57 protein-coding genes and 2 riboswitches (1 of these 59 only partly in view) are annotated in these 56244 nt (G+C 66.7%); of the genes, 11 read left to right on the forward strand and 46 right to left on the reverse strand.

Annotated elements, in window-relative coordinates; all coding sequences use genetic code 11:
• Positions 1-40: 40 nt before the first annotated feature.
• The 4 genes from gcvH to AB4089_RS19130 form a co-directional block, all read right to left on the reverse strand.
• Complete coding sequence (gcvH, locus tag AB4089_RS19115; RefSeq protein WP_441410852.1) at positions 41-424, reverse strand: glycine cleavage system protein GcvH; 384 nt, start codon at positions 422-424, stop codon at positions 41-43.
• 622 nt (positions 425-1046) lie between these two features.
• On the reverse strand, positions 1047-2180 hold the full coding sequence (gene gcvT / locus AB4089_RS19120) for a glycine cleavage system aminomethyltransferase GcvT (protein WP_441410853.1): 1134 nt from the start codon (positions 2178-2180) through the stop codon (positions 1047-1049).
• A gap of 12 nt (positions 2181-2192) precedes the next feature.
• Positions 2193-5105 carry an aminomethyl-transferring glycine dehydrogenase gene (gcvP, locus tag AB4089_RS19125; protein WP_441410854.1) on the reverse strand — a complete coding sequence of 971 codons (2913 nt, stop codon included), beginning with the start codon at positions 5103-5105 and terminating at the stop codon, positions 2193-2195.
• A 39-nt stretch (positions 5106-5144) separates the two neighbouring features.
• Positions 5145-5258: riboswitch (glycine riboswitch) on the reverse strand.
• Position 5259: 1 nt separating this feature from the next.
• Positions 5260-5358: riboswitch (glycine riboswitch) on the reverse strand.
• A gap of 200 nt (positions 5359-5558) precedes the next feature.
• A complete protein-coding gene (locus tag AB4089_RS19130) occupies positions 5559-6098 on the reverse strand; it encodes a TetR/AcrR family transcriptional regulator (RefSeq protein ID WP_441410855.1) in 540 nt (179 codons plus the stop codon).
• 68 nt (positions 6099-6166) lie between these two features.
• On the opposite strand from AB4089_RS19130, the gene AB4089_RS19135 reads away from it, so the two are divergent.
• Entirely contained in the window at positions 6167-7753 is a 1587-nt protein-coding gene (locus AB4089_RS19135) for an MFS transporter (protein ID WP_441410856.1), read from the forward strand.
• Between the two features lie 171 nt (positions 7754-7924).
• Here the strand turns inward: AB4089_RS19135 and AB4089_RS19140 are convergent, their stop codons facing one another.
• Positions 7925-8404 carry a Dps family protein gene (locus AB4089_RS19140; protein WP_441410857.1) on the reverse strand — a complete coding sequence of 160 codons (480 nt, stop codon included), beginning with the start codon at positions 8402-8404 and terminating at the stop codon, positions 7925-7927.
• 166 nt (positions 8405-8570) lie between these two features.
• A complete protein-coding gene (locus tag AB4089_RS19145) occupies positions 8571-9389 on the reverse strand; it encodes a sigma-70 family RNA polymerase sigma factor (RefSeq protein ID WP_390205781.1) in 819 nt (272 codons plus the stop codon).
• A 241-nt stretch (positions 9390-9630) separates the two neighbouring features.
• Here AB4089_RS19145 and AB4089_RS19150 point away from each other — a divergent pair, with 241 nt between their 5' ends.
• Positions 9631-10146: a flagellar protein FlgN gene (locus AB4089_RS19150; RefSeq protein ID WP_441410858.1), complete on the forward strand. Its 516-nt coding sequence runs from the start codon at positions 9631-9633 to the stop codon at positions 10144-10146.
• Between the two features lie 14 nt (positions 10147-10160).
• Here AB4089_RS19150 and AB4089_RS19155 read toward each other — a convergent pair whose 3' ends face one another.
• From AB4089_RS19155 to AB4089_RS19215, 13 genes are all read right to left on the reverse strand, one after another.
• Positions 10161-10406: a carbon storage regulator gene (locus AB4089_RS19155; protein ID WP_441410859.1), complete on the reverse strand. Its 246-nt coding sequence runs from the start codon at positions 10404-10406 to the stop codon at positions 10161-10163.
• A 9-nt stretch (positions 10407-10415) separates the two neighbouring features.
• On the reverse strand, positions 10416-11654 hold the full coding sequence (locus tag AB4089_RS19160; RefSeq protein WP_441410860.1) for a hypothetical protein: 1239 nt from the start codon (positions 11652-11654) through the stop codon (positions 10416-10418).
• Positions 11632-13680 carry a flagellar biosynthesis protein FlhA gene (locus AB4089_RS19165; protein WP_441410861.1) on the reverse strand — a complete coding sequence of 683 codons (2049 nt, stop codon included), beginning with the start codon at positions 13678-13680 and terminating at the stop codon, positions 11632-11634. Before AB4089_RS19165 ends, AB4089_RS19160 begins: the two co-directional genes overlap by 23 nt.
• Positions 13681-13741: 61 nt before the next feature.
• On the reverse strand, positions 13742-14830 hold the full coding sequence (locus AB4089_RS19170) for an EscU/YscU/HrcU family type III secretion system export apparatus switch protein (RefSeq protein WP_441410862.1): 1089 nt from the start codon (positions 14828-14830) through the stop codon (positions 13742-13744).
• Positions 14830-15588 carry a flagellar biosynthetic protein FliR gene (locus AB4089_RS19175; protein WP_441410863.1) on the reverse strand — a complete coding sequence of 253 codons (759 nt, stop codon included), beginning with the start codon at positions 15586-15588 and terminating at the stop codon, positions 14830-14832. The genes AB4089_RS19170 and AB4089_RS19175 overlap by 1 nt, the downstream gene beginning before the upstream one ends.
• Before the next feature lies 1 nt (position 15589).
• Positions 15590-15865 (reverse strand): flagellar biosynthesis protein FliQ, encoded by a 276-nt coding sequence (gene fliQ, locus AB4089_RS19180; RefSeq protein WP_390205792.1) that lies wholly within the window; start codon positions 15863-15865, stop codon positions 15590-15592.
• Entirely contained in the window at positions 15862-16728 is an 867-nt protein-coding gene (gene fliP / locus AB4089_RS19185; protein ID WP_441410864.1) for a flagellar type III secretion system pore protein FliP, read from the reverse strand. Before fliP ends, fliQ begins: the two co-directional genes overlap by 4 nt.
• Positions 16725-17330: a flagellar biosynthetic protein FliO gene (fliO, locus tag AB4089_RS19190; protein ID WP_441410865.1), complete on the reverse strand. Its 606-nt coding sequence runs from the start codon at positions 17328-17330 to the stop codon at positions 16725-16727. The genes fliP and fliO overlap by 4 nt, the downstream gene beginning before the upstream one ends.
• Entirely contained in the window at positions 17331-18053 is a 723-nt protein-coding gene (gene fliN, locus AB4089_RS19195) for a flagellar motor switch protein FliN (protein ID WP_441410866.1), read from the reverse strand.
• Entirely contained in the window at positions 18050-18946 is an 897-nt protein-coding gene (locus AB4089_RS19200) for a flagellar motor switch protein FliM (protein ID WP_441410867.1), read from the reverse strand. The genes fliN and AB4089_RS19200 overlap by 4 nt, the downstream gene beginning before the upstream one ends.
• A gap of 75 nt (positions 18947-19021) precedes the next feature.
• Positions 19022-19846, reverse strand: a complete 825-nt coding sequence (locus AB4089_RS19205) for an OmpA/MotB family protein (RefSeq protein WP_441410868.1) — start codon at positions 19844-19846, stop codon at positions 19022-19024.
• Positions 19843-20655 (reverse strand): motility protein A, encoded by an 813-nt coding sequence (locus AB4089_RS19210; protein WP_441410869.1) that lies wholly within the window; start codon positions 20653-20655, stop codon positions 19843-19845. The genes AB4089_RS19205 and AB4089_RS19210 overlap by 4 nt, the downstream gene beginning before the upstream one ends.
• A 2-nt stretch (positions 20656-20657) precedes the next feature.
• Positions 20658-20975, reverse strand: a complete 318-nt coding sequence (locus AB4089_RS19215; RefSeq protein WP_441410870.1) for a flagellar FlbD family protein — start codon at positions 20973-20975, stop codon at positions 20658-20660.
• A gap of 538 nt (positions 20976-21513) precedes the next feature.
• Between AB4089_RS19215 and AB4089_RS19220 the strand changes: the two genes are divergently transcribed.
• Complete coding sequence (locus tag AB4089_RS19220; RefSeq protein WP_441410871.1) at positions 21514-22347, forward strand: cytochrome P450; 834 nt, start codon at positions 21514-21516, stop codon at positions 22345-22347.
• 105 nt (positions 22348-22452) lie between these two features.
• Here AB4089_RS19220 and AB4089_RS19225 read toward each other — a convergent pair whose 3' ends face one another.
• The 16 genes from AB4089_RS19225 to AB4089_RS19300 form a co-directional block, all read right to left on the reverse strand.
• Positions 22453-23625, reverse strand: a complete 1173-nt coding sequence (locus tag AB4089_RS19225; protein WP_441410872.1) for a flagellar hook protein FlgE — start codon at positions 23623-23625, stop codon at positions 22453-22455.
• A 31-nt stretch (positions 23626-23656) separates the two neighbouring features.
• Complete coding sequence (locus tag AB4089_RS19230) at positions 23657-24091, reverse strand: flagellar hook assembly protein FlgD (protein ID WP_441410873.1); 435 nt, start codon at positions 24089-24091, stop codon at positions 23657-23659.
• Between the two features lie 18 nt (positions 24092-24109).
• Positions 24110-26176, reverse strand: coding sequence for a flagellar hook-length control protein FliK (locus AB4089_RS19235; protein ID WP_441410874.1), 2067 nt, complete (start codon positions 26174-26176; stop codon positions 24110-24112).
• A complete protein-coding gene (locus AB4089_RS19240; RefSeq protein ID WP_441410875.1) occupies positions 26173-26868 on the reverse strand; it encodes a C40 family peptidase in 696 nt (231 codons plus the stop codon). Before AB4089_RS19240 ends, AB4089_RS19235 begins: the two co-directional genes overlap by 4 nt.
• Positions 26865-27299 carry a flagellar FliJ family protein gene (locus tag AB4089_RS19245; RefSeq protein WP_441410876.1) on the reverse strand — a complete coding sequence of 145 codons (435 nt, stop codon included), beginning with the start codon at positions 27297-27299 and terminating at the stop codon, positions 26865-26867. The genes AB4089_RS19240 and AB4089_RS19245 overlap by 4 nt, the downstream gene beginning before the upstream one ends.
• On the reverse strand, positions 27296-28624 hold the full coding sequence (locus AB4089_RS19250; protein WP_441410877.1) for a FliI/YscN family ATPase: 1329 nt from the start codon (positions 28622-28624) through the stop codon (positions 27296-27298). The genes AB4089_RS19245 and AB4089_RS19250 overlap by 4 nt, the downstream gene beginning before the upstream one ends.
• Complete coding sequence (locus AB4089_RS19255) at positions 28621-29298, reverse strand: FliH/SctL family protein (protein ID WP_441410878.1); 678 nt, start codon at positions 29296-29298, stop codon at positions 28621-28623. Before AB4089_RS19255 ends, AB4089_RS19250 begins: the two co-directional genes overlap by 4 nt.
• The gene (fliG, locus tag AB4089_RS19260; protein WP_441410879.1) at positions 29288-30304 is read right to left on the reverse strand and encodes a flagellar motor switch protein FliG; all 1017 of its coding nucleotides are present in this window, start codon (positions 30302-30304) and stop codon (positions 29288-29290) included. The genes AB4089_RS19255 and fliG overlap by 11 nt, the downstream gene beginning before the upstream one ends.
• The gene (fliF, locus tag AB4089_RS19265) at positions 30301-31911 is read right to left on the reverse strand and encodes a flagellar basal-body MS-ring/collar protein FliF (protein ID WP_441410880.1); all 1611 of its coding nucleotides are present in this window, start codon (positions 31909-31911) and stop codon (positions 30301-30303) included. Before fliF ends, fliG begins: the two co-directional genes overlap by 4 nt.
• Entirely contained in the window at positions 31911-32216 is a 306-nt protein-coding gene (gene fliE / locus AB4089_RS19270) for a flagellar hook-basal body complex protein FliE (protein WP_441410881.1), read from the reverse strand. The genes fliF and fliE overlap by 1 nt, the downstream gene beginning before the upstream one ends.
• Positions 32216-32608, reverse strand: coding sequence for a flagellar basal body rod protein FlgC (locus tag AB4089_RS19275; protein WP_441410882.1), 393 nt, complete (start codon positions 32606-32608; stop codon positions 32216-32218). Before AB4089_RS19275 ends, fliE begins: the two co-directional genes overlap by 1 nt.
• Positions 32608-32949, reverse strand: coding sequence for a flagellar basal body rod protein FlgB (locus AB4089_RS19280; RefSeq protein WP_441410883.1), 342 nt, complete (start codon positions 32947-32949; stop codon positions 32608-32610). Before AB4089_RS19280 ends, AB4089_RS19275 begins: the two co-directional genes overlap by 1 nt.
• Positions 32950-33094: 145 nt before the next feature.
• Positions 33095-33502 (reverse strand): hypothetical protein, encoded by a 408-nt coding sequence (locus AB4089_RS19285; RefSeq protein ID WP_441410884.1) that lies wholly within the window; start codon positions 33500-33502, stop codon positions 33095-33097.
• 10 nt (positions 33503-33512) lie between these two features.
• Complete coding sequence (gene fliS / locus AB4089_RS19290) at positions 33513-34028, reverse strand: flagellar export chaperone FliS (RefSeq protein ID WP_441410885.1); 516 nt, start codon at positions 34026-34028, stop codon at positions 33513-33515.
• 8 nt (positions 34029-34036) lie between these two features.
• Positions 34037-35365 carry a flagellar filament capping protein FliD gene (gene fliD / locus AB4089_RS19295; RefSeq protein ID WP_441410886.1) on the reverse strand — a complete coding sequence of 443 codons (1329 nt, stop codon included), beginning with the start codon at positions 35363-35365 and terminating at the stop codon, positions 34037-34039.
• A gap of 150 nt (positions 35366-35515) precedes the next feature.
• Positions 35516-36676 (reverse strand): flagellin N-terminal helical domain-containing protein, encoded by a 1161-nt coding sequence (locus AB4089_RS19300; protein ID WP_441410887.1) that lies wholly within the window; start codon positions 36674-36676, stop codon positions 35516-35518.
• Positions 36677-36955: 279 nt separating this feature from the next.
• Between AB4089_RS19300 and AB4089_RS19305 the strand changes: the two genes are divergently transcribed.
• Genes AB4089_RS19305 through fliW form a run of 4 tightly spaced genes read left to right on the forward strand, consistent with a single transcriptional unit; the run spans position 36956 to position 40176 of the window.
• Positions 36956-37438: a flagellar protein FlgN gene (locus AB4089_RS19305; RefSeq protein ID WP_441410888.1), complete on the forward strand. Its 483-nt coding sequence runs from the start codon at positions 36956-36958 to the stop codon at positions 37436-37438.
• 10 nt (positions 37439-37448) lie between these two features.
• Positions 37449-38867, forward strand: coding sequence for a flagellar hook-associated protein FlgK (gene flgK, locus AB4089_RS19310; RefSeq protein WP_441410889.1), 1419 nt, complete (start codon positions 37449-37451; stop codon positions 38865-38867).
• Between the two features lie 2 nt (positions 38868-38869).
• Positions 38870-39775, forward strand: coding sequence for a flagellar hook-associated protein FlgL (gene flgL, locus AB4089_RS19315; RefSeq protein WP_441410890.1), 906 nt, complete (start codon positions 38870-38872; stop codon positions 39773-39775).
• Positions 39772-40176, forward strand: a complete 405-nt coding sequence (gene fliW / locus AB4089_RS19320; protein WP_441410891.1) for a flagellar assembly protein FliW — start codon at positions 39772-39774, stop codon at positions 40174-40176. Before flgL ends, fliW begins: the two co-directional genes overlap by 4 nt.
• A gap of 27 nt (positions 40177-40203) precedes the next feature.
• On the opposite strand, the gene AB4089_RS19325 is transcribed toward fliW, so the two are convergent.
• The 3 genes from AB4089_RS19325 to AB4089_RS19335 form a co-directional block, all read right to left on the reverse strand.
• A complete protein-coding gene (locus AB4089_RS19325; RefSeq protein ID WP_441410915.1) occupies positions 40204-40713 on the reverse strand; it encodes an AMIN-like domain-containing (lipo)protein in 510 nt (169 codons plus the stop codon).
• 407 nt (positions 40714-41120) lie between these two features.
• Entirely contained in the window at positions 41121-41423 is a 303-nt protein-coding gene (locus AB4089_RS19330; RefSeq protein WP_390205829.1) for a DUF4193 domain-containing protein, read from the reverse strand.
• Positions 41424-41628: 205 nt separating this feature from the next.
• Complete coding sequence (locus tag AB4089_RS19335; RefSeq protein WP_441410892.1) at positions 41629-42123, reverse strand: GyrI-like domain-containing protein; 495 nt, start codon at positions 42121-42123, stop codon at positions 41629-41631.
• A 164-nt stretch (positions 42124-42287) separates the two neighbouring features.
• Between AB4089_RS19335 and AB4089_RS19340 the strand changes: the two genes are divergently transcribed.
• Genes AB4089_RS19340 through AB4089_RS19350 form a run of 3 tightly spaced genes read left to right on the forward strand, consistent with a single transcriptional unit; the run spans position 42288 to position 45942 of the window.
• Complete coding sequence (locus tag AB4089_RS19340) at positions 42288-43328, forward strand: nitrilase-related carbon-nitrogen hydrolase (protein WP_441410893.1); 1041 nt, start codon at positions 42288-42290, stop codon at positions 43326-43328.
• Entirely contained in the window at positions 43325-44365 is a 1041-nt protein-coding gene (locus tag AB4089_RS19345; protein WP_441410894.1) for an agmatine deiminase family protein, read from the forward strand. The genes AB4089_RS19340 and AB4089_RS19345 overlap by 4 nt, the downstream gene beginning before the upstream one ends.
• A gap of 8 nt (positions 44366-44373) precedes the next feature.
• Positions 44374-45942: an APC family permease gene (locus tag AB4089_RS19350; protein ID WP_441410895.1), complete on the forward strand. Its 1569-nt coding sequence runs from the start codon at positions 44374-44376 to the stop codon at positions 45940-45942.
• A 136-nt stretch (positions 45943-46078) separates the two neighbouring features.
• Here the strand turns inward: AB4089_RS19350 and AB4089_RS19355 are convergent, their stop codons facing one another.
• The 8 genes from AB4089_RS19355 to speB all read right to left on the reverse strand — a co-directional run bounded on the left by AB4089_RS19355 (position 46079) and on the right by speB (position 55985).
• Positions 46079-47584 carry an APC family permease gene (locus AB4089_RS19355; protein ID WP_441410896.1) on the reverse strand — a complete coding sequence of 502 codons (1506 nt, stop codon included), beginning with the start codon at positions 47582-47584 and terminating at the stop codon, positions 46079-46081.
• A 186-nt stretch (positions 47585-47770) separates the two neighbouring features.
• Positions 47771-48655 (reverse strand): polysaccharide deacetylase family protein, encoded by an 885-nt coding sequence (locus tag AB4089_RS19360; protein ID WP_441410897.1) that lies wholly within the window; start codon positions 48653-48655, stop codon positions 47771-47773.
• Positions 48645-49568, reverse strand: a complete 924-nt coding sequence (locus AB4089_RS19365; RefSeq protein WP_441410898.1) for an NAD-dependent epimerase/dehydratase family protein — start codon at positions 49566-49568, stop codon at positions 48645-48647. The genes AB4089_RS19360 and AB4089_RS19365 overlap by 11 nt, the downstream gene beginning before the upstream one ends.
• A gap of 38 nt (positions 49569-49606) precedes the next feature.
• Positions 49607-50365: an SDR family NAD(P)-dependent oxidoreductase gene (locus tag AB4089_RS19370; protein ID WP_441410899.1), complete on the reverse strand. Its 759-nt coding sequence runs from the start codon at positions 50363-50365 to the stop codon at positions 49607-49609.
• A gap of 29 nt (positions 50366-50394) precedes the next feature.
• Positions 50395-51690, reverse strand: a complete 1296-nt coding sequence (locus AB4089_RS19375) for a D-arabinono-1,4-lactone oxidase (RefSeq protein ID WP_441410900.1) — start codon at positions 51688-51690, stop codon at positions 50395-50397.
• Between the two features lie 28 nt (positions 51691-51718).
• Complete coding sequence (locus AB4089_RS19380; RefSeq protein WP_441410901.1) at positions 51719-53233, reverse strand: aldehyde dehydrogenase family protein; 1515 nt, start codon at positions 53231-53233, stop codon at positions 51719-51721.
• Positions 53234-53328: 95 nt separating this feature from the next.
• A complete protein-coding gene (locus tag AB4089_RS19385) occupies positions 53329-54801 on the reverse strand; it encodes a purine-cytosine permease family protein (RefSeq protein WP_441410902.1) in 1473 nt (490 codons plus the stop codon).
• Between the two features lie 179 nt (positions 54802-54980).
• Entirely contained in the window at positions 54981-55985 is a 1005-nt protein-coding gene (gene speB / locus AB4089_RS19390) for an agmatinase (protein ID WP_441410903.1), read from the reverse strand.
• Positions 55986-56196: 211 nt separating this feature from the next.
• On the opposite strand from speB, the gene AB4089_RS19395 reads away from it, so the two are divergent.
• On the forward strand, positions 56197-56244 hold the 5' portion of the coding sequence (locus AB4089_RS19395; protein WP_441410904.1) for a PucR family transcriptional regulator. The gene runs 1497 nt beyond the window's last position; the window shows 48 of its 1545 coding nt (coding positions 1-48); its start codon is at positions 56197-56199; its stop codon lies beyond the right edge, outside the window.

A 56244-nucleotide genomic window follows, 5' to 3' on the forward strand; every position in this document is an offset into this window, starting at 1 on the left:
CTGCTCAACTGCTCAAAAGTTGTGCTGGACATCGCGGCGCTCACAGTTCGCCACCGTTCTTGGACGCGTACTCCTGCGCCGACAGCAGCGGACCCTCCCCGGTCACGGCGACCTTGAACAGCCAGCCGGCCCCGTAGGGATCGCTGTTGATCAGCGCGGGGTCATCGACGACGGCGGGGTTGATTTCGGTGACCTCGCCGGTGACCGGGGCATACAGGTCCGAAACGGACTTGGTCGACTCCACCTCGCCGCAGGTCTCCCCCGCCGTCACCGTCGAACCGACCTCGGGCAGGTCCACGTACACAATGTCACCGAGGGCATCCGTGGCCACAGCGGAGATGCCGATGGACACAACGTTCCCGGCTTCCCGCGCAACCCACTCGTGCTCGTCGGAGTACTGCAGTTCAGGGGCAACTTTTGCCATGTGTTTTCCTAAGTCTCGGTTGGTCGTGGTGCTAAATCTATTGTGGCTGGGTTAGCCGGAGGCTGTTGCCGGGTTGGGCGGCGGATGAGGCAATTCCTCCGCGTGCTCGGTCGCGAAAGCGCCCGCTGGGCGGACGCGACGCTCCCTTAGACGCACGTCTCCGGAATCCCCTCACCCGCCAACCGCAAGTTTCAGTTTTCGGGGCCAACAGTTTTCAGGACTACGGTTCCCGGGAAGAAACCTTGGCCCTGCGATCTTCGAGGGCCGGGCTACTACTTGGCTTTAAGGGTGTCGTCAAGCTCAACCCCCAATGATCGAGCTTGAGACAAACCAGAGCCGCGGCAGGCGGTTAATCCCCAGCACCTTTGGCTTTCGAAGGCGCCAGTTCCCATTGGTCCCGGCGTGGCGTCGTCTCAAAGGTGACATGTCCTCGAGGGGCTGGCTGGCCGCGGTTTTCGAAAGCGTGCGTCTAAGCGAGTGACCGCCGTCGGGGTTCCCTGGCCGAGCTTGCGAGGCTAGGGGGACGGCGGGTCAAACGAGCGAGCACGCGTGAAAACTGGGGCAAGCCAGCCCCGGAACCGGGAACCGCTGAAGCGGCTGGTCCGTTGAGGTACTTGTCGGGCTACTTGACGCGCTTGTAGAAAGGCAGTGCCACTACTTCGAAGGGCTCCGCCTTGCCGCGCAGGTCGATGTCCAGGGCCGTGCCGGGCTCGGTGAACTCGACGTCGACGTAGGCCATGGCGACCGGGTAGCCGAGGCTGGGCGAGGGCTGGCCCGAGGTGACTTCGCCGACGACGTTGCCGTCCTTGAGGACCGGGTAGTGGCCGCGGCCGGCCCGGCGTCCGAGGCCCTTGAGCCCGACGAGCTTGCGGCCCGTCGTGGCCCCGGCGCCGGCTTCCTTCTTGGCGGCCAGTGCGGCCTTGCCGATGAAGTCGCCTTCCTTGGACAGCGCGACGACGGGGCCCAGGCCGGCGGCGAACGGATCCCCTTCGAGGGAGAGCTCGTTGCCGTAGAGCGGCATGCCCGCCTCGAGGCGGAGCGAATCGCGGGATGCCAGCCCGGCGGGGGTCAGCTCGCCGTCTTCGGCGATGGCGACGAGCGCCTGCCAGAGGGCGGCGGCGTCGTCGTTCGCCACGAAGATCTCGAAGCCGTCTTCACCGGTGTAGCCGGTGCGGGCCAGCAGGAGGTCCTGGCTGGCGCCGCCGAACATGAAGGGGACGTCGACAGCGGCGTAGTACTTCAGGCCGGTGACGAGTTCGTGCTGCGCGGCGGGAACCAGGCGTAGCAGGATCTCCTGGGCTTTGGGACCCTGGACTGCGATCAGCGAGGTCTCGGCGGAGGCGTCTTGGACCGTGACGTCAAAGCCTGCAGCGCGCTCAGCCAGGGCAGCGGCAACGACCTTGGCGTTGCCCGCGTTGGGGACCACGAGGAACTTCTGCTCGCCGCGGCGGTAGGTGATGAGGTCGTCGATGATGCCGCCGTCCTCGTTGCAGATCAGCGAGTACTTGGCTTTGCCAATGGCCATCGCGGAGATCTTGCCCACCAGTGCGTAGTCCAGGAAGGCTGCGGCGTCCGGACCGGTGACCCAGACTTCGCCCATGTGGGAGAGGTCGAACAGGCCCGCGGACATGCGGACGGCGTGGTGCTCGGCGAGTTCGGAGCTGTACTTCAGCGGCATCTGCCAGCCGCCGAAGTCGGTGAAGGAGGCGCCGAGCTTCTTGTGTTCTTCGTAAAGTGCCGTGTAATTCTCAGTCATCGTTGGCTGTCCTTACTTGTTTGAGCCGGAGTTGGCGGAGTCGTCGGAGTGGCCTGCTGTGTCTTCTTCGAAGGCTTCGAGGGGAGGGCAGGAGCAGATCAGGTTGCGGTCACCGGCCGCGCCGTCGATCCGGCCGACCGGCGGGAAGTACTTGTCCTGCTTGAGCGTGTGGACCGGGAAGACGGCCTGCTCGCGCGGGTACTCGCGGGTCCAGTCGGTGCTGATGACGGCGGCGGCGGTGTGCGGTGCGTTGCGCAGCGGGCTGTGCTCCACGGTGAAGTCGCCGTGGGCCACCTGGTCGATTTCGGCGCGGATGGCGACCATGGCCGTGATGAAGCGGTCGATCTCGCCGAGGTCCTCGGATTCGGTCGGCTCCACCATGAGGGTGCCTGCCACCGGGAACGCGAGCGTGGGGGCGTGGAAGCCGTAGTCGATCAGGCGCTTGGCCACGTCCTCGGCGGTCACTCCGGTCTTGGCCGTGAGTTCGCGCAGGTCCAGGATGCACTCGTGCGCCACGAGGCCGCCCTCGCCGGTGTACAGAACCGGGAAGGAGTCGTTCAGGCGGGCCGCGATGTAGTTCGCCGCGAGCAGGGCCGACTTGGTGGCCTCGGTGAGGCCCTGGCCGCCCATGAGCTTCACGTAGGCCCAGGAGATCGGCAGGACGCCGGCGGAGCCGTAGCGGGAGGCGGAGATCGGGGTTCCGTCGGCGCCGTTGGCCGGATCGGCTGCGTTGCCCGGCATGAACGGTGCCAGGTGGGCCTTGGCCGCGACCGGGCCGACGCCGGGTCCGCCGCCGCCGTGCGGGATGCAGAAGGTCTTGTGCAGGTTCAGGTGCGAGACGTCGCCGCCGAACTGGCCCGGCTGGGCCAGGCCGACGAGGGCGTTGAGGTTGGCGCCGTCGATGTAGACCTGGCCGCCGGCGGCGTGGATCGCGTCGCAGACCTCGCGGACGTCGGCGTCGTACACCCCGTGGGTGGAGGGGTAGGTGATCATGATGGCGGACAGGGCGTCCTTGTTGGCCTCGATCTTGGCGTTGAGGTCCATGTGGTCGATCGTGCCGTCGGAGGCGGTGGCCACGACGACGACCTTCATGCCGGCGAGCACGGCCGAGGCCGCGTTGGTGCCGTGGGCGGAGGCCGGGATCAGGCAGACGTTGCGCTGGGCCTCACCGCGGGAGAGGTGGTAGCCGCGGATGGCCAGCAGGCCCGCGAGTTCGCCCTGGGACCCGGCGTTGGGCTGGATGGAGACCTGGTCGTACCCGGTGATCTCGGTCAGCTGTGCTTCGAGGTCGTCGATCAGTTCGCGCCAGCCGGCGGTCTGCGAGTCCGGGGCGAACGGGTGGATGGAGGCGAACTCCGGCCAGGAGATGGCTTCCATCTCGGCCGTGGCGTTCAGCTTCATGGTGCACGAGCCCAGCGGGATCATGGTGCGGTCCAGGGCAAGGTCGCGGTCCGAGAGGCGGCGGATGTAGCGCAGCAGCTGGGTTTCGGAACGGTGGGTGTTGAACACCGGGTGCTGGAGGTAGTCGGAGGTCCGTTCGACGGCGGTGTCCAGGCCGAAGGAGGAGTCTGCTGCGTCAACGACGCTGGCCCCGAAGGCGGCGACGACGTCGGCGACGATGGCCGCCGTCGTGGCCTCATCGGCGGAGATGCCGACGGTGTCGGCGTCGATGGCGCGCAGGTTGACGCCCTTGGCGTCGGCGGCCGCGATGATCTCTGCGGCGCGGCCCGGCACGGAGACGGTGATGGTGTCGAAGAACGAGGTGTGCAGCACGTCGAGGCCGGCGGCCTTCAGGGACGCCGCGATGGTCCTGGCGTTGTTGTGGACGGTCTGGGCGATCGCCTTCAGCCCGTCGGGGCCGTGGTAGACGGCGTAGAAGGATGCCACGATGGCCAGCAGCGCCTGGGCGGTGCAGATGTTCGAGGTGGCCTTCTCACGGCGGATATGCTGCTCGCGGGTCTGCAGGGCCAGTCGGTAGGCGGGGACGCCCGCGTTGTCCTTGGAGACGCCTACGAGGCGGCCGGGCATGGAGCGTTCGAGCCCCTTCTGGACCGCCATGTAGGCCGCGTGCGGGCCGCCGAAGAACAGCGGCACGCCGAAGCGCTGGGCGGAGCCGACGGCGATGTCGGCGCCCTGCTCGCCCGGGGACGTGATGAGGGTCAGGGAGAGGAGGTCGGCCGCGACGGTGACGAGGGCGCCGCGTTCCTTGGCGTCGGCGATCACGGCGGTGTGGTCGAACACGCGGCCGGATACGCCGGGCTGCTGCAGGACGACGCCGTTGATGACCCCGGCGGGCAGGCCCTTGGAGAGGTCGGCGACCTCAACCTCGAAGCCGAGGGCCTCGGCGCGGCCCTTGACGATCGCGATGGTCTGCGGGAGGCAGTCGGCGTCGAGGACGGTCTTGCCGTCATGTGCGGCCTTGTTCTTGTTGGCGCGGCGCATCATCAGCACGGCCTCGGCGACGGCGGTGGCTTCGTCCAGCAGCGAGGCGTTGGCGATCGGCAGGCCGACGAGGTCCTGGACCATGGTCTGGAAGTTCAGCAGCGCCTCGAGCCGGCCCTGGGAGATTTCCGGCTGGTAGGGCGTGTAGGCGGTGTACCAGGCCGGGGCTTCGAGGATGTTGCGGCGGATTACCGGCGGGGTGAGGGTGTCGTAGTAGCCCTGCCCGATCATCTGCACTGCGGTCTTGTTTTTCGCCGCCAGCTTGCGCAGTTCGGCGAGGACTTCGACTTCGCTGAGGGCAGCGGCGAGCGCGAGGTCGGAGTCCTGGCGGATGTCCTTCGGAACGGCGGTGTCCACCAGGGCGTCGACGGTGTCGTAGCCGACAGCCTTCAGCATGGCGTCGACGTCGGCCTGGCGGCGGGCGCCGATGTGCCGGTCAACGAAGGACGTGGAGGCTGGGGTAACAGTCACAAGGAACTCCATAACTCAGGCGGCGCAGGGTACGCCACATTGATTCGGGTTCCTCCCCGCTCTGTATTGGACCTGAGAGTTTCCGCGCAGCCCGCATCAGGGGCTCCGCTTGCACCGTCGGTGAGCACAACGCGCTAAGGACGCACCTGCTACTTTCCAGAGATGCCTTGCCGCGGCGGTACGTGGGCCTGAGAGATTCCTGGGGAGGATTTGCTCCTACGGCGCCTGCTTGTACCTACTTGCAGGACTCTCCCGCCGCAGATCAAAGGCGTATTCAATTGGGGTGACAACAGTCACAGCACTCATTGTCCTATGCCGGGCGCGCGTCCGCAAACTCCCTCCCGGCGGCGGCCCCAAGTTACAGGTCCGGCCACGCGAGTTCGCCGCAGGCGTGCGGGGACGCCGTTTCGTTCCGGCGTAGTCGCAGGCTTCCGGCGTATTCGGCGAGCGGGGTCTCGGCGGCCGTCAGCGGCGCAGCTTCTCGACGGCGGCCAGGAGGCTCTCGACGTCGTCATTGACTTCCGGCGGCTGCCCGCCCGGCCCCCGGCCCAGCATGGCGTTGAAGTACAGCCCGTCCCCCATGTACAGGACGGCTTTCGCCATGGCGGGCCCGACGTCGGCGGCCAGCAGTTCCAGCCAGTTCGCCTGGGCGGCGGCGAAGCGGCGGAGGGTCTCCTGGTGCGCCACCTCGGCGAGCCTCGTGGCCGCGACGAACACCCGGTCCATGGGGGTGTCCGCCCACACCGAGGATTTGATGAAGTACACCGCCGCACCCTCGGGGGCCTCAGCCATGGCGGCAACATCGGCAGCGAGGTGCCCGTCCAGCCGCTCGAGCAGGACCGCGATCATCGCCTCCTTGGTCGGGAAGTGGTAGAGCAGGCCCCCCTTGGAGACTCCGGCCCGGCGCGCGACGGCGTCCAGCGTCGCGGCGCGTTCACCGACTTCGATGAGCAGGGATTCGAAGGCGTGGAGAACGGCCTCGCGGGCGACGGGTTTCCTGGGCATGCCTCCCATCATGCCTGTCCGGTGGCGCATTTCTTAACTGTACCGTCCAGACGGTATAGTTATGTTCCATGAGCATTCCGTCGATCACCGTCACCACCAGCACCCTGTCGGCCACCGGCCCCCGGGCCCCGTGGCGCGACTGGGTGGCGCTGGCCCTGCTGATGTTCCCTGTCCTGCTTGTGGCCGTGGACAACACCGCCTTGACGTTCGCCCTGCCCGCCATCGCCCGCAGCCTGGACGCCTCCGGCGTCGAACTGCTGTGGATCATCGACGCCTACCCCCTGGTTCTGGCCGGACTCCTGGTTGCGATGGGCAGCCTGGGTGACAGGATCGGCCGGCGCCGGCTGCTCTTCGTGGGCAGCGCAGGTTTTGCCGCGGTCTCGGCCTTGACGGCGTTCGCGCCGAGCGCCGAATGGCTGATCGCAGGCCGCGCCGGGCTTGGCCTCTTCGGCGCCATGCTCATGCCATCAACGCTTTCCCTGATCCGCAACATTTTCCCGCAGCCCAACCGGCGCAGATTGGCCGTGGCAATCTGGGCCGCAGGCTTCTCCGGCGGCGCCGCCCTCGGGCCGATTGCCGGCGGCTGGCTGGTGGAGCACTTCTGGTGGGGCGCCGTCCTGCTGGTCGCAGTGCCGATCATCCTGCCCCTGCTGCTGCTCGGTCCGGCATTGATCCCGGAGTCCCGCGACCCAAAGCCCGGACGCGTGGACGTGCCCAGCATCATCCTGTCCCTGCTGGTCATGGTGCCCGTTGTCTACGGGATCAAAACCCTCGCCACCCACGGGCCCTCGCTGGAGGCCTTCGCGAGCATCGGAGCCGGGCTGCTCATGGGCTACGTGTTCATCCGGCGCCAGCGCGCCCTGGCCAGAGGCCACAAGGCGGACCACAGCACGGCGCCCATGCTCGATGTCAGCCTCTTTGGCAACCGGGTCTTCAGCACCGCCATCACCGCCAACGTCCTGGCGCTGTTCTCCTTCAACGGCTTCATTCTCTTCCTGGCCCAGCACCTGCAACTGCTGGAGGGGCAGTCCCCCTCCGCCTCCGGTGTCGCCATGGTCCCGGCCCTCATCGCCACAGTCGTTGCCGGGCTGCTGGTGGTCCCCCTGGTGCGCAAGGTCCGGCCCGGCTTTGTGGTGGCCGGCGGCCTGCTGCTGAGCGCGGCGGGCTACTTCCTGGTGGCATTCGGCGACCACAGCCACGGCCCGTCACTGCTGCTGGCCGCGCTGCTGGTCCTCTGCCTGGGCGTGGGTGCCGCGGAGACGATCTCCAATGACCTGATCCTGGGCGCTGCGCCTGCGGACAAGTCGGGGGCCGCCGCCGCCATCTCCGAGACCGGCTATGAAGTGGGGTCCCTGCTGGGCACGGCGATCCTCGGCTCGATCCTCACGGCTTCTTACCAGGGCAACCTCCGGCTCCCCGCAGGCGTGTCCGAGCTCGCCCCGGCCTCTGCCACGAACCAGGCCGGCGAGACCCTCGCCGGCGCCGTGGAGCTCGCGGGGATGCTTCCGGCGCCGCTGGCAGAGGCGGTGACGGCGGCCGCGCGCACCGCCTTCGACTCGGGCGTACACATCACGGCCTCCATCGCCCTGGTCCTCATGTCCGGGGCGTGCGTGCTCGCCGCGGTCCTCCTGCGGAAGGTGCCGAAGGCAAGCTAGCAGCACCGGTTCCATCGCCGTCGGGCTCGAGTTCGACCGTGCTCAGCGCGACCGACATGCGTTGCCCTTCCAGGACCATTCCGTAGCTGAAAAACTCCAGCGTCCGGCGCCGGGAAAATACCCGACGCCGGACGCTGGAGTTTCGTGGGTGCGGCCTGGTGCTAGCAGGACCTACTTGCTGTCCGGAGTGGTCACGCTGGCGGTGGCCTTCATGGTCTCGGCACTGACCATCCAGGCGTACTGCTCAAACTTTGCGATGAACTCGTGCAGCAGATCGGCGGTGGTGGGGTCTTCATCGTCCACTTCGTCATGGACTTTGCGCATGGTGCCAACGGCCGCCTCCAGCGCTGCGACAATGCGTTCGATCGCGTCCTTCGTGCTGATCAGCCCCGCCGGAAACTCGGCCAGCGCGGTGGACTTGGAAACCGTGGAGTTTCGGCCGTCAGGGAGGGCGTGGAGGGCGCGCATGCGCTCGGCGAGGTCGTCCGCGAACCCGCGGGCGGCGTCGACGATCTCGTCCAGCTGGAGGTGAAGGTCCCGGAAGTTGGTCCCGACGATGTTCCAGTGCGCCTGCTTGCCCTGAACGTGGAGTTCGATCAGGTCCACCAGGACTGCCTGCAGGTTGGTCGTCAGTGTGGGTGTTGCTTTCATGCGTCCTCCTCGATAGAACCGGTGCGGTGGAGGCCGCGCGCGCCGCGTACTGGCGGCCCGGCCCATGCTTTCGACGCTACCGCAGGGCGGCGTCGGGCCGCGACGGTTCGGGGAGGAATTTCTCGATCAGCTTACTAAGCCGGCTTACTAACTGCTTCGGGGGCGGCTAGACGGCTTCGTTGAGGACCGGGCCGCGGGGGAACACGGCACGGGTGATGCCGCCGGATGTGGCCTCGGAGAGCTGGGTGAGGTAGTCGTTGCGGCGCCGCGGCGTAATCCTGGACTGGGGTTCGAACGGCTGCGCGGGGTCATCGGCGTAGTGCGCGGTCAGTCCGTCGCGCATCAGCCGGATGGCCTCCGAACGCTGCTGGGACACCGCAGCATGGGTGGATCCGAGTTCGGCGGCCAGGTCTTTGACCGTCCGGTCGCCGAAGTAGATCTCCTCCACGACGTAGCGCATCCGTTCCGGCAGGGATTTCACGGCGGCCCGCAGGTACTGGAGCCGTTCATCCGCGAGCACGGAGTGTTCCGGGGTGAGGGTCTCGGCGGCCAGGGTATCCACCACGGCCTCATCGAGGGGTGTCAGCGTGCGTGAGGCATCCGCGAGCGCGGCCTCCACAACGCTCTGCTGGACGCCAAGGGCGGAGGCGATCTCGTCCACTGTGGGCGTGCGGCCAAGGGCGGATGCCAGGGTTTCCTGGACGGACATGGTTTCCTTGATCCGCCGGCGGGCGGAGCGGGTGGCCCAGTCGCTGGCCCGCATCTCGTCCGCGAACGCGCCTAGGATGCGCCGGCGGGCGAACGCGCCAAAGGGGACCCCGAGGTCGGGATCGAACGAATCGGCCGACGTGATCAGGGCAATTGCACCGGCCGAGGCCAAATCATCGCGAGAAAGGTGTGACGCCTTCGAGCACAAATCTGAGACGAGATACCCCACCAGCGGAAGGTGCTGCGTGACCATCTCGTTGCGTTCCACGCGATTCAATACTGTGTCCCCCCATGAGACCGGATCCGAAGGGCTGTAGCCCTTAAAACGCCGAGAACCGCACCCAAACCGACCGGTACTCCCCCCATTGGAGTCAGCGTTCGCAAGCAGGGCGCAGCACCCATGGAGGAAACCTATCACCTGATCCCGGATCTGCGTGTACCCTCAGGGAAAAGCTTGGCAAAAAGTGCGGTACCCGCCCCGAAGCTGCGATTCAGGGGGCGGAAAGAGAATGGGGCCCATGAGCGCAAGTGATCTGTCCGCGGCGCTGTGGCAGGAGCGCCGGCAGCTGGAACTGCTCCTTTTCAGGCTGGAAACGCTACGGCTGCACGTCGGGGCCGGGAATGTGGAATGGCTGCGCCTCATGGCTTCCGAAATCGAAGCCGTGCTGGACCGTTTGCGCTTTGAAGGCCTGGCCCGGAGTGTCGAATCTGCCGTCGTCGCGGCCCAATGGGGTATGCCGGCACAAGCGACGCTGGTTGAACTGATTGCGGCCGCACCCGCCGGCCCCTGGGCCGAGATCCTGGGTGAGCATCTGGACGCCCTGCACGCACTTCTTGATCGGCTCGGCGCGGCCGCCCGCGTGAACGAAGAGGCACTGCGGCTCCTCCCCTTGCCGGGACGTCCCGGCCCGGCGGGCACCGCCGGACTGCTGGATCAGCTGGCCACTGGCGGAAACCTGGAGCGGGTCCTGGCCGTGGTCCGGCGCGCACCCCAGCCCGCCCTGGCCCAGTATCTGGGCGGGGAAAAGGACTGATCCGGGACCTGGCTTCAGCCCTTGGCGGAAGGTGCGGGCGGCAGGAGCCCGCGCAGCGCGTCCTCGGCCTCCGGGCCGGCTTCCGCCGCGGCGAGGTTCGCGGCCGCGATGGCTTCGATGACTTCCCGGCGCTGGATGGGCACGCCCCGGGGTGCCTCAATGCCTATCCGAACACCGTCGCCGCGGCCTTCCAGGACCGTGATGACGATGCCGTCGCCGATCATGATCTGTTCGCCCGGCTTGCGTGTAAGTACCAGCATCTTCTCAATCTACCCTTCACCGCGGGGAGCTTCGGACGATTCCCGCCGGTTCTGCCATGTCGGACCCGGACCGGCGGGACGGGCGTCGATCCAGCCCACGGGCAGGCCCAGGCCATTGACGCTTTCAGGCGACCCCGTCTCCGAGGCGCCGACCACCGCCACCGCGGCAACGTTGAGCTGGGCGGAGAGCACGCCGACCCAGCGCTTCGTGTCCTCATGCTTGCGTCCGGCATCGACCACCACCCAGACCTGGTCGGCGGAGAGCGCGGCCACGGACTGCACCCGGGCCAGGGCGTTGCGGGCTTTGCCGAGTCCGAACGCCACCAGGACGGTGCGCTCAGTCAGCACCGCGTGGGCGCGGGCGGCCGTGGCGCTTTGCCGCCCGTCAACGTGCAGGTGGCCATAGGCGGAAAGCTCGCCGGCGGTCCGGACATCCGCACCGCCCGCCGCCATGGACATGGCCAGGGCGGCATCCATGGCGTCCTCCCCCAGCCCGACCAGAACCACGAGATCGCCGACGCCGTTCAGCGGTGCGGGGGCAACCCCGGCATCCCCCGGCGCCCGGCCCGGCGCGGCGGCGGGAGTTGAAACTGGAATTGAGGCGGCGGGTGTTGGGGCAGCAGGACTTTGGGCAGCACGGTCGGCCGGCCCGGCGTAGCTTTCGGCGGGAACTCCGACGGCGGAAGCCGGGTCGGCGGCGGGAACTGGTTCCGCCGGGGTCCTGAGCCCGGCGCCGAGCTGCTCCAGGATCTCCGCAAAGTCCCGTGACTCGGTGGACACACCGGCGGCGGGCCGGTGCAGGCTCAGCTCGGCGGCGTCCGCCTCTTCCAGCAGTGCGGCGATGGCGGCGCCCTGAAAGTGATGGGACGGTCCGACGGCGGTCCTGGCCGCAGCAGGCGCGGCCGGCGGTCCGGTCTGGGCTGCGGGTGCGGGTGCGGGCGCCGCCGGTGCGGCGGCAGCGCCGGCGTCGCGCTCTCCGGCGTGGCCCTCTCCGGCGGGTCTGCCGGGGGGCGCCGTTTCGGTCCCGGCCAGGATGTCGGCGTCGGGCACTACCTCGCCGGTGACCACCTCATGTTTGGACATGATCTCGATCATTGCCTCGTAGCGGTCCTGGGCGAAGAGGCCGGCGATGCCGGGGCTGATGACGCGTTCGGCGGACACGATCCTGGCCGCGGGCCCGTACTGCTGCTCCGCCTTGCGGCGGATTTCCTCAAGCGAGGCTCCCTTAAGCCGATAGCGGTTCGGCATGGCGCACCACTCCTACTGTTTCGATCCGGACGTTGGCGGAGGTCACCTCGCGGTAGGACAACACGGGCACGGACCCCGGCTGGGCGCCCACGAGCCGGTGGATGGCCGGCCGGAGCGCCGGGGCGCACACGAGCACGGCCTGGCGGTTGGCGGCGGCCGCGGCGTCGACGGCGGAGCGCACCGAGCGCAGCACGGCGTCGAGCCTTTCCTGCCCCATGACGATCTGGCTGCCGCCTTCCGCGGGCCGCATGTCCTCGAGCATGTGTTGTTCCAGGACGGGGTCGATCATGATGACGTTGAGGACGGGGCCGTCCATGAACTTGGCCGTGAGGGCGGGGCCGAGGGCCTGCCGGGCGGCTTCCACGAGCGATTCCGGATCCGTGGAAATCTTGGCGCGCAGCGTGAGGGCCTCGTAGATCCGGGCGAGGTCGTTGATGGGGACCTGCTCGTCCAGGAGGCCCTGGAGGACGCGCTGCAGCTCGGCGAGGGAGAGCAGGGCCGGGGTCAGCTCGTCGACGGCCGAGGGGCTTTGCTTGCGCACTCCCTCGGTCAGCACGCGGACGTCCTCTCGGGACAGCAGCCGGGCAGCGTTCGCCGCGACGATCGAGGACAGGTGAGTGACCAGGACGGAGACCCGGTCGATCACCGTGGCGCCCGTCATTTCGGCGTTGTGCCGCATCTCCCCCGGAATCCATTTTCCGGCGAGCCCAAACACGGGCTCGATCATCGCCGCGCCGGGGAGCGAATCCAGGTTCTCGCCGAGGGCGAGCATTTGGCCGCCGGGGGCCGTGCCACGGCCGGCTTCGACGCCGGCGATCCGGATGGCATAGGTGGCCGGCGGCAGGTCCACGCTGTCCCGCGTGCGGACCGGAGGGATGACCAGGCCCAGTTCCATGGCGATCTTGTGCCGGAGGGACCGGACCCGGGCCAGGAGGTCATCGGAAGCGCCGGAGACCATGTCCACGAGGTCCGGAGCCAGCAGGATCTCCACGGGGTGGATGCGCATGTCTTCCAGCAGTTTCTCGTTGGGGTCCTGTTCCGGGAAGTTCAGCGCTGTCGACTCGGCCTCCCGGGCCGTCTCGGCCGCCCGCTGGGTCGCGGTGGTCCGGCGGGCGGCGATGATCAGGCCGATTCCGACGAGGACGAACGGGATGGGCGGCATGCCCGGGATCAGGGCCATGGCGAGGGCGGCGACGCCGGCGATCATGAGCGCGTTCGGTGACTGCAGCAGCTGGGTGGAGGCCGTGCTGCCCATGTCCGACTCGGCGTTGGACCGGGTCACGATCATGCCGGTGGAGACGGCCATGAGCAGCGCCGGGATCTGTGTGACGAGTCCGTCGCCCATGGTTAGCAGGCCGTAGGTGTTCAGGGCATCGCCGATCTCCATGCCGCGCTGCAGCATGCCGATGGCGATGCCGCCGATGAAGTTGATGATGATGATGATGATGCCGGCGATGGCATCGCCCTTGACGAATTTCGAGGCGCCGTCCATGGCACCGTAGAAGTCGGCCTCGGCCGAGACTTCGGCGCGCCGCTCCCGGGCCTGGGTGTCGGTGAGGAGACCGGCGTTGAGGTCGGCGTCGATGGCCATCTGCTTGCCGGGCATGGCGTCGAGGGTGAAGCGCGCGCCCACCTCGGCCACGCGCTCGGCACCCTTGGTGACCACGACGAACTGGATCACCACAAGGATGAGGAACACGACGGCGCCGATGATCATCGAGCCGCCCACCGTCACCTTGCCGAAGGCTTCAATGACCTGCCCGGCATACCCGTTGCCCAGCACCAGCCGGGTGGAGGCGACGTTCAGGCCCAGCCGGAACAGCGTGGCCACCAGCAGCAGGGATGGGAACACGGAGAAGTCCAGCGGCTTCTTCACGAACATGCTGGTCAGCAGGACCAGCAGCGCCAGCAGGATGTTGCAGACAATGAGGAAGTCCAGCAGCGGCGCGGGCACGGGAACCACCAGCAGGAGCACGATCCCCACGATGCCGATGGGCACCACCAGCCGGTTCAGCCTGTTGTTCATGGTGCGGTCCTTTCACAGACGCTGATTCCCAAAGTTTTCGTGCCGTGTTTCATGAAGTGCTTCATACGAAGGCACCGGCGCTTCGCATGCGGTGCATCCCGGTGGCGGCGCCCCGGGCCTTGAGCGCCATGACGAACGCGAGGACGCCGGCCACCGCCCGGTAGAAGTCCACCGGGATCTCGTCCCCCAGCTCACAGGCACCATGGAGTGCCCTGGCCAGCGGGATGTCCTGGACCATGGGCACGTTCTTCTGCTCGGCCTCTTCCCTGATCCTCGCAGCAACGTGGCCGGAGCCTTTGGCCACCACGCGGGGCGCTGACTTGCCGGGTTCGTACTTGAGGACCACGGCCACGTGCGTGGGGTTGACCAGGACGACGTCGGCGTCCGCGATCGAGGCGATCATACGGTTCCGGCTCATCGACATCTGGCGCGCGCGGCGCTGGGAGCGGATGAGCGGGTCGCCTTCGCTGTTCTTGTTCTCGTCCTGGACTTCCTTCTTGGACATCCGGGTCTTCTTCCGGTTGCGCCGCATCACCACGAAGAAGTCGGCCGCGGCCAGCACGATTCCGGCGGCCACCGCGAACTGGACCAGGGAGGAGATGCCGCCGGCCGCCGCCGCCGTGACGCCGGACACCGGCAGGCCGCCTGCGGTCAACAGGACCGGGATCAACCCCTGCACCACCGAGTAGAGCACCAGCCCGACGACGCTCGCCTTCATCAGCGCCTTGAGGCCACCCCACACCGCCTGGGCGCCGAAAAGCCGCTTGACGCCGCTGAGCAGGTTGAAGTGTTCGAATTCGAGCCTAAATTTCTTCAGGTGGACACCGCCCTGAAGGGCGGAGCCGGCGAGGACAGCCAGGAACACGACGATCAACAGGGGGCCCACAATCCCGGCAATGGACGCGAACCCGGCCTCGAGCGCCTGGAAGGCCTTGCCGGGATCCGGTGCTGACACAATGCCGCGGACGGTGAACAGCTGGTCCGTCGCGGCGTTGGCGGCCCGGTCCACGGTGCTGGGCAGCATGAGCGCGGCCGCGCCGACGCCGAGCCAGGCGGTGAGGTCCTGGGAACGGGAAAGCTGGCCCTTGGAGCGGACTTCCTTCATCCGCTTGTCGGTGGCTTGCTCGGTCTTTTCCTGTGAATCCGCCATCAGCCCACCCCCAGCACTGCTTTGGCCGCCTGTCCGGCGAGGCTGGAAACGATCCTGGGCAGGGCCAGGAACATGAATCCGGCCAGCGTTAGGGTGAGGAGGATCTTCAGCGGGAAGCCCAGCGAGAAGGCGTTCAGCGCAGGCGCCACGCGGGTGAGCAGGCCAAGCCCGACGTCGGCAAGGAACAGCACCACCAGGAGCGGGCCGGCAATCTGCACGGCGGCCAGGAACATGCCGGACACGGCCGCGATGAGGGCCTGCACGGGCTGTGCCAGGTCGATCCCTCCGGCCAGGGGCAGGGCGGCGAAGCTGCCGGTGAGGCCCGTGATCACCAGCTGGTAGCCGTCCGAGGCGAAGAGCAGGGCCAGGGCCGCCATCTGCAGGAGCCTGGTGAACTGGGCGCCGTTGACCATCATCTGGGGGTCGAAGGCCTGGGCCATCTGGAATCCGCTGAAAAGGTCGATCAGGCTGCCGGCAGACTGGATCGCGGAGAAGATCACCAGGACCAGGAATCCCAGCACGAGCCCGGTCAGCAGCTCAAGGACCAGACCGGTGAGGAACCCGGCGGTGTTCCGGGGCGTGTAGCCGCCGACCATGCGCTGCGTCACTGCCAAGCCCAGTCCGAGTCCCAGCATTGCCTTCACTCGCCCCGGGAAGGCGTGGTGAGAGAAGGGCGGAGCCACGATCAGGAAAGCCGTCATCCGGACCGTGGCCAGGAGCAGGACTTCCAGCCAGGTCGGGTCGATGGGGATGCCCACCTCACAGGCCTCCGAGCAGGGACGGAATCTTCGCGAAGAGGTCGTTCGTGAAGGTCACCATCTCCGAAATCATCCAGTGCCCGCAGACGATCAGGGCCACGGCCACAGCGGCCGCCTTCGGCACGAAGGACAGCGTGGCTTCCTGCAGCTGCGTGATGGACTGCAGCAAGGAGATGGCCAGGCCCACCACCAGCGCCGTGACCAGCACCGGAGCGGAGAGCTTCGCGGCCACGATCATGGCCTGGAGGCAGATATCCAGGACGGCGTTCGAGTTCATCCCGAACCTGCATAGCTTTGGACCAGCGCCGTGATGATCAGGCCCCAGCCGTCGACAAGGACGAAGAGCAGGATCTTGAAAGGCAGCGAGATCATGACCGGCGGCAGCATCATCATGCCCATGGACATCAGGGCCGCGGACACCACGAGGTCGATCACGAGGAACGGGATGAAGATCACGAAGCCGATGATGAACGCGGCGCGGAGTTCGGAGATCATGAACGCCGGGATGAGGGTCTGCAGCGGGACTGCCTCGGGAGTGGCCGGGTTCTCGGCCCCGGCGGCGCGGGACATCAGGGCGATGTCCTCTTCCCTGGTGTGGGCGAGCATGAAGTGCTGCAGCGGACCCGACGCGGCGCTGACCGCACCGTTGAAGTCCAGCGTGCCGTTGAGGTACGGCTGGATTCCAGTGGTGTTGATCTCGTTGATGACGGGCCACATCACAAAGATGGACAGGAACAGGGCCAGCCCGGCCAGTACCTGGTTCGGCGGGATGGACGGCAGGGACAGCGCGTTGCGGGTCATCGCCAGGACCACAAAGATCTTGGTGAAGGACGTCATCATCAGCAGCAGCGAGGGCGCGACGGCCAGGAGCGTGATCCCGATCAGGGTCAATACGGCGGTGGAGGGTTTACCGTCCGCGCCGTTGATCTGGATGTTGACGTTCCCGCCGCCGGGGTTGGCAGGATCGGTCGGCGCCACCGGCGCTATCGGGTCGATCGGCGCGGCGTGGCCTGCGGAGGCATTGAGCCAGAGCAGCAGGAAGGTGAACAGCACGACGGCGACCCCCGCGGCCAGGAGCCTGAGGGGTCGTGTGCCTGCTGAAAGCGAGCGGGTGGTACCGGTAGCAAGGGGGCGGATCAATTGCGGCGTCCGCTCCTGAGTGCGGCGGCGGCCTGCTTCCACGTGGAGCCTGCCAGGATGGAGCCGTGCAGCGGCGGGTGGCCCGACGCGCCGCTCGCGCCGTCACGGACGGCAGGGCCGCGGACGTGGGAGCTCCGGTGAAGGGTGCTGCGGCGGGACGTCGGCAGGTCCCGGACGCCGTCCGGGCCTTCCGCGCCGTCGTCGTATCCGCCGTCGTCGTATCCGCCGTCGTCGTGCGTGCCGGCGTCCGCGCGGACGTGGCTGCCGGAGAGCGGGCTGGCCTCGGCGAGGATCCGGGCGAAATCCCCGAAGCCGCGGCCGGTGCCGGTGATAGGGACTTCTTCGGGTTCGGGCGGGATGTCCCCGGTGTGCAGGACGTTGACGGCGTGCTCGGTGACGCCCAGGAGGAAACGCTGCCCGGCGGCGTCGACTAGCACCACGGAGGCTTTCTGTCCGAGGCTCTGCCGGCTAACGATGGTCAGGGCACGGTCAGCCCGGCGCCGCCCGGTGCCTTTGCCCAGCCGGCGCTGCAGCAGCCACATGAGGCCAAGCACCGCGCCCAGGGCCACGACTACCCGCAGCCCGAGGATCAGTGCATCCATTCAGCTGAGCCCCTCGGCAACGTCGAGGATCCGGGTGATTCGAACCGCGTAGTCCTGGTCCAGGACCACAACCTCGCCGTGCGCGATCAGGCGGCCGTTGAGCAGGACGTCGGCCGGGGCGCCGGCGGAGCGGTCCAGTTCGATGATCTTGCCCGGTTCCAGTGACAGCACATCCCGGACAGACATCCGGGTGCGTCCGATCTCAACGGTGAGGGCCATTTCAATGTTGTTGATGCGGCCGAGCCGGCCGGCCACCGTGTCGCCGCCGGCGAAGACGTCCCCGGCCCGGTCCTGGCTGTTGCCGTGCTCGCGGAGCCGGACAGCAAACCAGGCCGCGGCGTTCGTGCCGTCGGAGAGTTCGAAAACCGCCGTGTCGGGGTCCGAGAGCAGCCCGGAGACGTCGGATTCGCGCAGGTCGGAGAGGACGCCGGCGCCGAAGACCGAGCTGGCGCCTTCCATCGCGGGACGCAGCACGTCTGTCACGGAGACGTGCCCCAGCTGGGACCCTGCCCCGGCGGCCTCGTCCAGGAAGGTGCGGTCGCTGAGCATGAGCGCGAGATCGGCGGTCACCGCGCCGACGAAGGTCGCCGTGACGGCCTGGCGGGCGTAGGCGGCCGCGGCCCGGGCAGGAACCAGGGCAACGACCTTCAGGGCCACCGGGCTCGGCAGTTCCTCGACGAGCCGCTCCGCCGACAATTCGTGCTTGGTCAGGGTGATGCTCATCGTTGGTTCTCCTCGATTGTGACAATGACTGCGGCCGCGCGGGAGCCGTTGCGGGCCGGGGCCGCGGTGGCCAGCCGGGTTCCGTCCAGGGTGAGGTCAAAGGGCCGGTTTTCCAGGTGCGGCAGGGTCAGGACGTCGCCGACGGCGAGGCCCAGGACCTGGCTCGGGGTGACGAACGACGTCGAGAGCCGCACCGACAGTTCCACCGGCACCTGCTCCAGCTGGGCGCTGATGCGTGCCGGGGCGTCGTCGCGGGTGTCGGTGGGGTTGACCTTCTTGAGCCGTCCCAGCAGGATGCCGGCCGGAACGGCCAGGGTGGCGGGGGCGTTGACTTCGCCGACGCTCATGGTGAAGGAGGCCACGATCATCAGTTCGCTCGGCGCGGCGGCCTGGGCAAACTGGGAGTTGTACTGGATGGTGTCCACCCGGACGGCTTCGCTGAGCAGCGGGCCAAGGGAGTAGCCGAGGTCCTCGAGGGCCTCGTCCATGAGGCCCTTGATCAGCGCCTGCTCGATCTGGGTGAACTTGCGGTCCGGCATGGGCGAATCATTGGAGGCGCCGAGCATGCGGTTGACCCAGCCGAGGGCGGCCGGGCCGGGGAACTGCACCACGAGCTTGGAATCGTGGGCCTCCACGGTGCACAGGACCATGGCGGTGACGGCGGGCAGGGAGGCTGCGTACTCGTCGTAGCTGAGCATACTGACGTCTTCGAGGCGCACCACGGACTTGACGCGCACCTTGGCGGTGAGCTGGGTGCCCCACTGGCGGGCGAAGGTTTCAAAGGCGAGTTCGAGCACGCGGCTGTGTTCGCGGGCGAGGGTCGCCGGACGGCGGAAGTCATAGACGCTGACGGTCCGCTCCCGTGCCACTTCCCGCTCATCCAAAACACTCACGGTTGCCACTATCGGCAAGGTAATGCGCGGCGTAAGCGATCCGCCGGGGGCAAAACGCTGGAAGCAACCAACTGCTTATTTCTTGCTCAGCTTCAGTGCCTCTGGAATCAGCGCCCGGACGACGTCGGGCTTGTCGGAAAGGACCACGATGTCCACCCGGCGGTTCCGCTCCATGAGCGCAGGGGTGGAGTCGTCGTTGACCTGGCGGGCCGATCCGAACGCGACGGCGCCAATGGTGCCGGGGCCAATGCCGCCGTTGTCCACCATGTACCGCAGGACGTTGACGGCGCGCGCGGAGGACAGTTCCCAGGTGGAGGGGTAGGCCGTGATGCCGTTCGCGGCGTGGCCCTCGACCATGATTTCCATGCCGGCCGGTTTCAGGACCGGGGAGATGACCTGCAGCACCCGGGCGGCCCGGGAGGTGAGTTCGGGCCGGTCAGGTTCGAAGAATGCCTGAGATCCGACCAGTTTGACCGTCAGGCCCCGCTGGTCGATCTGGAACTCGACGTTTTCGCTCAGCCCGGCCGCCGCCAGGCCGGCCTGCATTTTCTTCTGCAGCTCCTTGAGCCGGTCTACTTCCTTGATCGCTTCAGCCATGTTCTCGGGGGAGGCCGTGACGGCGCCCTTGACGGCGGCGAACGCCTCAAGGTTCTGGTCCACGAGTTCGGGCGGCACCACCGTGCCCGACGCCGTATCCACGGTCTCGGACGCGACCGCGCCGAATCCTGTGGCCAGGGAGTTGCGGAGCTTTTCAAACTTGTTGGCGTCCACCGTGGACATCGCGAAGAGGACGATGAACATGCACATCAGCACGGTGACCATGTCCATGTAGGACGCCATCCAGCGTTCGTCGACATGGTGCTCTTCCGGCTTCTTCCGCCCGCGCCGTCGTGGGCTCACGCGGCCTCGTCCATCCTGTCGGCCTTGTCCGCGCCGGCCTTCTTGCCGCCGGAGCTCTTGAGCTGGTGCTCGGGGACCATGGCCCGGAGCCGTTCGGCGAGCAGCAGCGGCTGGGCGCCGGACTGGACGGACAGCATGCCTTCCATCAGCAGCGTCATCCGTTCGATGTCCAGCTCGGAGAGCCGGGCCATCCGGGCGCTGAACGGAAGCCAGATGAAGTTGGCGGAGAGCAGGCCCCACAGGGTGGCGACGAAGGCCGCGGCGATCATGGGGCCGAGGTGGTCCGGCGTGGAGAGGTTTTCCAGGACGTGGGTCAGGGACACGACGGTGCCGATGATGCCCACGGTGGGTGCGTAGCCGCCCAGGCTCGCAAAGAATTTGGAGTTTGCGTGGTCGCTGCGGGACTTCGAGTCGATCTCGTCCTCCATCAGCATCCGGAGGTCCTCGGCGTCGGTGCCGTCGGCGATGTTCTGCAGGGCACGGGCCAGGAAGGGATCCTTGACGCTGGCCGCTTCCTCTTCCAGGGACAACAGGCCCTCGCTGCGGGCCTTTTCGGCGAAGCGGACCATCTGGTCAATGCTTTCCTGCGGCTTGGCGGTCTTGCCGAGGAACATCTTGGGGAGGGCCTTGAAGGCCTGGAGGACGTCTTTGAGGGTGTTCCCGGCGATCCCGACGGCAAGCGTGGCACCAAAGACCAGGATCATGGGGGCGGGGAGGAGCAAGGCCGACAGGCTGGCGCCTTCAAGCGACACCATGGCGATAACGGAGCCAAAGGCGAGGAGCAGTCCAATGACTGTTGCGGGATCCATCGTTACTTTCTGGGTTGCAGGGGCACCGTGGGGCCGGCGCCGTCGGTGTCGTCTGTGTCGTCGTCGGGCGAGTCGTCCGACGAGTCGGTCCGGACCAGGCTGAGCGGATACCCGGTGATGGCCGGAAAGTCCCTTGCCTTGCTCAGGACGTAGGCCCGGTAGTCGGCAATGAGCTCGACAACTTCAGCGAGGCTTTCCAGCACCACGTACGCGGCGCCGTCCAGCGTCACCAAATGCGTATCCGGGCTCTCGTGGATGCGCTCAATGAGGTCCGGATTGACCGCGAAGCGCGTTCCGTTGAGGCGTGTAACGACGATCATGGGCCGATTCTGCTCTGTGAGGGGAAGGGTATTCTCCTCCGTACTGTCGGCAGCCCCGGCCCCTTCGTTAGGCGCCGCGAACAGGCCCCTTGCACAGTCCGGATCCACGGGGTGGCGGGCGTGCCAAGATTTCCCGTGCCAAGGCCTCCGCACGGTATTAAGGTGGGAGCTGACGGGGCCACCCGGGCCGCCCCGGAAGGAAGGCCAGCCATGGTGCCATTTCCGGCTCTCGAGCAGCCGTTGAACCCGTTTCCCCGCTATGAAGCCATGCGTGAGAGTGAACCGGTTTTCCAGGACCAGGAAACCGGCGTCTGGCACGTGTTCCGCTACGACGACGTGCAGCGGGTCTTGTCCGAGCACGCCACGTTTTCCTCCCGGTTCGGCGGAGATGACCCCTCGGGCCAGATGTTTGCTGCCAGCCTGGTCAACACGGACCCTCCCCGGCACCGCCAATTGCGTTCCTTGGTGTCGCAGGCGTTCACGCCCCGGTCGGTGGAAGCGCTCGCACCGCGCATCTCGGAGCTCACCAGCGAATTTGTTGGACCCGGTCATTGCCGCCGGCACCACGGACCTGATCGACCAGCTGGCCTACCCGCTGCCGGTCATCGTGATCGCGGAACTGATGGGCATCCCGGCCTCGGACCGGAACCGGTTCAAGCAGTGGTCTGACGTGATTGTCAGCCAGACCCGCGAGGGCGCCAACGGATCCAGCCATGCGGCCGCCAACCGGGAAATGGCGGAGTACTTCATGGCCATGATCGAACAGCGGCGGCGCCAGCCGGGCAACGACCTCATCAGCGCGCTGCTCGGGGCCGAGATAGACGGGCAGAAACTCACCGTGATGGAGCTGCTCGGATTCTGCAGCCTCCTCCTCGTTGCCGGCAACGAGACCACCACCAACCTGATCGGCAACGCGGTGCTGTGTTTCACCGAGGCGCCGGGCACGGCAGAACGACTGCTCGCCGAGCCGGACCTGCTGCCGCATGCGATCGAAGAAGTGCTGCGCTACCGCTCCCCCGTCCAGTCCATGTACCGAATCTCGACGGTGGACACGACGCTGCACGGCCGGCCGGTCCCCGCAGGGTCGCCGATCGTGGCCTGGATCGGTTCTGCGAACCGGGACGCAGAGCAGTTCCCGCACCCTGACGTGTTCGACGTCGAACGCTCGCCAAACCGTCACCTGGCCTTCGGGCAGGGCATCCACTTCTGCCTCGGCGCTCCCCTGGCCCGGCTCGAGGCCAAGATCGCGCTCCAGGCTGTGCTCTCCCGGTTGCCGGGACTGGCCGTAGAACCCGGAGCGGCGCTGGAGCGGATGGAGAGCACGATCGTCTTCGGGGTGAAACAGCTCCCCGTGACCTGGCGGGCTGCCTGACCGCGAGCGCCGCTCCCGTTGCCCTCGCCGCTCCCGTTGCCCTATCAGTTGTGGCTGCCACCGGGTCCGGATGACAGCCGTAAGTGACAGGGCAACGCGGAGGAGTTAGCGCTTGAGCTGGGTCAGTTCCTGCAGGACCTCGTCCGAGGTGGTGATGATGCGGGCGTTGGCCTGGAAGCCGCGCTGCGCAACGATCAGGTTGGTGAATTCCTGGGACAGGTCCACGTTGGACATTTCCAGGGTTCCGCCGGTCAGGGTGCCGATGCCTGGGTCGCCCGCGGCACCCAGCTGCACGCCGCCGGAGTTGCCGGTGGCCACGTAGGAGGAGCCGCCGGCCTTCTCCAGCCCGCCGGGGTTGGTGAACTTGGCGAGGGCGATTTTGGCCAGGACCTGCTTGATGCCGTTGCTGAAGGATCCGACCAGTGAACCGTCGTTTCCGAGCGTGTAGGACTCGAGCTTGCCAACGGGCGCGCCGTCCTGGCCGCTGACGGCCAGCGAGCTCATGGTGGCGTAGCCGGAGACCTTGGAGAGGTCTACGGTAATCCCGGATACCGTGAGGGATCCGTTGGGGGTGAGCTGGCCGTTAGGCTGCTGCGCGAGCTTAATGGTCGACGTCGTTGCCCCATCCTTGGCAGTGACATCCCAGCCGGTAACGCTCTTGGCGAAGGTCACAGTCAAGCTGCGCTCGACGCCGGCACCATCGTAGACCTTGACGACGCGGTCCAGTGGTGCGTCTGTCACGAGGGCATCGCTTGGCAGGTTGCCGTCCAGCGTCACCGTCTTGGTGGCGGCCGCCACCATGGTGTTGGGGTTCAGCGTGATGTCGCCGACCGGACCGCCGGCGTTGATGACGCCGTTGGCGGCGGTCCAGCCCTGGAGGATGCCGCCGTCGGGGCTGACCAGCTGGTTGGCCGAATCGGGGCTGAAGGAGCCGGCGCGGGTGAAGAGCTGCTGGCCGCCCTTGCTGGTCACGAAGAAACCGTCGCCGGAGATCATCATGTCCGTGGCGCGGCCGGTGCTCTGCGAGGAGCCCTGGCTGAAGTTGGTGGTGACGCCGGCAACCCGGACGCCGAGGCCGACCTGGGCGGGGTTGGTGCCGCCGGATTCGGCCTGCGGACCCGCGGCACCTGCCTGGAGCTGGGACAGAGTGTCCTGGAACTGGGTGGAAGAGGCCTTGAAGCCGGCGGTGTTGACGTTGGCGATGTTGTTGCCGGTGACGTCGAGCATGGTCTGGTGGGCACGGAGGCCGGAGATTCCGGAGTACAGCGAGCGGAGCATGGGAACTGCCTTTCTACGGGTGAAGAGCTGGTTAGGAAGCGGCCGGAGCAGTGAGCCCGGTGATGGAGTCGAGGGGAACGGAATGATCGCCAACCGTGACGGACGGGACCGAGCCCGCATACGTCACGGAGCTGGCGATGCCGGTTCCGGTGGTGCCGTCCGCGAGCGTGTAGCCGACCGAGTGGCCGATCAGCTGGGCCGCCGCCGTCCGCATCTGGAGGGAGAAGCCCTCCTTGCTGTTGGTGGTCAGTTCAGTCATTTTTTCCATCATGGAGAGCTGGAGGGTCTGGCTCATCATCTGGTTGGTGTCCATGGGCGCGCTCGGGTTCTGGTTCTTGAGCTGCGTCACGAGCAGGGACATGAACACATTGGCATCCATGGTCTGCGAGGGAGTCCGGACGGCAGAAGCCTGGGAGGCCTCCCCCGCCGCCGTTACCGGCTGGGATGCGATCGGCTGAATCGTCATAAGTCGCGTTCCTTCGTGTCAGACAAGAATGTCGAGGGTGGTCTGGGGTCCGTTCAAGATCCTGGCGGTGCGCACGGCCTGGTCATCAGCCAGGGCGTCCCAGCGGCGTCCGGGGCGCGGCTCGGCCGGTCCGTTGCGTCCGCCCGGACCGGAGCCGCTTCCGCCGGGCTCCCGGCCGGCGGCGAACTGGCCTCCGGGGCCGGCCCGGTCCTGGCCGGCGCCGTTGTTCCCTCCGTTTGGGGAGGAGCCCCCGGGTCCGCCGTGATCGGACAGGTCAAGGCTGGCCCCGAAGCCGGCGTTGTGCAGTTCCTTGCGGAGTTCGGGCAGGATCCCGCGGACCGCTTCACGTCCTGCCTCGCCCGGGGCGAAGAGCTCAATCCGGACGCCCGCGCCGTCAATATGCGCCCGGACCGTCAGCGGGCCGAGATCTTCCGGGCTGACCTTCAGGGTCATGATGTGCTGGCCGTGGGCCGCTCCCACGAGGGTGAAGAGCGGTTTGGCCAGCTGGGGCTGGAGGGCCGCGGCCTGCGGAGCCGGTTGTGCAGCCGCCGGGAACGCCGCCTGGGCGGTTGTTTGGGGCACGGTTGTTTGGAACACGGTTGCTTGGGGCAAGGTCATTTGGGGCACGGTCATTTGGGGCACAGCCGGGGGTACCGTTTGGTGCCCGGATTGGGAAGCGGTGGTGCCGGCCGACGGCGGCACGGCGACAGTGCCTGCCGGGGCACCGTTATCCGGGCCGGATGGTGCCTCCCCGGCGCTGGTTACCGCGGCGGGAACGGGTGCTCTGGGGGCATCGGGGCCCGCTGCGACGGCTGCTGTTGCGGTCGTAGCGGCAGTTGCAGTTGCGGTTCCGGTGGCGGTCGCGGCGGAATCCATGGCGCCGGCCTGGACGGCGGGTACGGGCATGAACTGCGCGGGGGCAACTTGTCCGGGTACTGACGGAGCGCCGGCGGTAGTGTCCGCCTGTGTGCCCACGGTCGCCGTCGTGGAAGCCGTGGCCGTCAGGGGCACCCCTCCGAGCACAGAGGCACGTCCCGGGACGGACTGTGCGGGGACGGACTGTGCGGGGACGGCGTCAGTGCCAAGCCCTGCCGACGCGCCGACGTCAGGTGCGGACCCGGACACGGAAGTCGTCGCCACCCCGCCAGCGGCCGGCACGGCCGGTGGCGCGGCGGCGGCAGCGCCGGACAGGGTTCCAGGCACCGGGACCGGCGCGCCGAAAGGCAAAGCGGCCGGGGCAGAAACCTGTGCACCGGAGAGCCGGCCGTCGGCCGGCGTGGAGAGTGTCGCGGCCGCAGCCGGGACGGCATCGGCGAACGGGCGTGGGCCCGCCGGCTGTGCAGCGGCAGCGGCCGGCGCGGCCGCGCGGGAACCGGCAGCGAAAGTGGGCCCCGCAGGGGTTGCCGCGGCCGCGGTGCCAGTTAGCCCGTTGGTTGCTGCGGCCAATTGGGTGCCTGCAGGAGTCGGAGCCTGCCCGGCAGCCGTCGCAAGCATTCCCACAACAGGCCCAGCGGTAGTGGACCCTGATACCCGCTCCGGCCGGTCCGGGGCGGGTGACACACCTGCCGGCGCAGCCGTGGGTGAAGCGGAGGCCAGTGCCGGGGCGCGGGATCCTTCGAGGCGGCCCGACGTCGGAGCAGCGGCCTGCGCGGCTGCGAACTGCACGGCTGGAATCTGCGCCGGGGCAAACTGCGCGAGCTGGGTGGACTGGGTGAGCTGCGTGAGAGCCTCACCGGCGGGCGAGCCGGCCTCGGCCTGCGGGGCAGACCCGGCTCCGCCGTCGGCCGTCACGGCACTATTGGCCGCGCCACCAGTGGCGGCGTCGCCGCCCGGCGCGGCACCGGAGAGGTCGCCGTCGGACACCGACAGATCCGTTCCCCCGCCGTCAGTTGCCGAAGCGGCAGCCTCGCCGAAGGGGCCGGCAGCGGGGGCGTTGCCTGCCGCGCCCTGGACGTCGTTCAGGACCGAGTCGAAGGACGCGGTCCCCGGGTTTGCGTTGGCGGACCGGGGATCCGTGCCCAGGCGGGTGGTCCGGACCGGCGTGGCCAGGGCAGCCGCCAGATCCGCCGATGCCGCGGCCTTCACGATGCACTCCCGGCAGGAACGATGCGCCGGATGGAGGTCAGGTTGGACTGCTGCTCCCAGGCATCACGGATCTGGATGGTCTTGCCGGGCACGGGTGCGTCGATCGCCTTGCCGTTGCCCAGGTAGATCGAAATGTGGTTGCCGCCGAAGCTCACCAGGAGATCGCCGGGCTTCGCCTCGGCGAGGGAAGCCACGGGTGTGCCCTGGCGCATCTGGTCGCTTACCACGCGGGGAATCTCCACGCCGAGGTCCTTGAACACGCGCTGGGTGAAGCCGGAGCAGTCCATGCCCGTGGCCGGGTTGGTTCCGCCCCACACATAGGGAACCCCGATGTACTTCTTGGCCACAGCCACCACGTCGTTGCCGGTCGCGGCACCGCCGGTGTGGACGGATCCCGCCGGCTGAGCTCCCGTGAGCGCTGCTGTCCCGGCCGCAGTCGTGCTGCCCAGTCCCAGGGTGCTGCCGAGCCCAAGGCTGTCGGTGAGGGAGGAACCATCCGTTACTCCGCTCCCGCCCAATGCCGCGGCCAGCGCCTGCGTGAATGTGCCGGAGTCGCCCGTGCCCGTAGCGGTCGCAAGCGAGGTGGCCGCAGCAGTCTTGGCGGCGGCTGTCTCCGTGGCCGCGGGCCGGCTCAGTTCCGCGATCATCGATTGGATGCCCTGCATGCGGCTGATCGCCTCGGTCATGCTCATGGCTTCACCTGCTGCTCGTCACGGTGCCAGAGGGTCGAGGCGATCTCGTCGAGGGCCGACTGTTCGGCGCGCAAGTCCGCGGAGTGGACCTCGGCGTCGTGGCGGGCCTGCAGTTTCTCCAGGCCCACGGACCGCGTGCGGGCAGCGATGAACTCGGCGCGGGCGTTGGCTTCATCGGCCTCGGCCAGGTGCGAGAGGTTTTGCAGATCAGCGAGCATGCTGTGCGAGGACGACCGGGCGGCGGCCACGGCGCGCAAGGAGGCCGAGCTGGAGATGGGGTCATCCGTGGCGGCCAGTTCGCGGCGGGCGGCGGCTTCGCGGACCCGGACGGAGCTGGAGCGTGAACGGGCGCGCGCCAGGCCAGTGGCCGCCTGGTCCTGCTGGAGCTGGCGGAGGCGCAGGAGGCCGGCCAGAGAGAATTCGCGGTTCATGCTGCTGCTCCCAGGATCGAGGTGAGGTGGCCGAGCCGCTGCCAGGACTCGGGGTGGGCCGTGGATTCGTCCATCGGCTGCTGGAGGAAACCGCTGACGTCGTGCTCGTGGTTCAGCGCGGCGTCCACCAGGGGGTTGGTCCCGGCCTGGTACGCGCCGACGTCGATCAGGTCCTGCGCCGCCTTGCGGGCCGCGAGGACCCGGCGGAGCGTTGCCGCCGCCTCCAGGTGCGGCCGGGAATTGACCTTGCTGGCCACCCGGGACACGGATCCGAGCACGTCCACGGAGGGGAAGTGCCCGGTGACGGCCAGCTTGCGGTCCAGGACCACGTGGCCGTCCAGGATGGAACGGGCCGCGTCGGCGATGGGTTCGTTGTGGTCGTCACCGTCCACCAGCACCGTGTAGATGCCGGTAACGGAACCGGTTTCGGCCGTGCCCGCTCGCTCCAGCAGCCGCGCCAGGATCGAAAAGGTCGACGGCGGGTAGCCTCGGGTGGCAGGGGGCTCGCCGGCCGAGAGGCCAATTTCACGCTGGGCCATGGCCACACGGGTCAGGGAGTCCATCATCAATACGACGTCCTGGCCCTGGTCGCGAAAGGACTCGGCGATCCGGGTGGCAGTGAAGGCCGCGCGCATGCGCATGAGTGCGGGTTCGTCGGAGGTCGCGACCACTACAACGGAACGTGCCAGGCCGGCGGTCCCGAGGTCGTCCTCGAGGAACTCGCGGACTTCGCGGCCGCGTTCGCCGACCAGGGCAATTACCGAGACTTCGGCGTCGGTACCGCGGGCGATCATCGAGAGCAGGGAGGACTTGCCGACGCCGGAGCCGGCAAACAAGCCCATGCGCTGTCCCTTGCCGAAGGTCGTCATGGTGTCCAGGACGCGCACGCCGGTCTGCAGCGCGGTGTCGATGCGGGCGCGTTTCATGGCGTTGGGTGCCTCGTTGTCGATCGGCACGCGCGGTCCGCTGAGCAGCGGGCCCTTTCCGTCGATCGGGCGCCCAAGGCCGTCAAGGACCCGTCCGAACAGTCCCCGGCCGGTGGGAACCAGCACCGCGCCGCCCTTGGCGCGGACGGGGTCGCCGGCCGCGACGCCGGCAAGCCGGCCCAACGGCATGCAGCGCACGGAGCCTTCCAGGGCCGCGACGACTTCGGCGTCAAGGCCGGGGTTCTGCCCCACCGTGACGAGGTCGCCCAGCGCGCAGTCCAGTCCCGACACTTCCATGCCGAGACCAATGACGGACGTGACAACACCCACCCTTTGCGGGGCGGCAGCGGCCAGCGCGGCGGCGTAGTCGGCACCCTTCGGGCGCCACTCGGCGATCATTCCTGCCCCCGGTAGGCGCCGGCAGGGTCTTTGCCGGCAGCGTCAACGCCGGGCAGGTCCGCGTCGCCGAGCAGGGCCGTGCGGGCACGGCCCAGGGCCGTGCGCAGGCTGGCATCGAACCAGCCCTGCTGGTATTCGACTTTCGCGTCGCCGCGGCCCAGGGAAGGGTCCGCAATGAGGGGCAGTCCGGCGGGCAGGTCCTGGCCCTCACGGCTCAAGACGTCGATGTCCGCCGGGTGCAGCCGGATCGCTAGAACGGTGGCGGCGTCGTTCCCGGACAGGGCCCGGGTCAGGGCGGCGCGGGCGGTCCGGGTGCCTTCGGCCAGTTCGTAGCCGAGGATGGCCTCGGCGAGTTCCAGCGCCGTACGCGCCAGGATTTCCTCAGCATCCTGCAGGGCCTGCACGTTGCGGTGCGCGAAGTCTGTCTTGGCGACGGCGAGGGCGCGCACGGCGCGGTCCAGGTCCTGCTGTCCGGCGGCCAGGGAGGCGGCCTGTTCGGCGGCCATCCGGTCCCGCCAGCGGCGCTGTTCCTTCGCGGCGGCGCGGACTCCGGCGGCGTAGCCTGCGGCGTGGCCCTCGGTGTAGCCGGCCTGCTCGGAGGCCGGGCCATTGGCCCGCAGCGAGGGAAAGACGATGCGCGCCGGGGCGCTGGGGGCCCCGTTATCAGTAGACATAGTCTTCTTCGTCCCCGCGCTGGATGGTGATCTGGCCTTCGGCCTCGAGCTCGCGGATGGAGCGGACGACGGCGGCACGGGCTTCTTCGATCTGCGAGGCACGCAGCGGCCCCAGGCCGGCGATCTCGGATTCGAGGATTTCCAGGTTGCGCCCGGAAACGTTGGTGGTAATGGTTTCCAGGACCGGCTCGGAGGCACCCTTCATGGCGATCGCCAGGACGGCCGAGTCGAGTCCGCGGAGCACCAGCTGGACGTCGCGGCGTTCCAGCTTCACGATGTCCTCGAACGTGACCATCTGGGCCCGGATCTCCACCGCGAGGTCGGGATCGAGCAGGTCCAGGCCGTCCAGCACGGACCGTTCCGTACCGGCGTCGGTCCGGTTGATGATCTCCAGCAGCGGCTGGATGCCGCCCACCACCTTCGAAGCCTGCTGGGACACGGCGGCACCGCCGCGGAGCTTTAGGGTGTCGGCGACAATCCCGATCGCCTCGGGCGCGCCGGATCCCATGGTGGCGATGCTGAGGGCAACGTCGGCCCGCAGCGAGCCGGGCAGCCCTGACATCACGGCCGAGGCCTTGCGCGGACTGAGGTGGGCGAGAACCAGGGCAATGGTCTGCGGCAGTTCGCCGTCGATCAGGGCCAGGATCTGCACCGGTTCGATGTCTTCGAGGAACTCGAAGGATTTGCCCGCCATGTTGACCGTCAGGCGGTTCATGAGTCCGGCGGCCCTTTCCGAGCCGAAGGACGCCTCGAGCAGGCCCTCGGCGAGTTCCCGGCCGCCCCGGGCCTGGCGCGGACTGGTCAGCGCAGTCTGGTGGAAGTCCTTCATGATCTGCTCGGCGACGTCCGGGTCCACCTTGCGGAGCTTGACGATCTCCGCGGCAATCTCCTCCGCCTCGGTGTCCGTGAACTGGGCCATGACCTTGGCGGCGTTCTCGGGGCTCATCTGCATCAGGACGACGGCGGCGCGCTGGGTTCCGGTGAGGAGCGTATCGGCCGGTTTCATGCCGGCTGCCTGTCATCCATGAGGCCGCGCAGGTAATCGGCGGCCCGCTCCGGGTTGGCGGCCACCATGCTGTCGATCTCAAACCGGCGGCGCTCGGACTCCAGCTGTTCCATGCTGGGACCCGGAAGCGGAGGCAAGGCGGTGATGGGGATAGCCGACGTCGCCGGCGCGGGCTGAAGGGCCACAACGGGCGGGGCCACCGGCATGATCTCCAGGTCCAGGCGTTCGCCCAGGTCCACAGGCTCGCGCTTCTGGCGGCGCCGCAGGATGATCGTGAGGACCAGGGCCAGGATCAGCAGGCCAAGCAGGATGCTGCCGGCGGTGACGAGGGTTCCGAAGAACGCGGCCTGCTTTTCGGCTTCGGCATTGGCCTGCGCCTCGGCAAGCGCTTTGGCCGCGTTGTCGGCGGCGGTGGTGCTGAACGGCACCACCTCGACGGTGACGACGTCGCCGCGCGTGGCGTCGATCCCTGCCGCGGAGGTGACGAGGTTCTTCAGGGAGGCCAGGTTCAGGCCACCGGCCGCGGCCTGGCTGACGGCCACGGAGATGGTCTGCCGCTTGATGGCGCCGGCCGGGATGAGCCTGTCCTCGGTGACCTTGTTGACGGCGTTGTTCTTGGTCTCGGTGGAGGAGTCGAAGTTGCCGTTGCCGGCCGTGCCGCCGGGAACGGCGATGTTGTCCGGGCCCAGGACGCCCGCGGCGCCTCCCCCGGTTCCGGCGTATTTCTCGGTCTTGGACGATTCGCTGAGCGGCAGGGCGCCCGCGGTGTTGGAGAAGGTTTCGCTTTTCTGCTGCGCGGATTCACCGGTCACATCGGCGGCGACGGCGACCGTGGAGTTACCCGGGCCCACCACGCGGTCCAGGACGGCCTTGACCGCGTCGGAGGTGCGCTGCTGGTAGTCGCTGGCCTGCTTGGACGAGGAACCGGCCGGGCCGCCGCCGACTGTGGAGAGCACATTGCCCTGGGAATCGACCACGGAGACATTGGCGGGCTTGAGGTTTTCGATCGCGGCGGAGGTCAGGTGGACGATCGCCTGCACTTTGTCGCCGGAGAGAGTGGTGCCGGCGTCGGTCTCGACAAAGACCGAGGCGGTGGTGTCCGGGGCCGTGGACACAAACACGGTCTTCTCGGGGATGGCGAGACGGACGGCGGCGGTCTTCACGCCGTCCATGGCGGAGATCGTGCTGGCCAGTTCGCCTTCGAGGGCGCGCTTGTAGGTGACGGACTGCTGGAACTCCGAGGACGTCACGCCCATCTTGTCCAGCAGGGAATACCCGGTGGCCGCGGCGGTCGGCAGGCCGGCGGCGGCGGCCTTGAGGCGCTCGTCGTAGACCTTGTCCTGGGGGACGAGGATAGTGGATCCGCCGTCGCTGAGCTCGTACGCAACGTTGTCCTTGCGGAGCTGTTCGACGATGCCGTTGGCGTCGGTGGTCTGGAGTCCGGAAAACAGTGGCGTCAGCACCGGGCGGGTGAGCCACGCGGACAGCGCCACAATGCCGACCACCAGAAGGGCAGCGCCGAGCACGGCCAGGGTGCGCTGGCCGGCGGTGAAGCTCTTCAGGCTGGCGCCGAAGCGTTGGAAGAAGGCGTTTATCTGCGGAGGCATCAGGCCTGCATCCTCATGATCTCGTTGAATGCGTCAACACCCTTGTTGCGCACGGTGGCCATGAGCTCGAGGGTGACCTGGGCCCGGGTGGCGGCGAGGGTGGCGTTGTGGATGTCATCGAGGTTGCCGGTGACGGCGGAGACGGCCAGCTGGTTCGACGTCGACTGCAGCTGCTGGAGGTTGTCCACCGCCCCGGTGAGGGACGTGGCGAAGGCGGAACCGTCGGTGCCGGCCACGGGGGCCGTTCCTGCGACGTAACTCGTGGGCAGGACTCCCAGGACAGGAGCGATGGGGGCAACAGTCATCAGGAGCGTCCAATCTCAAGGGCAGCCATGTAGGTTTCGCGGGCGCGGTCCACAACCTGGGCGTTGGCCTGGTAGCCGCGCTGGGCGATGATAAGGGCGCCCATCTGTTCGGCCATGTCGATGTCCGGGTATTTCACGTTGCCGTTGGCGTCCGCCAGCGGGTGGTCCGGCTGGTAGACGATTCTGCCCTCGGCGCTGCCGCGCAGGGCGCCCTTGACGTATACGCCGGATCCCTCCGAGCCTTCCGCGGCCTCGACGTAGCGAGCCTGGAAAGCCGGGCCGGACGTGGCGGAGGCGTTGTTCATGTTCGCGAGGTTGTCCGAGACAGCATCGAGCCACTTGCGGTGGACGGTGAGGGCGGACCCGGCAATGCCGATTGCGTCGAAGGTCATCAGCTGGTCCTCAGGGCGGCGCGCACGGCGGAGAATTCGGTATTGACAGCGCGGGCGGCGAACTGGAAGCGCAGCACGGTGTCGATGTTGGACAGCGTCTCGGTGTCCAGGTTGACGTTGTTGCCGTTCAGCTCGGTCGGTTCCAGGGATTCCGCCGTCGTTGCCTGGACATGGCCGTCCCCGGACTTCACCGACGCCGCGAGGGCGTCCTCAAAACTGACCCGCTTCGCGTGGTAATTAGGGGTGTTGACGTTCGCGATGTTGTTCGCGATGGTGCGCTGGCGCAAGGCCAGGCCGTCCATGGCGCTGGCCAGGGCGGCGGAAGTCACGGATTCGAGCACAGAGTCCTGCCTGGGAAAGGTGGGGGTGGCCGATCCGTGGCCGGTAATCGAGCGATCCGTGCTCTTACAGTGGTTATCGGCACTGCTCAGCGCCGCGTTAGGAGAAAATACAACAGTTCTTTCAAAGATTTGAGCCGGGAAGGTGTCAGCCGTTGACGTCGAGGTAGACGGCGGAGGAAGACTCCCCCACTCCGGGTATCGAGGAGACCGCCTGGAGCTGGCGTGCCACGTCTAAACGGGCCTCATCGAGCCGGCGGGCAACGCGTTCCTGGGCCGCGGCCAGCGCGACGGCGCGGCGGCGCGCCGCGGCGGGTAGGGGCCCGGGCAACGACGGCGGGGACCACCGTTTTTCCGGTCGCGATTCCGCCGCGGACCCGGCCGGGACGGCGAGCGGGCCAAGCGGGTCCTTCAGCGTGCGTTCCGCGGACATGACGGCCGTTTCGAGCACATCCAGGACGGCCATCCAAGCGGCCAGGGTAGTGTCGGCCGGAATCGTCTCAGGGAGGGGCGATCCGGGGCTGATGGATCCGGCTCCCCCAACGTCGGATTCCATATCGGCAAGGTTAGCCAAAACCGAGGCTCCCGCCACCTGATCCGGACGGCGAGTTCCAGGCTCCGGTGCCTGCAAAGGCGCGCGCAGGCGCTGCCGTTGGCGAGGCTGCGCCGGCTGAGGCAGGTGCGGCGGGCGACGGGGCGGCCGCAGCGGCCTCGTGCCAGGCTTGGCGCAGGGGCTCGAGGAGGTCGATCGCCTCCCCGGTGAGGGCGGGATCGCGTTGGATGTTGGCGTTGACCAGCGCGGTGGAGGCGTAGTTGTAGAGCCCCAGGAGCCCGTCGGCGCCTGCCCAAGCGTCGGTCTTCAGGGAAGACGACAGTTCGGTGATGATGGCCTGCGCGTGGATCAGGTTTTCAGACGCAACGGACCAGTTAGCGGTTTCCTGGGCCGATTCCGCCCGGCGCAGGTCCAGCAGGAGCCGGTCATAGAGCATGGTCAGCAGGCGCGCGGGCGGGGCCGAAAGAACCGAGTCCGCGAGGTACTGGTTCCGCTGTGAGGCATGGCCGTAGCCGCCAGCAAAGGGCATCGAGGTCATTATTTTGAGGTACTTCCTGAGAGGCCTGCGATCTGGGACGACAGCCACGCGGACTGCGCTTTCATGCCGCTGAGGGACACCTCGAGCGCCGTGTAGGTCTGCTGCAGGGTGGCACGGCGGATGGCGAGACGATCATCCCAGCTGGCGATCTGGTCCGTGTAATCCTTGGCGGCAGACTGCTGGCCCTTGATTTTGGTGCTCAGCAGCCCCGTGGTGGGGTCCGAGGCCTGCTTGGCGGCGTCGGCCACGCGGCCGGCGATCGTGGCCACCGCGGCCATGGTTCCCACGGGGTCCTTGGCGATCGCGTCGCCGAACTTGGCGGAGTCGAAATCGATGGATCCGGTCTTGTTCAGGACGAGTCCGAGGTCCGACGGGGATTTGCCGTTGACGGGCTGGGAAGCCGCGGACAGGACGGCCGCGTTGACCGTGCGGATGGTGCTGTCACCGGTGAAGATTCCGCCGGAGGTGATCGCGGCACCCGAGGCGTCGGTGCTGCTGACCACGTTGCTCTTGGTTGCGATCTGGGCCAGGACGCCGTTGACCGAGCTGATCAGATCCGAGCTGGCCTTGCTGATCTGGGCGTTGTCGCGGGAGACGGTGATGCGGGCCGGCGTGGCCGAGACCTCGCTCACCGTGGCGGAGACGCCGGGGAGAAGATCGGTGAATGTGTTAGTGGGAGAGCTGAGCGTCGCTTCAACGCCAGGTATTCCAGCCCACAGCTTGATCTTCGCGTCCTGGGCCGGCTGCACGGGGGTCAGCACGGCAGTGCCATCAGGATCGGCAATGCTGAACGCGGCGGTGTCCCCGGACTTCAAGGAGGCGAACTGGAGGCGGTATTCGCCACCGCCCACGGAAACCTTGGACGCCACAACGCCGGCGCCGGAAAGGTTTACGGCGCTGACGACGTCGTCGAGTGAGCTGGTCAGCGGAGTGACAGTGACGGCCTGTCCGCCCTGGCCGGTGACGGTCAAGGTGGTGTAGGGCCACGCGGCGAGGTTCTTGCTCACCGAGACCTGGGACTGGGCCAGTTGGGTTACGGTAAAGTCAACGGCCCCGGGCTTCGCCCCGGCGCTGACAGAAGCTGTGACGTTCGAGGCGCCGCTCTTGGCCGAGTAGAGGTCCAGGCTTTTGGAGTCGGAGAGTTTCGTGGCCTTGGTGGCTAGGTCTGCGACTGCGGAATTAAGCCCTTGGAGCGCGGAGATGCGGGTTTGGACAGCCGCCGCTTTGCTCTTGATAAGGGTCTGCGGCCCAGCCTCAATCGTCATCAGCGAATTGATCAGGGACGTGGTGTCCAGTCCGCTGGACAGACCATCGATGGAAAGTCCCACGCCTACAACTCCTTAGAACAATTGATCACGTGAATTGGTGCTGCCGGTAGTACTGCACGGCGTCCGGAGAGAAGAAATCTCTCCGGACGCCGTGTCCTCATTCAGAACTAGCGCAGAGGAGCCGCTGAGCCGACCCTTCTCACATCAGGTCTAGCGGAGGAGCTGCAGAACACCCTGGTTGGACTGGTTGGCCTGGGCCAGCATTGCGGTGCCGGCCTGGGACAGGATGTTGTTGCGGGTGAACTTGACCATTTCCTCAGCCATGTCCGTGTCACGGATACGGGAGTTGGAAGCGGTCAGGTTTTCCTTGGCCACGTTGATGGTCTGCACAGCCGACTCGAGGCGGTTCTGGGTGGCGCCCAGGTCTGCACGAGCGGTTGAGACTGCAGTGATCTTGATATCGAGGACCTTGATCGCATCCTGCGCGCCCGTTGCGCTGGAGAAATCCAGTCCCGTCAGGGCGGATGATGTGGCAGCAGCACCAGCACCAAAGTCCGTGGCGTTCGGTACGACAGTTCCCATGGTGCCGCCGTCATTCGCCTTGACAATAATTCCCTTGGAGCTGCCGTCAGCGTTTCGAGACACAGAAGCCGTGAACTTGCTAGAGAAATCCGTGTCGCGGTTCAGCTTCTCCGCAAGATCGGCCGCCGTTCCACCAGCGGTCACAGTCACCGACATCGTGGTATCCACGCCACCCTTGGTGGATGTGAAGGCGTAAGCGCCGCCAGCGATGGTCGGCTGCCCGCCGCTGTAGTTAGCAAAAGTGAATTCTGCCCCATCGCTAACCGGGGTCTGGAGATCAGCTGCGATGGCCGCTATGTTCGCGGTGGAGAGAGTGACGTCAATCTTGTCGCCCGCATTGGCACCGACCTGGATGTTGACCGCAGCCCCACCCTGCAGAAGCGAGCGGCCGTTGAAGTTGGTCGATTGGCCGATTCGGTCAAGTTCCTTGACCAAGCTGGTGGCCTCAGTGGTGATAGCCGCGCGCGAGTCAGAGTTGTTCGTATCGTTGGCTGCCTGGACACCCAGGTCGCGCAGACGCTGCAGGATGGAGTGAGCCTGGTTCAGGCCGCCTTCAGCGGTCTGAACCAGTCCGATGCCATCCTGGGCGTTGCGGGCGGCAACCGAAAGGCCACCGATCTGGGACTTCAAGCCTTCGGACAAAGCCAAGCCGGCCGCGTCGTCACCGGCGCGGTTAATGCGCAGGCCGCTGGAAAGCTTCTCCAGCGACTTGGACAGGTCGTTCTGGGTGTTGCTGAGGCTGCGGTACGCGTTGTTCGCAGCCATATTGGTGTTGATCTGCATTCCCATGATGTTTCCTCCATGATTGGGACAGTGTGCGATGGCCCATCCGTGGGCCTTCAGGAGTAGTTATCGCCATTTAGAGCTCACACGTAAGGAGGATTTCTAAATTCCTTTGGATCGTCCCTTTGACGATTCTTTCCGCGTCTTCCGTCTACTCCTGCTAACGCATGCCGCAGCCCTGCCGATAGTTTCTACGAACCCAGCTGTTGGCTGAATCGTCCGCACGATTAATCAGCCGCGCCGGCACCACCGCACCTGTCACCGAAGAGGGAGTCCTCCGGACCTATGGCCATCCACGAACTGTCAGCCCTGCTGTGGCGGGAGCGTGAACTCCTGGACGTTCTCACTTTCAAGCTGGAGGAAGAGCAACTGCTGCTCACCTCAGGCAAATCGCGCTGGCTGGCCCACGGCACCAAGGAAGTCGAGCAGGTCCTCGAGCACCTCTCCAGGGCGAGCTTGGCGCGCACCATCGAGGCCGCCGTCGTCGCCGAAACGTGGGGTTTGCCCTCCGATGCTTCCCTCGGTGAGCTGGCCGCCGCCGCCCCGGAAGGCGCCTGGTCCGAGGTCCTGACCGCGCACCTGACCGCGCTGACCCGCCAGACGGCCCTCATCAAGGAGCTGCGCGACTCCAATGAGCAGTACCTGCGCACCGCGGTCCGTTCCACCCAGGAGTCCCTGGCCGACCTTCGGCCCGCCGCCGGCACGTACGACGCCCACGGCAAGACCGGGGAAACCGCCGGCTCGCGCCTTTTCGACAAGCAATTCTAAGGAAGCGACCATGAGCACCTTTGGCGCCCTGAATACCGCCTACCGGGGGCTGACGGCTGCCCAGCAGGGCATGAACGTCGCCGGCCAGAACATTGCCAACGCCGCTACCGAGGGCTACACGCGGCAGCGCGTTCAGCAGTCCTCGATCGCCGCCCCGGCCCAGGGCCTCTTCGGCTCGGGCCGCCCGGAGTCCGGCAACGGTGTCTCGGTGGACGGCATCGCCCGTCTCGGCAGCAGCTTCCTGGACGCGGGTGTCCGCTCTGCCGGCGCCCGGGCCGGTTACGCCGGTGTCCGGTCCGCCGCGCTGCAGGGAATCGAGGGGATCCTGCAGGAACCGGGCGACAACGGGATTTCCTCCGCGCTGCACAACTTCTGGTCGGCCTGGCAGGGCGCGTCCAACCAGCCCGGGGAATCCGGTCCGGCGGGGCAGCTCCTGCAGGCCGGCAATGAGCTCACCGCGAAGATCTCCGCCGGCTATCAGTCGCTGACAGCGCAGTGGACCAGCGTTCGCGGCCAGGCCCAGGACAACGTCGACGCCGTCAACTCTGCGGCAGCGCAGGTGGCCGCGTTCAACGCGACCATTCGTTCCACGACCGCTGCCGGCGGTTCAGCCAACGAACTCATCGACGCTCGGGCCAAGCTCACGGAGACGATCTCCCGCCTGACCGGCGGAACTGTCCGCGAACAGGCTGATGGCACCGTGGACATCCACGTCGGCGGCAACGCCCTCGTCATGGGCACCTCGGTCCGGGCCCTGGCCCTCTCCGGCACGCAGTCCGGGGACTCGCTCGGGTCCCCGGTCCAGCTCGAATGGGCAGACCGGCCCGGCGCGGCCGTGCCGGTCACGGACGGCGAAATCGCCGGCGCGCTGTCCGTCCTGGCGCCTGCCAACAGCGCAGGCACCGGCGGCGCGATTGCCGAGGCAGCGGCGTCGTACAACACGTTTGCTTCAAACCTAAGGGACGCCGTCAACGCCCTCCACAACGGCGCCCAGACCTCCACCGGGGCGGTGGCCGGCAACTTCTTCAGTCCGGCCTCCGGCCTGCCGGCGGCGCTGGATATCGCTGTCCTGCCCAAAGACGCCGCCGGCATCGGCATCGGCGCCGGGGCGGGGAATCTGGACAACAGCGTGGCGGACAAGATTTCCCAGCTCGGCACGGGTCCCGGATCCCCGGACAGCCTCTGGGCCGGCGTCGTGACGGGGATCGGTGTCCTGTCCCGGGGCGCGCAGCAGCACGATGCCCTGGCCGCCGCCTCGCAGGCCTCCGCCCAGGCCAACCGCGCGTCCTCCGCCTCGGTCAGCCTGGACGAGGAAAACGTCAGCCTGCTCACCAACCAGCACGCCTATCAGGCCGCCGCCCGGGTCATGACGGCCGTGGACGAAGCCCTGGATGTTTTGATCAACCGCACCGGGCTGGTAGGAAGGTAGACATGCTGAACCGGGTAACAAACCTGACCATGAGCACGTCGGCCCAGCGGACGCTGCAGGCCCAGCAGGCGAAGCTCGCCGAACTGCAGGACAAGGCGAGCACACTCGACAAGATCTCCCGGCCCTCGGACGACCCCGCGGCCACGGCCCAGGCCCTCCAGACCCGCTCCCGGATCGCCGCCGCCGCCCAGTACGGCAGGAACATCGACGACGGCGACCGCTGGCTCACCGCCGCGGATTCCGCCCTGGAGCAGGCCACCAACGTGGTCCACAAAATGCAGGACCTCACGGTCCAGGCCGGCAACGGCACGCTCAACCAGTCGGGCAGGGACGCGATCGCCCTCGAGCTCGAAAGCCTGAACAAGGACCTCCTGTCGATCGCCAACCGAAAGCACCTGGGCCGCAACATCTTCGCCGGCAGTTCGGACGCTGCCAACGCCTTCACCGCCGGGACATCCGGCCCGCCGGCCACGCCTGCGACTTTCAACGGGATTGCCAACAGTTCCGTGGAGCGCCGCATCAGTGAAAACCAGACCGTCCGGGTGGACGCCGACGGCGCCGCGATCTTCGGTGACGGCGCCACGTCGATCTTCGAAACCGTCAGCGGAATCGTCAACGGACTGCGCAGCAACTCGGACGTGACGGCACTGGCCGGCAAGCTCGAGTCCGGGGTCAAGGACGTCATCAACGGGCGTTCTGACATCGGAACACGCCAGGCCCAGCTGGAACGTGCCAGCAGCGTCAACACAGAATTGGAGGCCACCTTGGATGCACAGAAGACGGGCATCGAGAAGGCAGATCTTGGCAGCGTCATCATGGACCTGAAGCTTCAGGAGACCAACTACCAGGTGGCCCTGGCCGCGACGGCGCGCGTGCTTCAGCCGACGCTGATGGACTTCCTGCGGTGAGCGCCCCGATCATGGACACTCCTGTCGCCAACCTGCCTGTCGCGTTCACCGCGCCCATGCCGGGCTTCGAAGATCTGCACGACTTCAGCCTGCGCAGCGTCGAGGGCGCGCCCGGGCTGTACGCCCTGGAAGCTGCTTCCTCTCCGGTGCGGCTGTTCCTGGCCGACGCCGCCGTGTTTGCCCCCAGCTACGCCCCGCCCATCCCGGCAGCAGCGCTGGAGGCCCTGGACCTTCCGGAGTCAGAGGTCCCCCAGGTACTGATCGTCCTCAACCACGCCCCCGGTTCCACCACGGTGAACCTCATGGCCCCGCTCGTCCTCAACCGCGGCACGGGACGCTGCACCCAGCTGGTGCTCGACGGCCGGGACTACCCGCTCCGGGCCGAGCTCAACTCCCTCTAGCCACCGGGCCTGGCTGACTCGGCCGGTTCACCAGAAGTGCGCCACATCCACCACGAGCCGTGACCCGGTGCCCGGTCCGGCCAGGGTAAGGACCCGGAACGGCAACCGGGCACGGACCCCCAGGCCCAGGCTGCTGTAACCCTCGAAACTGCCCGCCCACGCCACCTGCCGAAACGTCTGGTACCCGCTCACGTTCACAAGTTCATTCTTGTCCGCAGGGGTGTACGTGGAGTTGCCGTTGCTGTCATAGGCCGGCGCGTTGACCGTGAGCTGGATGAAGGCCTGGCCGCGCAGCGGGACCGGCAGGCCCGACCCGTCCTGCACTACTTGGGGAACATAGCGGACGGTGTAGCCGGCCACCGGGCCGTTCAGGTCGATGACGAGCCGATCGAAGCAGTAGTGCTGGCCGCTCCGGACGTTCACCACCTGGGCCTGGCTCATGGCAGGATCCGTTTTCATCAGCGATCCCCAGACCAGTCCGCAGTAGGGGTCCGCGGCTGCCGGCGCCGGCGCGAGCATCCCCAGGCCGATGGCCATCAGCACTGCCGCGAGCAATGCGTGGATCCGCTTCAGCTGGATCTTCTTCAGCTGGGTCGATTTCAAGGCGGCCACCCCCTGACACTGAACTGCTCCGATATTGAACTTGCTGCCCTGTGTTGACGGGCGGTCTGGGCGGGGAGCCTGGACGGGCGGCAACGTCAGACGCTTTCAGCGTAAGCGGAGCCGAACCGGCGGGCGAGGCCGCCCACCATTTCGGCGCCCAACTGTTAGCGCGGCCCGCCGCCGGTCACGGACGGATGTCTCCGAGGGGTGCTTCGAGATTCGTTTACGAACAGATAACGCGCCCGCTCGCTGGGCACAGGCGTGCCGGACCTGGCAGGAACGCACGAAGCGCCGGCACCCTGGCGGGTCCGGCGCTTCGTGCGGTTAGGGCTGGAAGGCTCTTAGCCTTCGCAGTCGCGGCAGTACTTCATGCCGTTCTTTTCAAGGGCAACCTGGGACCGGTGGCGGACCAGGAAGCAGGAGGCACAGGTGAATTCATCGGACTGCTCGGGAACAACAATGACGGTCAGCTCTTCGCCGGACAGATCCGCACCCGGGAGATCAATGCCTTCAGCGGTGTCGTTCTCATCGACGTCGATCACAGCAGTCTGCGCGCCGCCACCGCGGGACGCCTGCAGGGCCTCCAGCGACTCGGCGGGAGATTCTTCTTCTGTCTTGCGTGGGGCGTCGTAATCGGTAGCCATTTTGGGGTTCACTTTCGTTGCTGCGCAGCGCCATTTCAGGCACCTCAGTGAAGCAGTTTAGGACATTATGCATGGAGTTGAGCAATAGTGTGGCCAATCCGACACAATGAGACTGCCGGGCCGCGGAAAACCGGGACACCGGCGCTGGCCGGAGCCCGGCCGTGGGCGTCGGCCGGGCGGTCCGAGACGGGTCCAGACGGGCAGGTCACGCGACCGGCCAAACCACCAGAGTCTGCCATTTCGCCGGGTCGGGTTCGACGCCGGGATCGGTCAGGTAGTACTCCCACATTGCCTCCCCCGGGCTCGCGCCGTCGTGCCGCATCCGCGTCATGATGGCGCCGTAGGTCTGCGGCAGTGATTCGTACGGACCGATATGCATCGCCTCGTAGGCCCGGCCTGCGGGGAGGCTCCCGGCGATGACCGCGGTGTCCGCGCCGCCCGGGTTCGTGAAGGGAGCGGCGAGGGGGAACCCCGCTTCGACATCGACGACGTCGGTCGGCGTGCCGCGGTACAGCGCGAACGGCGGTCCGGCCAGCTGGACGTGCTGCTCCTGCACCGCGCCCATGACGGCACCGAAGGCACGGCCGAAAAAGTCCCGCAGGGCGTTCATCGGGACAGTCTCGTGCACCACCGCCGTCGGCTGTTCCTGGAGCTGGGCGGCCTTGATGTCCGGGGCGGGCCCCGGATTCGCTGGAGTCATACGCCCAGATTCTGCCGCGCCCATTCCGCGGTCTAGGGCCTTACGGCCCGCCGCCGAATAAATAAATGAACTTTATTCATTTTTGGTCTTGTCCCAAGCCTCGAGTGCCCCGATACTAAATGAACAACGTTCATTTCTGTGACGCCCGTCTCACTGGAGTAGCCATGATTGAAATCACTTCGCTCGATTGCCCGCCCTCCCTCGCCCGGACGGCGCCGTCCGGCCGGCCGGCGCTGCGCGTCGGCGTCGTGCAGCACCGCTGGCAGCCCGACGCCACGGCCCTGCGCGCCGAACTGGACGAAGGCATCGGGCGCGCCGCCCGGCTGGGAGCCACCGTCGTCTTCCTGCCCGAACTCACCCTGTCCCGCTACCCGGCGGACACGCTTCCGGAGAACGACACCACCGGCGGCGGGGCCACGCGCCCGCGACCCTCGGACATCGCCGAGGACCTGCTCACCGGTCCCACGTTCCGCTTCGCGGCGGACGCTGCCCGCCGGCACGGAGTCTGCGTCCATGCCTCGCTGTACCAGAAGGCGGAGAACCCGGACGGCTCCGATGACGGCCTGGGCCTGAACACCGCCATCCTGGTATCCCCCGAGGGCGAACTGCTGGGCCGCACCCACAAGCTGCATATCCCCGTCACGGCCGGCTACTACGAGGACAAGTTCTTCCGCCAGGGCCCCGAGGGCGAGGACGCCTATGAGGTCCACTCCCCCGCCGAACTCGGCGGCGCACGGCTGGGCATGCCCACCTGCTGGGACGAATGGTTCCCCGAGCTGGCGCGGATCTACTCCCTCGGCGGGGCAGAAATCCTGGTCTATCCCACGGCCATCGGTTCCGAGCCGGACCACCCGGACTTCGACACCCAGCCGTTGTGGCAGCAGGTCATTGTGGGCAACGGGATTGCCAACGGGCTGTTCATGGTGGCCCCCAACCGCTACGGCAGCGAAGACACGCTGAACTTCTACGGCTCGTCCTTCATCTCCGATCCCTATGGCCGGATCCTCGCCCAAGCGCCGCGGGACGAATCCGCCGTGCTGGTCGCGGATCTGGACCTTGACCAGCGCAAGGACTGGCTCACGCTCTTCCCGTTCCTGGCCACGCGCCGCCCGGACACCTACGCGCGGCTGACCGAACCCGTGCGCCCCGACGCCCCGCTCGGTCTTGAAGCTAAGAAGGCCACCATGCAGAAGGCCACGGCGTGAGCGCCTGGCGGATGCCGTCCGAAACGGCACCCCAGGACCGCGTCTGGATGGCGTTTCCCACCGGCGGCTACACGCTGGGCGAGACAGCGGAAGAAGCCCACGCCGCCCGATCCGTCTGGGCCGCCGTCGCGAACGCCGTCGTGGATTTCGAACCCGTCACCATGGTGGTGGCCCCGGACGACGTCGAGACCGCCGCCGGCTACCTCCGCCCGGAGATCGAGGTGGTCACCGCCGCGCTGAACGATGCCTGGATGCGGGACATCGGCCCCACGTTCGTGCTGGACAACGCCGGCCGGCTCGGCGCCGTGGACTGGGTCTTCAACGGCTGGGGCGGCCAGGACTGGGCCGCCTGGGACAAGGACTCGCTCGTGGCAGCGGACGTCGCGGCACGCTCCGCGGCCCGCCACCTCGTCTCGCCGCTGGTGAACGAGGGCGGCGGCATCCACGTCGACGGTGAAGGCACGGTCCTCGTAACCGAGACAGTCCAGCTGGATCCGGGCCGCAACCCGGGGCTCAGCAAGGCCGACGTCGAGGCAGAACTGGCCCGGACGCTGGGCGCCACGCACGTCGTCTGGCTTCCGCGGGGGCTGACCCGGGATTCGGAACGGTTCGGCACCCGCGGGCACGTCGACATCGTCGCCGCCATCCCGTCCCCGGGCACGTTGCTGGTCCACTCCCAGCAGAACCCGGCGCACCCCGACTTCCAGGTCAGCCGGGACATCATCAGCCACCTCGCCACCACCCGGGACGCGGCCGGCCGCGAATGGAACATCATCGAGGTCCCCGCCCCGGAAACCCTCACGGACGAGGAAGGCTTCGTCGACTACAGCTACATCAACCACCTGGTGGTCAACGGCGGCGTCATCGCCTGCACCTTCGGCGACCCGATGGACGACAAGGCCTTGCGCATCCTCGGCGATGCCTACCCCGGCCGCACAGTGGTGGGCATCGACGCCCGCGAGCTCTTCGCCCGCGGCGGCGGCATCCACTGCATCACCCAGCAGCAACCATCCGCCTCCCGGAATCTCCCAGAGTAAGGTCAGCCATGAGTCAAACTATCGGCCGTGAAGACGGCACCATCACGCACGACGTCGTCGATCCGGCCGGTTCCAAGCACGGCATCTCGGGCAAGGGGCTCAAGGGCGGCCAGCTGGGCCTGCTCGCCGTCGTCGTCCTCGGCATTTCCTCCGTGGCGCCCGCCTACAGCCTGACCAGTTCGCTGGGACCCGCGGTCGGCGCCGTCGGCCTGCAGCTGCCGGCGATTTTCATCGTTGCGTTCATCCCCATGATCCTGGTGGCGTTTGCCTACCGGGAGCTCAACGCCGATTCCCCGGACAGCGGCACCACCTTCACGTGGGCCACCAAGGCGTTCGGCCCATTCGTCGGCTGGATGGGCGGTTGGGGGCTGCTGGCGGCCAACATCATCGTCCTGTCCAACCTGGCCGGCGTCGCGGTGGACTTCTTCTACCTCTTCCTGGCCCAGGTCTTCAACAACCCCGACCTCGCGGACCTGACCTCCAACACTGCCGTGAACATCCTGACCTGCCTCGTGTTTGTGGCACTGGCCGTTTGGGTCAGCTACCGCGGCCTGCACGCCACCAAGCTGGTGCAGTACACCATGGTCGGATTCCAGGTGCTCGTCCTGGGCATCTTCGTCGTCATGGCTCTCACCCACGCCGCCTCGGGCGACTCGGGCACCGCAATCGCCTTCAGCTGGGACTGGTTCAACCCGATGAAGATCGGTAGCTTCGAGCAGTTCGCCGCGGGCATGTCACTGGCCGTCTTCGTCTACTGGGGCTGGGACGTCTGCCTCACCGTGAACGAGGAAACCAAGGGCGGCAAGGGCACGGCAGGCCGGGCGGGAACAACGACGGCGGTCGCCGTCCTGGCCCTCTACCTCGTCGCGATCGTGGCCACCATGATGGTGGCCGGCACCGGAACCGACGGCATCGGCCTGAACAACCCGGACAACCAGTCGAACATCTTCGCGGCACTGGCCTCCCCCGTCATGGGCCCGCTGGCCATCCTGATGTCCCTGGCCGTGCTCTCCGGCACCGCGTCGTCCCTGCAGTCCACCATGGCCTCCCCCGCCCGCAGCCTGCTGGCGATGGGCCACTACGGCGCCCTGCCTTCGCGCTTCGCATCTGTCAGCAAGCGCTTCGGGTCCCCGGGCTACGCCACGGTGATTGCCGGCGTGATTTCCGGCGGCTTCTACGCCGTCATGAAGGTGGTCAGCGAAAACGTCCTCAACGACACCATCATGGCCCTGGGCTTGATGATCTGCTTCTACTACGCCCTTACTGCGTTCGCCTGCACGTGGTACTTCCGGCACAGCCTGTTCTCCAGTGTCCGCAACGTCTTCATGCGGCTGCTGTTCCCGGTCCTGGGCGGACTGGTCCTCACCGTGGTCTTCTTCCAGACCGCCGTGGACAGCTGGGCACCGGAATTCGGCAGCGGCTCCGAGGTCTTCGGCGTGGGCCTGGTGTTCATCCTGGGCATCGGCATCCTCGCCCTGGGCGTAGTGGTCATGCTCGTGACCGCGAAGCTGCATCCGGGATTCTTCCGGGGCGAGACCATCCGGAAGGACACCCCCGCCCTGGTGGTTCCGGATTAGCCCCAGTTGCAAGAGACGACGCACGGCTTTGCCCCCTGCTGCGGGGCAAAGCCGTGCGTTTTGCTGTCACCTTTACTGTCAGTGGACCCTGCACGTGTTGATCGGCGCTACTGGGCAACTTCTTGCTGGGCGGTGCTCACGGACCGATCTCCAACAGTTCCGGCTCCGTCTCTGTCACTGTCAATGTCTCGGCAGACGAGGGGCCGCTATTGCGTTGACGCAGGCGCCTTTCCACCGCGAAACCCGCCAGGCCAAGGAGCACGAACACCACAATCACTGCGTAGTTTTGGTACCACGGCGCTTCCGGCTGCCGGGGCCATGCGATATTGACGATCTCAAAACCCAACCACAACAGCGCAGCCACGTTCACCACCGGGCCGAAAACTCCAAGGCTGAAGGGTCCGGCCTTCCATGCTCCTTTCAGCCGCACTACTAGGGCGGCCAGCACTGGGAAGATGAAAGCCACGTAGAAGCCCGCGGTTGCGAACGCAATGAGAGCGCCATACACCTGCGATGCCGACAGGGCAAGGACGATCATTGAAGCGACCGCGGAGACTAAGAGGGCGTTGATGGGCAGCCGGTCGGTCTTGCTGAGGCGCCTCAGAACCTTGGCCGCAGGCAGGGCATCCAGCCGGGCGAATGCGAAAATCGATCGCGATACGGCAGCCTGCAGCGCCACCGTTCCCGCGATGAATCCCAGGACGATGGTCACCAGGAGCGGCTTGGTGATTCCCTCGCCAAGATTGGCAGTCAGCGTTGTCGTAATCGGGTCCGGGTCTGCCCCGGACATGGCGGCACCAATATCCGGGATTGCCAGGAGCAGGGCAAGGCACGAAAACGTGATGACCGATGCCACCGTGACCAGGGACGTCAGCACAGCCCGCGGCACTCTGCGTTCGGGCGATCGAACTTCCTCGGCTATTGCGCCTGCACTTTCAAATCCAACAAACGACCATCCGATAATTGCCACTGCCGCCAGGAAAGGCCCAAAGACGTATGCGGTGGTGTCGGGGGCGGATCCAAAGGAGTCCAGAATCGTGCTGAGGGAATTTCGGCGATGGAAGATGATGAGTACCAACCCGACTCCCAGGCTGGCGATGACCTCGCACACGATGCTCACGGTCACCAGCAGGCTCAGCCATTTCCTGCCGGCGGAGTTGGCAATCGTACTGACCAACAAGATGACGGCGCCCAGGATGATTTTCGTTGTCGTGTCAGGCTGTTCGATGCCGAGCAATGAGGCCAGGAATGTGCCTCCACCGAAGGCTACAGCGGCGACTGTGATGATGAGGGTCCAGATGTAGGCCCATCCTGCGTACCAGCTGTAGGTGTGCCCGAGAAGGGACCTGGACCAAAGGCAGACCCCGCCGGCAACAGGCCAACGTGAAGCGAGCTCGGCAAGGACCGCCGCTACCAGGGCCTGGCCCAAGAGGACCACCAGGAGGCCCCACCAGAAGGCCGGACCTGCGGCCATCAGGGCCAAGCCAAATACGCCGTACAAGCCGATGATTGGCGACATGAACGCAAACGCCAAAGAGAACGAGGACCAGAACCCCATCTCCCGTTTGAGTTGGAGGGATTCAGGATTGGGCGTCTGTGGTGGACCAGGTGCATCCGACAACAGCTGGGACGGGGAGTTCATTGCTATGGGCCTTCTTTCGCTGGGACGGTCATGGGGTTGAAGCTTCACAACGCGCGGCTGGCGTGGCTGAAGCGCAGGCCAGGGGCTTAGCCCCTGGCCTGTTGTGTTGTGGGATCAGCAGTGTTCGCCGTTGCGCCGTGTTAAGTAGTCCGGAGTTCAGTAGTCCACAGTTCAGTAGTCCGGAGTTCAGTAGTCCGGATACAGCTCCGCGGACGCTGTGACGGGATTTAGGGGCCCGGCAATCAATTCCGGGTCACCGAGGGCCGCTTCCGCGAGGGCTTCGCACGTCGAGAAGCGGACGTCCCCTCGTTGCAGCGCCGTTTCAATAACGGTCCGCAGTGCTTCCAGCCGTCCTGCCCGCCCAGTGAGAAAGGGGTGGCACGTGAGCATGAAAAGCGCCCCATGACGTCGCATTGCGTCGATCTCGTGAATCCACATATCAGCGACCACCAGTGGCGACTGGATGATTTCACCGATCTTGGGTTCCGGAAGGAAGGCATACTGTTCCCAGTCGTCCAGGCTCCAATGCGGAGGAAGCTCCGCAATCGTTCCTGCGGGGGTTTCAATGAGATACGGGACATCCGCGTCCATCAGGCTGGAATCGTATTTCAGCCCGTACTCAGCTACCAACGACGGCGTCTGCCAAGAGGGCTCCCACAGTGCGGCCCTATGCCCCTTTGGCGAAATGCCGAAGCGCCCGAGTGCGGCAAGCGCCAGATCGAAGTCGGCGCGTTCCTCGTCGAAACTCATGTTCACTGCGGTGCGGTGAGTGTGTGAGTGGTGCGCGATCTCATGCCCCGCTTCCAGGACCTGTTCAACCATGTGGGGATAGCGTTCCGCGGTAACCCCTGGAATGAAGAATGTCGCCGGCTGCTGGACATCTTTCAGCATTTGGAGAATCCGGGGAACACCCACCTTGGGGCCGAACGCCTGGTGCGTCATCGCCATCGCATGCTCGGCATAGCGGCGGCCGGCCGCCAGGACGGGGGACTCGGCATCGACGTCGAACGTCAACGCGGCAACGCAGGCCGCCCCCTGCCTCCATCCGCCCTGAGCGGGCTCAGAAGTCATGGCCGGAGAGCCAGTCTGCGTAGTCGCCGATGGCCCGCTGCAGGGGCCAGGCCGGTTCGTAGCCCAGATCCGCGGCCGCGGAAGCGATGCTGAAGTGGCCCTGCAGGTCCAGGGTCGGATCCGCCCCGGGACCGATCTCCACAGCGGCGTCCGGGAATGCGATTCGTACTTCCTTGACGACGTCGCTGAGTGTCCAGTACTCGCTGCCGGAGATGTTGTAGGCCAGCGGCCTGGCCGAGGCTGTTTGTGGTGCCTGGACTGCCGCCAGTATGGCAAGAGCGACGTCGCGGACGTAGACCAGGTTGTAGCGGTGATCGGCCCCGTGGTCCTGTGAGAACGCACCGTCACGGACCACGCCGCGCATGATATCCCGCATCACTTCATCCATGCGGTTTCCGGGTCCGTAAACCTGCCCGATGCGCAGGGAGATAACGTCGATTCCATACCTGTCGCCATAGACCTGGCCGAGCCACTCCCCGGTAACCTTCGTCACGGCGTAGGGCGTCGTGGGATTTACGGGCTCCGATTCGAGAACCACAGGTGCTGAGGTCTTTCCGTACACGCACTCGGAAGAGAAGAAGATGATCCGCTTGACGCCATGCAGTCGCGCCGCCTCGAAAACCGCCACCGTCCCTTCGACGTTGGCAGCAAAGGTTGCCAGGGGGAAGCTCAGGGAATAGGTCGGGTGGGATATTGCTGCGGTGTGGACGATGGTGTCGACGTCGTGCTCCTTGAATACTTCCAGGAGCCGAGGGACATCGAACAGCTCGCCCTGAACGGAAACGACGTCGGGCCGAGGCGCCTCGAGGAAATCCCGGTTGTAGCTGACGGTTTGGTGGCCGGCGTCGGCAAGTTCGTTGATGATGTGGCGTCCGGTGAATCCGGCACCGCCTGTGACCAGGACAGAGCTCATGTGATTTTGCCTTTCAGCACGTGTGTTGGATGGGACGTTCAATGCCCAAGCGGGAAGGTTGTCGTTCGACCACCGTCGACGACCAGGTTTGTTCCCGTGACATACGAGGATTCAGGACCCAGTAGCCACAGCCCTGCGGCAGCGATCTCCTCCGGCAGGGCGAACCGGCCAAGCGGCACGGACGCTTCGTCCCTGGCGCGTTCTGCTTCGTTCGCGAACTCGGCCGCGAGCATCGGAGTATCTGTCGTGCCCGGCGATAGTGCGTTGACGCGGACGCCGGCAGGTGCAAGTTCGGCGGCCAAAGACCGCATCATCGAAAGGACGCCTCCCTTGGTCGCGGTGTACGCGGAGTAGCCCGTCTGGCCGACCAGTGACAGCTCGCTGGCCGTGCAGACCAGCGATCCGCCGCCGTTGGATGTGAGCGTTCGCGCCGCTGCCCTGGCGAAGTGGAAAGTGCCGGTCAAGTTCACCTGAATCAGTCTTTGCCACAGCTCGTCGGACGTTTCTGCGATGGGCGCCACGCTGGAGATCCCTGCAGCGTTAAAGGCTCCGCTCAGTGGTCCGAGTTCGGCTTCCGCCTGGGCGAAGGCGCTATCGACCTGCAGGGACTCAGATACGTCTGCTTCGATGAAGAGCACAGCGCCCGTCAGCTGGCGTTTTGCATCATCAAGCAACCGGTCAGGCAGCCCTACTGCTGCGACCTTGGCCCCTTGCGCCAGGAGGGCTCGAGTGGTCGCGAGACCGATGCCGGAGCTGGCTCCGGTGACAAGGTAGGCCTTGTCCTGAAAATGGCTCATGTCTTCTCTTCCCGCATCGAATTGGTGGTTTAGCCCACGAGGGCACGGGTGTGGTCGTTAAGGAACATTCCGCGGGGGTCGAATTCCCGGCGAACCTGGATGAAGGTGTCAAGCTCCGGGTAGAGGCGCTCCAAGCGGCTCCTGGTCATGAAGTGGATCTTTCCCCAGTGGGCACGGGGCTCGAATTCCTGCAGCACCGCGTCTGCGTCCCGGAAGAAGGGCCAGTAGTCGGTTCCAGGTTCAGTGGTCAGGGTGATGACAGTGGTGTCGCGCCCTTGGAACTGGGACATGTAACCGTCGTCGGCCTTCACCCAGCGGACCTCGACGGGGTACTTCTGGTCGGAATGCTTGGTGCGGATCAGGTCTTGGACGGCCTCGACGGCCTCCAGCCCGTGCTCGCTGGGAACGAAGTACTCGAGTTCATGGAAGGGTGTGGTGAATCCGCCCGGGTATATGCGGTAGGACCGGTCCAGCCGGGCACCCTCCGTCGTGGAAATTTCACGCTCGTCCTTGATCTGGGCAATGTTGTACCGCTTGGTGTAGCTGCGGTTTGCCATGCCCTGGCCCGGCGATCCGGGCAGGTCCAGGAGCTCGCAGGAGTCGTCGTCCGGGCACCAGAGGAACGAGTAGTGCCGGTTCGCGTCGATGTCAGCCTGCCAGGTTGCCGCGGTCTCCGCCCATGTGGGATAGGTAATCTCCTCCTGCAGGTAATAGCGGTCCTCGACCGCCAGTTCGACCTCAAGGAATATTCCGAGCGTTCCCAGGGCGACCTGCGCGGCCCTGAGTTCGCGGAGCTGTCCTTCACCGATTTCGACTATTTCGCCGTAGCCGTTGATCAGCCTGACCCAACGCAGTGCTGATGAGAAGCTGCCCAGGTTCTTTCCGGAGCCGTGCGTACTGGTGGCGAGGGCCCCGGCGATCTGCTGCTTGTCGATGTCGCCCTGGTTGCCCAGTGCCAGCCCCTGCTCCCACAGCGGATCGCCAAAGGCGTTGATGGTGGTGCCGGCCAGGGCCCGGGCGCGACGCCGCATGAGGTCGGTTCCGGTGATGGCCGAGAGTGCGGACATGTCCATCAGGACGCCGCCCGTCTGGACCAGCGGAGAAGACGAATGCCCCGAGCCGACGGCGCGTACGGGCAGGCCTTCGCGGATGGCGAACCGGACGGCGTCGAGCGCTTCCTGTTCATTCCTGGGCCGGACGGTGAAGGCGGGCGTGGCGCTCTGGTTGCCGCCCCAGTTGGTCCAGGTTACGTCCGTCCCGAAGGGAGCGGACGGGGTTGCGGCGCGAGCCGACGACGCCGGGTGGGGATGATTCGTGGTGGTCATTTCTGAGCTCCGATGCTGGTCTTAACGCTCATGCGCCGTGGTTGATCATGACGTGCTTGGTTCGGGAGTAGTCGTCCAGGGCATACAGCGAGAGGTCGCGGCCATAGCCGGATCCCTTGAATCCGCCCCACGGAACTTCGCAGGCCAGGACCAGGTGTGAATTGACCCAGACAGTGCCGAAATCGAGTTGCTTCGGAACGCTGAGCGAGAGGCTCGAATCCCGCGTCCATACCGAGGCAGAAAGGCCATAGGGGCTTTCGTTTGCCCGAATAATGGCTTCTTCGGTGGTACTGAAGGACTCGACGGTGACGACCGGACCGAAGATTTCGTGGGTCGCAATATGCGCCCCGGCCGGCACGTCGCTGATCACCGTGGGTTCAATGAAGTAGCCGGGGCCTGCCAAGGCCGAGCCACCGATGGCCACCTGAAGGCCCGCAGCCTTTGCCTCGGCGAGCGCCTCCTTCACGCGTTCGAAGTGCGGGCGCGAAATCATGGGACCGATTTCCACGTCCGCCCCTGCGCCTGGAGCGCCGACGACCAGGGTGCCGACCTCACGTACCAGGTGCTCGGTGAACTCCTCGGCCACGGACTCGTGGACGAGCACGCGGCAGGCTGCGCCGCAGTCCTGGCCGGCGTTCCAGAAGCCAGCGTTTCGCACGCCGGCGGCTGCCGCGCGGAGGTCGGCATCGGGGAAGACAACAACCGGGGCCTTGCCGCCGAGTTCCAGATGGACGCGCTTGACGGATTTGGCCGCGGTCTCCGCCACCGCCTGTCCGCTGACGACGCTCCCCGTCAACGCAACGAGGGCGACGTCAGGGTGTTCGGAGAGTCGCTGCCCCACGGTTCGGCCTTGCCCCGTCACGACGTTGAGAATCCCGTCGGGGATGCGTCCGGCGACAAGTTCTGCCAGCTTCAGCGTCGAGAGCGGGGTCTGTTCCGAGGGCTTGAGGACGATGCTGTTTCCGGCGGCCAGGACGGGCGCGATCTTCCAAGCAGCCATCAGCAGCGGGTAGTTCCAAGGGGTGATGACGCCGACGACGCCGACGGGTTCCCGGAGGATGACCGAGGTGTGTCCCGTGGCGTAGTCGCCACCTGCCATGGACGTCAGTGTGCGGGAAGCCCCGGCCATGAAACGGAAGGTATCGATGGTGCTGGAGACATCGTCCTCCGCGACGGTTCGCGGTTTACCGGTGTTGGCGGACTCGATGATTTCGAACGCTTCACGGTTGGCTTCAATGATGTTGGCGATCAGGGAGAGCACCTCGGACCGTTCCTTCGGTGTCGTGGCGCCCCAGGACTTCTGGGCCGCCACGGCCGCCTCAACCGCATCGTCCACATCCGAGGCTGTGCCTGCCTGAACGGACGTGATGACCTCCTCCGTGGTGGGGTCGACGACGTCGATGAGCCGGGTGGAGGAACCGGGAACAAACGCTCCACCGATGAAGTGCCCCGCGGGAGGCAAAACGGAGGGCAAGACGCTGGCGCTACTTTGCTCCGAGGAAGAGCGTCGGACCGTGAACTGCTCGGTGTCAGTGAGTGTCATGATGAATGCCTTTGTTTTGTGCGCCGATCTCGGCGTCCGGAGTTTGTGTGGGGAAGGCGGTACGCCCAGGCTGGGCGTAGCGCCCGCGGTGGGCGTTAGACCCGAGGGGCTTCAATCAGTTCAGGTGCGAAGGCAGGCGACTGAAAGGGGGCAGCTTCCGACGTCTTCCGGAACATCCGCGCCGCAAAGTAGTACAGGGGTGCAACGACCACCAGGCCAACAATCCAGGAGACGTCCACGCCGTTCATCGCTGCGGCAAGAGGGCCAGTGAACATCGCTGTTGCCGAGAACGGAACCTGGATCAGTGCGCCGGCAACATAGGCTCCGATCGCAACCCAGTTGAACCTTCCGTACACCCCGCCGTCGCGCTTGAAGAAGTCTTCAACCCTGTAGTCGCCGTGACGCAGGAGGTAGTAGTCGACCAGGTTGATGGCTGTCCAGGGAACCAGGACGTACATCAGGAAGGAGAGGAAGTTCGTGTAGAAGAAGATGAAATTGTCGCGGGCGAACAGCGCGATCATGAGGGCGAGGGTGAAGATGAGGATCGCCGCAATGGTCCGGGTCTTGGCGTGGGGCAACCAGGTCGGCCTGAACGTCTGCCCAATGGTGAGAGTGCACAGGACCCCGCAGTAGAGGTTCATGGCGTTCGACGCCGCCACGCCGAGGCAGAAGATTCCGATTATCACCATGGTCCAGGGCCCGAGCATGGCTCCCAGGCTCCCCACTATTTCTACGGTGCTGCCATCGTTGACCAGCGCCAGTGCAAGCGTTCCCACCAAGGCACCCAAGACCATCGGGAAGAGTGTTCCCAAGACGCAGCCTGAGTAGGATGCCCAGAACGCCGGGGCCGAGCCGGTGCCCTGAGGCATGTAGCGGGAGTAGTCCGAGACGTAGGGAGCGTAGGCGAGCTGCCAGAGGGCGGAGACGGAGATGGTGGCCATGAAGCCCACCCAGTTGAAGTTTCCCTGGTCCAGGAAGCTGGCCGGCAATCCGTGGACGGCCAGGATCCATCCGAAGGCCAGCACCAGCGCCAGACCGGCCACGATGCTCAAGACGCGTGCATAGGCGTGGATGAGCCGGTATCCGAAGATGGTGGCAACGACGCTCAAGACGCCGATGACAATGATGCCTGCGTCAACACTGATGCCCGGGCTGACTGCGGCCAGTGCTTGACCGCCAAAGACGAGGTTCGCCGCAAAAAACCCGACGTACATGATCACCACGATCACGACGATCAGCAGCGCCCCGTACGAACCGAATTGGCCTCGGGTCTGAATCATCTGCGCCACACCCAGCTGCGGGCCTTGGGCCGAATGCAGTGCCATGAAGATGCCACCGACAAGGTTCCCAACGATGATTCCGACGATGGCGGGCACAAAGCCGAGCCCGAACACCGTGGTCGCAAGTCCCCCGGTCACGATGGTCATGATCATGATGTTGGAGCCGAACCAGATGGTGAAAAGGTCCCGTGCTTTGCCGTGGCGTTCGTCGGCCGGGATAGGTTGAATGGTCTTGTCTTCAAGCCGGGGAACCTCGGCCGCGACGGTGTGAGTGGGGTGAGTGCTCATGATGCATTCCGGGAGTACATGGGAACCTCTTTGTTCTGTCCCGGCGCTTCGTCGAGCACGGGATCCGTTGTATTAATCATTCGTGACATTCGTCACGGTGAATATCCGGCGATTGAATAGTTGCCGAAAACACGTTCATACATACGTACAAATCGGGCGCGACTGCCAGCCGTGGTGGCTCAAACAGTGGCCGCTTGCAGATCCTGCGCGACGTTGGCGGAGGCCTTGCTACGGTTCACCATCAGGGCGAGAAGGTCGAAAACGAGGGTTGCCGCGGCGACCGTTGTGATGTCTGCGTGGTCATAGGCCGGAGCGACCTCGACGACGTCGGCGCCCACGATGTTGATGCCGTTCAGTCCGCGGAGCAGGGCCAGCAGTTCGCGGGAGTGGAGCCCGCCCATTTCCGGAGTACCTGTGCCGGGCGCGTAGGACGGGTCCAGGACATCGATGTCGATGGAGACGTAGACCGGGGTGTCGCCCAGCCGCTCCTTGACGCGCTGAATCGCGGCCGGAACACCGATGACGTCCAGGTCAGAGCAGCGGATGATCTGGAAGCCGAACTCGTGGTCGCGGAGGAAGTCGTTCCGGTCGTAGACCGGGCCGCGGATGCCCACGTGCATTGATTTGTCCTCGACGAGAAGGCCTTCTTCGAAGGCCCGGCGGAAGATGGTTCCGTGCGTGACCGGCTGGTCGAAGTAGGTGTCCCACGTGTCCAGGTGTGCGTCAAAGTGGAGCAGGGCCACCGGGCCGTGCACTTTATTCAACGCCCGCAGCATCGGCAGGGCGATAGTGTGGTCGCCGCCGATGGAGATGAGCTTCTTGCCGGAGCCGGCGTCGCCGAGGAGCGGAAGTGCCTGCTCCTCGATCTCGCGGACTGCGCGGGCGATGTCGTAGGGGGTGCAGGCAATGTCGCCGGCGTCCACAACCTGGGCTTCGTACACGGGCTCGACGTCGAGCTCCGGGTGGTAGCCGGGGCGCAGGAGCCGCGACGCTTCACGGACAGCAGCCGGACCGAAGCGGGCGCCCGGGCGGTAGGAGGTGCCGCCGTCGAACGGGACACCGACAATCGCAATGTCGTAGTCCGGAACACGGTCGATCTGAGGAAGCCGGGCGAAGGTGCCCAGGCCCGCGTAGCGGGGGACTTTTGTTGCGTCGACGGGGCCGATTGGCTTGTGCGTGGTCATGGCAGGGTTTCCTTCAGTTGCTTTGGTTTCAGCCGGTCCGGCAGGCTTCTTCTCCGTGCTGAGCTCCTGCGCCGGTTGAGGTCTATGACTCAACTATTAGTGATCGGCGTCACGCGGTACATGCGCCGATTGACTACAAATAACGGAGTGGCTTATACATGTGTATAAGCGGCTTGGGGGTGGCCTCCAGACCTATGAACAGGAACCCCTCATGGCGATCACCGTGGCCGAGCTGCTGGCCGAACCCCAGCTGGGTCTG

This window comes from Arthrobacter sp. 2MCAF15 (assembly GCF_052115605.1).
Lineage (GTDB): Bacteria > Actinomycetota > Actinomycetes > Actinomycetales > Micrococcaceae > Arthrobacter.

Coding starts and splice junctions, on each gene's coding strand:
- speB (WP_441410903.1), bottom strand. CDS start 55,985: ATGACCACGCACAAGCCAATCGGCCCCGTCGACGCAACAAAAGTCCCC.
- AB4089_RS19365 (WP_441410898.1), bottom strand. CDS start 49,568: ATGAGCTCTGTCCTGGTCACAGGCGGTGCCGGATTCACCGGACGCCAC.
- AB4089_RS19305 (WP_441410888.1), top strand. CDS start 36,956: ATGGCCATCCACGAACTGTCAGCCCTGCTGTGGCGGGAGCGTGAACTC.
- AB4089_RS19230 (WP_441410873.1), bottom strand. CDS start 24,091: ATGACGATTCAGCCGATCGCATCCCAGCCGGTAACGGCGGCGGGGGAG.
- AB4089_RS19360 (WP_441410897.1), bottom strand. CDS start 48,655: ATGACTTCTGAGCCCGCTCAGGGCGGATGGAGGCAGGGGGCGGCCTGC.
- AB4089_RS19340 (WP_441410893.1), top strand. CDS start 42,288: ATGATTGAAATCACTTCGCTCGATTGCCCGCCCTCCCTCGCCCGGACG.
- AB4089_RS19225 (WP_441410872.1), bottom strand. CDS start 23,625: ATGCTCCGCTCGCTGTACTCCGGAATCTCCGGCCTCCGTGCCCACCAG.
- AB4089_RS19380 (WP_441410901.1), bottom strand. CDS start 53,233: ATGACACTCACTGACACCGAGCAGTTCACGGTCCGACGCTCTTCCTCG.
- fliO (WP_441410865.1), bottom strand. CDS start 17,330: ATGGATGCACTGATCCTCGGGCTGCGGGTAGTCGTGGCCCTGGGCGCG.
- fliN (WP_441410866.1), bottom strand. CDS start 18,053: ATGAGCATCACCCTGACCAAGCACGAATTGTCGGCGGAGCGGCTCGTC.
- gcvH (WP_441410852.1), bottom strand. CDS start 424: ATGGCAAAAGTTGCCCCTGAACTGCAGTACTCCGACGAGCACGAGTGG.
- AB4089_RS19130 (WP_441410855.1), bottom strand. CDS start 6,098: ATGCCCAGGAAACCCGTCGCCCGCGAGGCCGTTCTCCACGCCTTCGAA.
- AB4089_RS19170 (WP_441410862.1), bottom strand. CDS start 14,830: ATGGCGGATTCACAGGAAAAGACCGAGCAAGCCACCGACAAGCGGATG.
- AB4089_RS19300 (WP_441410887.1), bottom strand. CDS start 36,676: ATGGGAATGCAGATCAACACCAATATGGCTGCGAACAACGCGTACCGC.
- AB4089_RS19275 (WP_441410882.1), bottom strand. CDS start 32,608: ATGACCTTCGACGCAATCGGCATTGCCGGGTCCGCCCTCACCGTCCAC.
- AB4089_RS19350 (WP_441410895.1), top strand. CDS start 44,374: ATGAGTCAAACTATCGGCCGTGAAGACGGCACCATCACGCACGACGTC.
- AB4089_RS19150 (WP_441410858.1), top strand. CDS start 9,631: ATGAGCGCAAGTGATCTGTCCGCGGCGCTGTGGCAGGAGCGCCGGCAG.
- AB4089_RS19335 (WP_441410892.1), bottom strand. CDS start 42,123: ATGACTCCAGCGAATCCGGGGCCCGCCCCGGACATCAAGGCCGCCCAG.
- gcvT (WP_441410853.1), bottom strand. CDS start 2,180: ATGACTGAGAATTACACGGCACTTTACGAAGAACACAAGAAGCTCGGC.
- AB4089_RS19215 (WP_441410870.1), bottom strand. CDS start 20,975: ATGATCGTCGTTACACGCCTCAACGGAACGCGCTTCGCGGTCAATCCG.
- AB4089_RS19165 (WP_441410861.1), bottom strand. CDS start 13,680: ATGAACAACAGGCTGAACCGGCTGGTGGTGCCCATCGGCATCGTGGGG.
- AB4089_RS19245 (WP_441410876.1), bottom strand. CDS start 27,299: ATGAACCGCGAATTCTCTCTGGCCGGCCTCCTGCGCCTCCGCCAGCTC.
- AB4089_RS19135 (WP_441410856.1), top strand. CDS start 6,167: ATGAGCATTCCGTCGATCACCGTCACCACCAGCACCCTGTCGGCCACC.
- fliF (WP_441410880.1), bottom strand. CDS start 31,911: ATGCCTCCGCAGATAAACGCCTTCTTCCAACGCTTCGGCGCCAGCCTG.
- AB4089_RS19370 (WP_441410899.1), bottom strand. CDS start 50,365: ATGAGCCATTTTCAGGACAAGGCCTACCTTGTCACCGGAGCCAGCTCC.
- flgL (WP_441410890.1), top strand. CDS start 38,870: ATGCTGAACCGGGTAACAAACCTGACCATGAGCACGTCGGCCCAGCGG.
- AB4089_RS19375 (WP_441410900.1), bottom strand. CDS start 51,690: ATGACCACCACGAATCATCCCCACCCGGCGTCGTCGGCTCGCGCCGCA.
- AB4089_RS19285 (WP_441410884.1), bottom strand. CDS start 33,502: ATGGAATCCGACGTTGGGGGAGCCGGATCCATCAGCCCCGGATCGCCC.
- AB4089_RS19240 (WP_441410875.1), bottom strand. CDS start 26,868: ATGAGCATGACCGAGGCGATCAGCCGCATGCAGGGCATCCAATCGATG.
- AB4089_RS19385 (WP_441410902.1), bottom strand. CDS start 54,801: ATGAGCACTCACCCCACTCACACCGTCGCGGCCGAGGTTCCCCGGCTT.
- flgK (WP_441410889.1), top strand. CDS start 37,449: ATGAGCACCTTTGGCGCCCTGAATACCGCCTACCGGGGGCTGACGGCT.
- AB4089_RS19255 (WP_441410878.1), bottom strand. CDS start 29,298: ATGTCTACTGATAACGGGGCCCCCAGCGCCCCGGCGCGCATCGTCTTT.
- AB4089_RS19250 (WP_441410877.1), bottom strand. CDS start 28,624: ATGATCGCCGAGTGGCGCCCGAAGGGTGCCGACTACGCCGCCGCGCTG.
- fliG (WP_441410879.1), bottom strand. CDS start 30,304: ATGAAACCGGCCGATACGCTCCTCACCGGAACCCAGCGCGCCGCCGTC.
- gcvP (WP_441410854.1), bottom strand. CDS start 5,105: ATGGAGTTCCTTGTGACTGTTACCCCAGCCTCCACGTCCTTCGTTGAC.
- AB4089_RS19330 (WP_390205829.1), bottom strand. CDS start 41,423: ATGGCTACCGATTACGACGCCCCACGCAAGACAGAAGAAGAATCTCCC.
- AB4089_RS19355 (WP_441410896.1), bottom strand. CDS start 47,584: ATGAACTCCCCGTCCCAGCTGTTGTCGGATGCACCTGGTCCACCACAG.
- AB4089_RS19210 (WP_441410869.1), bottom strand. CDS start 20,655: ATGGATCCCGCAACAGTCATTGGACTGCTCCTCGCCTTTGGCTCCGTT.
- AB4089_RS19325 (WP_441410915.1), bottom strand. CDS start 40,713: ATGGCCATCGGCCTGGGGATGCTCGCGCCGGCGCCGGCAGCCGCGGAC.
- AB4089_RS19140 (WP_441410857.1), bottom strand. CDS start 8,404: ATGAAAGCAACACCCACACTGACGACCAACCTGCAGGCAGTCCTGGTG.
- fliE (WP_441410881.1), bottom strand. CDS start 32,216: ATGACTGTTGCCCCCATCGCTCCTGTCCTGGGAGTCCTGCCCACGAGT.
- fliS (WP_441410885.1), bottom strand. CDS start 34,028: ATGCCCTTTGCTGGCGGCTACGGCCATGCCTCACAGCGGAACCAGTAC.
- AB4089_RS19160 (WP_441410860.1), bottom strand. CDS start 11,654: ATGCCGAACCGCTATCGGCTTAAGGGAGCCTCGCTTGAGGAAATCCGC.
- fliQ (WP_390205792.1), bottom strand. CDS start 15,865: ATGAACTCGAACGCCGTCCTGGATATCTGCCTCCAGGCCATGATCGTG.
- AB4089_RS19155 (WP_441410859.1), bottom strand. CDS start 10,406: ATGCTGGTACTTACACGCAAGCCGGGCGAACAGATCATGATCGGCGAC.